This window comes from Flavobacterium ajazii (genome assembly GCF_010614725.1).
GTDB classification, from domain to species: Bacteria; Bacteroidota; Bacteroidia; order Flavobacteriales; family Flavobacteriaceae; genus Flavobacterium; species Flavobacterium ajazii.
Window position 1 is genome coordinate 230,686 of the sequence record NZ_JAAEHL010000009.1, and the last position, 46,091, is coordinate 276,776.

At 34.8% G+C, this 46,091-nt stretch carries 41 protein-coding genes and 1 other RNA gene (1 of these 42 running past the window's edge); 22 read left to right on the forward strand and 20 right to left on the reverse strand.

Annotation, left to right across the window (positions count from 1 at the left end):
* From GWR14_RS17085 to GWR14_RS17155, 15 genes are all read left to right on the forward strand, one after another.
* On the forward strand, positions 1 to 272 hold the 3' portion of the coding sequence (locus GWR14_RS17085) for an RNA polymerase sigma factor (RefSeq protein WP_163410288.1). Its footprint begins 250 nt before the window's first position; 272 of the gene's 522 nt are visible here — the last part of the coding sequence; its start codon lies off the left edge, out of view; the stop codon is at positions 270 to 272.
* A 46-nt stretch (positions 273 to 318) separates the two neighbouring features.
* On the forward strand, positions 319 to 528 hold the full coding sequence (locus tag GWR14_RS17090; RefSeq protein WP_163410289.1) for a hypothetical protein: 210 nt from the start codon (positions 319 to 321) through the stop codon (positions 526 to 528).
* A gap of 11 nt (positions 529 to 539) precedes the next feature.
* On the forward strand, positions 540 to 1,382 hold the full coding sequence (locus GWR14_RS17095; protein WP_163410290.1) for a FecR family protein: 843 nt from the start codon (positions 540 to 542) through the stop codon (positions 1,380 to 1,382).
* 98 nt (positions 1,383 to 1,480) lie between these two features.
* Complete coding sequence (locus GWR14_RS17100) at positions 1,481 to 4,099, forward strand: TonB-dependent receptor (RefSeq protein ID WP_163410291.1); 2,619 nt, start codon at positions 1,481 to 1,483, stop codon at positions 4,097 to 4,099.
* Positions 4,100 to 4,103: 4 nt separating this feature from the next.
* Positions 4,104 to 4,943 (forward strand): DUF4249 domain-containing protein, encoded by an 840-nt coding sequence (locus GWR14_RS17105; RefSeq protein ID WP_163410292.1) that lies wholly within the window; start codon positions 4,104 to 4,106, stop codon positions 4,941 to 4,943.
* Between the two features lie 288 nt (positions 4,944 to 5,231).
* The gene (locus GWR14_RS17110; RefSeq protein WP_163410293.1) at positions 5,232 to 5,729 is read left to right on the forward strand and encodes a DNA-deoxyinosine glycosylase; all 498 of its coding nucleotides are present in this window, start codon (positions 5,232 to 5,234) and stop codon (positions 5,727 to 5,729) included.
* 548 nt (positions 5,730 to 6,277) lie between these two features.
* Positions 6,278 to 6,880: an SET domain-containing protein gene (locus tag GWR14_RS17115; RefSeq protein WP_163410294.1), complete on the forward strand. Its 603-nt coding sequence runs from the start codon at positions 6,278 to 6,280 to the stop codon at positions 6,878 to 6,880.
* A gap of 105 nt (positions 6,881 to 6,985) precedes the next feature.
* Positions 6,986 to 7,858, forward strand: a complete 873-nt coding sequence (locus GWR14_RS17120; protein ID WP_163410295.1) for a helix-turn-helix domain-containing protein — start codon at positions 6,986 to 6,988, stop codon at positions 7,856 to 7,858.
* Positions 7,859 to 7,934: 76 nt separating this feature from the next.
* Complete coding sequence (locus GWR14_RS17125; RefSeq protein ID WP_163410296.1) at positions 7,935 to 8,348, forward strand: OsmC family protein; 414 nt, start codon at positions 7,935 to 7,937, stop codon at positions 8,346 to 8,348.
* Between the two features lie 32 nt (positions 8,349 to 8,380).
* On the forward strand, positions 8,381 to 9,430 hold the full coding sequence (locus tag GWR14_RS17130; RefSeq protein WP_187356541.1) for an alpha/beta hydrolase: 1,050 nt from the start codon (positions 8,381 to 8,383) through the stop codon (positions 9,428 to 9,430).
* Positions 9,431 to 9,740: 310 nt separating this feature from the next.
* Entirely contained in the window at positions 9,741 to 11,267 is a 1,527-nt protein-coding gene (locus tag GWR14_RS17135; protein WP_163410297.1) for a glycosyltransferase family 39 protein, read from the forward strand.
* 190 nt (positions 11,268 to 11,457) lie between these two features.
* The gene (locus GWR14_RS17140; protein ID WP_163410298.1) at positions 11,458 to 12,351 is read left to right on the forward strand and encodes a dienelactone hydrolase family protein; all 894 of its coding nucleotides are present in this window, start codon (positions 11,458 to 11,460) and stop codon (positions 12,349 to 12,351) included.
* A gap of 225 nt (positions 12,352 to 12,576) precedes the next feature.
* Entirely contained in the window at positions 12,577 to 13,305 is a 729-nt protein-coding gene (locus tag GWR14_RS17145; RefSeq protein WP_163410299.1) for an LOG family protein, read from the forward strand.
* A 262-nt stretch (positions 13,306 to 13,567) separates the two neighbouring features.
* Positions 13,568 to 16,318 carry a gluzincin family metallopeptidase gene (locus GWR14_RS17150; protein WP_163410338.1) on the forward strand — a complete coding sequence of 917 codons (2,751 nt, stop codon included), beginning with the start codon at positions 13,568 to 13,570 and terminating at the stop codon, positions 16,316 to 16,318.
* A gap of 188 nt (positions 16,319 to 16,506) precedes the next feature.
* A complete protein-coding gene (locus GWR14_RS17155; protein ID WP_163410300.1) occupies positions 16,507 to 18,918 on the forward strand; it encodes an alpha-ketoacid dehydrogenase subunit alpha/beta in 2,412 nt (803 codons plus the stop codon).
* Between the two features lie 151 nt (positions 18,919 to 19,069).
* Here GWR14_RS17155 and GWR14_RS17160 read toward each other — a convergent pair whose 3' ends face one another.
* From GWR14_RS17160 to GWR14_RS17180, 5 genes are all read right to left on the reverse strand, one after another.
* A complete protein-coding gene (locus GWR14_RS17160; protein WP_163410301.1) occupies positions 19,070 to 19,489 on the reverse strand; it encodes a hypothetical protein in 420 nt (139 codons plus the stop codon).
* A gap of 34 nt (positions 19,490 to 19,523) precedes the next feature.
* Positions 19,524 to 20,258 carry a 3-deoxy-manno-octulosonate cytidylyltransferase gene (gene kdsB, locus GWR14_RS17165; protein WP_163410302.1) on the reverse strand — a complete coding sequence of 245 codons (735 nt, stop codon included), beginning with the start codon at positions 20,256 to 20,258 and terminating at the stop codon, positions 19,524 to 19,526.
* Between the two features lie 85 nt (positions 20,259 to 20,343).
* Positions 20,344 to 20,907, reverse strand: a complete 564-nt coding sequence (locus tag GWR14_RS17170; RefSeq protein WP_163410303.1) for a helix-turn-helix domain-containing protein — start codon at positions 20,905 to 20,907, stop codon at positions 20,344 to 20,346.
* Between the two features lie 195 nt (positions 20,908 to 21,102).
* Complete coding sequence (ygiD, locus tag GWR14_RS17175; protein WP_163410304.1) at positions 21,103 to 21,933, reverse strand: 4,5-DOPA-extradiol-dioxygenase; 831 nt, start codon at positions 21,931 to 21,933, stop codon at positions 21,103 to 21,105.
* A gap of 85 nt (positions 21,934 to 22,018) precedes the next feature.
* Positions 22,019 to 23,428 carry an ATP-dependent DNA helicase gene (locus GWR14_RS17180; protein ID WP_163410305.1) on the reverse strand — a complete coding sequence of 470 codons (1,410 nt, stop codon included), beginning with the start codon at positions 23,426 to 23,428 and terminating at the stop codon, positions 22,019 to 22,021.
* A gap of 306 nt (positions 23,429 to 23,734) precedes the next feature.
* On the opposite strand from GWR14_RS17180, the gene GWR14_RS17185 reads away from it, so the two are divergent.
* Both GWR14_RS17185 and GWR14_RS17190 read left to right on the forward strand, forming a co-directional pair.
* Complete coding sequence (locus GWR14_RS17185) at positions 23,735 to 24,556, forward strand: DUF3822 family protein (protein WP_163410306.1); 822 nt, start codon at positions 23,735 to 23,737, stop codon at positions 24,554 to 24,556.
* Positions 24,553 to 25,158 (forward strand): RsmD family RNA methyltransferase, encoded by a 606-nt coding sequence (locus tag GWR14_RS17190; protein WP_163410307.1) that lies wholly within the window; start codon positions 24,553 to 24,555, stop codon positions 25,156 to 25,158. Before GWR14_RS17185 ends, GWR14_RS17190 begins: the two co-directional genes overlap by 4 nt.
* 119 nt (positions 25,159 to 25,277) lie before the next feature.
* Here the strand turns inward: GWR14_RS17190 and GWR14_RS17195 are convergent, their stop codons facing one another.
* Both GWR14_RS17195 and GWR14_RS17200 read right to left on the reverse strand, forming a co-directional pair.
* Complete coding sequence (locus GWR14_RS17195) at positions 25,278 to 25,565, reverse strand: hypothetical protein (RefSeq protein WP_163410308.1); 288 nt, start codon at positions 25,563 to 25,565, stop codon at positions 25,278 to 25,280.
* A 464-nt stretch (positions 25,566 to 26,029) separates the two neighbouring features.
* Complete coding sequence (locus GWR14_RS17200) at positions 26,030 to 26,578, reverse strand: hypothetical protein (RefSeq protein ID WP_163410309.1); 549 nt, start codon at positions 26,576 to 26,578, stop codon at positions 26,030 to 26,032.
* Positions 26,579 to 26,784: 206 nt separating this feature from the next.
* On the opposite strand from GWR14_RS17200, the gene GWR14_RS17205 reads away from it, so the two are divergent.
* Positions 26,785 to 26,979: a hypothetical protein gene (locus GWR14_RS17205; protein ID WP_163410310.1), complete on the forward strand. Its 195-nt coding sequence runs from the start codon at positions 26,785 to 26,787 to the stop codon at positions 26,977 to 26,979.
* 106 nt (positions 26,980 to 27,085) lie between these two features.
* On the opposite strand, the gene GWR14_RS17210 is transcribed toward GWR14_RS17205, so the two are convergent.
* Both GWR14_RS17210 and rnpB read right to left on the reverse strand, forming a co-directional pair.
* The gene (locus GWR14_RS17210; RefSeq protein ID WP_163410311.1) at positions 27,086 to 28,336 is read right to left on the reverse strand and encodes a cation:dicarboxylate symporter family transporter; all 1,251 of its coding nucleotides are present in this window, start codon (positions 28,334 to 28,336) and stop codon (positions 27,086 to 27,088) included.
* 33 nt (positions 28,337 to 28,369) lie between these two features.
* Positions 28,370 to 28,691: RNase P RNA component class A (gene rnpB, locus GWR14_RS17215), an RNA gene on the reverse strand.
* Positions 28,692 to 28,815: 124 nt separating this feature from the next.
* Between rnpB and GWR14_RS17220 the strand changes: the two genes are divergently transcribed.
* On the forward strand, positions 28,816 to 29,109 hold the full coding sequence (locus GWR14_RS17220) for an SH3 domain-containing protein (RefSeq protein ID WP_163410312.1): 294 nt from the start codon (positions 28,816 to 28,818) through the stop codon (positions 29,107 to 29,109).
* Positions 29,110 to 29,344: 235 nt separating this feature from the next.
* Here the strand turns inward: GWR14_RS17220 and GWR14_RS17225 are convergent, their stop codons facing one another.
* The 5 genes from GWR14_RS17225 to GWR14_RS17245 form a co-directional block, all read right to left on the reverse strand.
* Positions 29,345 to 29,638, reverse strand: a complete 294-nt coding sequence (locus GWR14_RS17225) for a type II toxin-antitoxin system RelE/ParE family toxin (RefSeq protein ID WP_163410313.1) — start codon at positions 29,636 to 29,638, stop codon at positions 29,345 to 29,347.
* Positions 29,639 to 29,878 (reverse strand): type II toxin-antitoxin system ParD family antitoxin, encoded by a 240-nt coding sequence (locus GWR14_RS17230; protein ID WP_163410314.1) that lies wholly within the window; start codon positions 29,876 to 29,878, stop codon positions 29,639 to 29,641.
* A gap of 126 nt (positions 29,879 to 30,004) precedes the next feature.
* Positions 30,005 to 30,454: a nuclear transport factor 2 family protein gene (locus GWR14_RS17235; protein WP_163410315.1), complete on the reverse strand. Its 450-nt coding sequence runs from the start codon at positions 30,452 to 30,454 to the stop codon at positions 30,005 to 30,007.
* Positions 30,455 to 30,464: 10 nt separating this feature from the next.
* On the reverse strand, positions 30,465 to 30,947 hold the full coding sequence (locus GWR14_RS17240) for a hypothetical protein (protein ID WP_163410316.1): 483 nt from the start codon (positions 30,945 to 30,947) through the stop codon (positions 30,465 to 30,467).
* Between the two features lie 42 nt (positions 30,948 to 30,989).
* A complete protein-coding gene (locus tag GWR14_RS17245; RefSeq protein ID WP_163410317.1) occupies positions 30,990 to 31,784 on the reverse strand; it encodes a peptidase in 795 nt (264 codons plus the stop codon).
* Positions 31,785 to 31,966: 182 nt separating this feature from the next.
* On the opposite strand from GWR14_RS17245, the gene dnaX reads away from it, so the two are divergent.
* Positions 31,967 to 33,052, forward strand: coding sequence for a DNA polymerase III subunit gamma/tau (gene dnaX, locus GWR14_RS17250; protein WP_163410318.1), 1,086 nt, complete (start codon positions 31,967 to 31,969; stop codon positions 33,050 to 33,052).
* Between the two features lie 281 nt (positions 33,053 to 33,333).
* Positions 33,334 to 33,750 (forward strand): DNA polymerase III subunit gamma/tau, encoded by a 417-nt coding sequence (locus GWR14_RS17255; RefSeq protein WP_163410319.1) that lies wholly within the window; start codon positions 33,334 to 33,336, stop codon positions 33,748 to 33,750.
* Positions 33,751 to 33,838: 88 nt separating this feature from the next.
* Here GWR14_RS17255 and GWR14_RS17260 read toward each other — a convergent pair whose 3' ends face one another.
* From GWR14_RS17260 to GWR14_RS17285, 6 genes are read right to left on the reverse strand one after another with little or no spacing between them, the layout of a single operon-like run.
* On the reverse strand, positions 33,839 to 34,417 hold the full coding sequence (locus GWR14_RS17260) for an NAD(P)H-dependent oxidoreductase (protein WP_163410320.1): 579 nt from the start codon (positions 34,415 to 34,417) through the stop codon (positions 33,839 to 33,841).
* A 36-nt stretch (positions 34,418 to 34,453) separates the two neighbouring features.
* Positions 34,454 to 35,035, reverse strand: coding sequence for a Crp/Fnr family transcriptional regulator (locus tag GWR14_RS17265; protein ID WP_163410321.1), 582 nt, complete (start codon positions 35,033 to 35,035; stop codon positions 34,454 to 34,456).
* A gap of 11 nt (positions 35,036 to 35,046) precedes the next feature.
* Entirely contained in the window at positions 35,047 to 35,628 is a 582-nt protein-coding gene (locus GWR14_RS17270) for a TMEM175 family protein (RefSeq protein WP_163410322.1), read from the reverse strand.
* Between the two features lie 14 nt (positions 35,629 to 35,642).
* On the reverse strand, positions 35,643 to 36,533 hold the full coding sequence (locus GWR14_RS17275; protein WP_163410323.1) for a Ppx/GppA phosphatase family protein: 891 nt from the start codon (positions 36,531 to 36,533) through the stop codon (positions 35,643 to 35,645).
* 40 nt (positions 36,534 to 36,573) lie between these two features.
* On the reverse strand, positions 36,574 to 38,652 hold the full coding sequence (gene ppk1 / locus GWR14_RS17280) for a polyphosphate kinase 1 (RefSeq protein ID WP_163410324.1): 2,079 nt from the start codon (positions 38,650 to 38,652) through the stop codon (positions 36,574 to 36,576).
* 5 nt (positions 38,653 to 38,657) lie between these two features.
* Positions 38,658 to 39,143: a SixA phosphatase family protein gene (locus GWR14_RS17285; protein ID WP_163410325.1), complete on the reverse strand. Its 486-nt coding sequence runs from the start codon at positions 39,141 to 39,143 to the stop codon at positions 38,658 to 38,660.
* Positions 39,144 to 39,724: 581 nt separating this feature from the next.
* On the opposite strand from GWR14_RS17285, the gene GWR14_RS17290 reads away from it, so the two are divergent.
* On the forward strand, positions 39,725 to 46,091 hold a 6,367-nt coding region (locus tag GWR14_RS17290), incomplete at its 3' end, for an Ig-like domain-containing protein (protein ID WP_163410326.1).

Below are 46,091 nucleotides of genomic sequence, written 5' to 3' on the forward strand. Positions count from 1 at the left end.
ACAGAGAAAACAAAATAATTCAGCTTGATCCTGCACAGGTAAGCATTCCTGAAGAACCAGCCGATTCAGGTTTATTTGAAGAAAGACAGGAAAAATTACAAAACTTCATCAGCCAGCTTCCGGAACAGCAGCAAAAAATATTTACTTTACACAAACTGGAAAACCTTAGCTATAAGGAGATTGCAGAAATTACAGATCTTTCTGAAAAGACTATTGCCAATCATATTTATCTCGCCAGTAAATTTATTCGAAAAAAAATCGAAAACCATTAGGAACTTTTCGGTTCTCGTTTGTTATACTTAAAAACGAGAACAAAAAATGCATATTGAAGCGTATAAAACGAATGTCAGAACAAAGAAAGACGCCAGCCTTCTGGTAGCTCTTTTACAATTCATCATTTCTGATTGTATTATAAATTTTGATTTCAAAAAACGGGAAAGAATTCTCAGAATTGAAACCAACAGAGATATTCAGGAAATGGTTTATGGTGTTTTTACGAAACAAGGATTTTATTGTAAAAAACTTTAACCCTGAAAACCATGGATAAAGAAAAACTAAACAACGAATTTGAAAAATTATGGAATGAAACTCCTCTTTCGCATTCAGACAGCAAAAAGGAAGCTTCGTGGGAGCAATTTCATTCTAAAACTTTTGCTGCCGAAAAAAAGAAATTCAAACCCTGGCGTTATTATGCCGCAGCATCTGTTTTGCTTTTTGTGCTGATTGGAACCGGAATTTACTTCAAAGTTCAATCTGATAGTGAGAATGCAGTTCTTGCTGAAAATGTAATTGAAAACACAAGCTCAACAATAAAGTATGTCGTTTTACCAGACAGTTCAAAAGTAGAATTGAGTCCGAATTCTAAAATTATTTACGGGCAAAATTTTGCTTTAAACAGAAAAATTAAAATGAATGGTGAAGCTTATTTTAAGGTTAAAAAAGACAAACAGCATCCCTTTCAGGTTTTCTGCGATGAAACTACTACTACTGTTTTAGGAACTTCTTTTACCGTAAAAGAATTTCAAAACGAAGAAGTAACAGTTGAACTTTACGAAGGAAGCGTTCAGATGAATATAAAAGGCCAGGATCAAAAATGGATACTCAAACCGGGTGACAAATTCACGTACGTAAACCAGTCTGCTTCAGTAACTGAATTTAGCCGTTTTGTAGATTTTGATAATGAAAAACTTTCTACTGTCAGTCAGTATATCGAAGACAATTATGGTTACAAAGTGATTCTTCCAAAAGAGAACCTCAACCAGAAAATTACCATCAGAATTAATAAAAAAGAAAATTTAAAAACAATTTTACAATTAATATCAGAAATGTATAACCTAAACTTTGAACTAAATGAAGATTTAAAACAGATTACTTTTCAATAGAAAAGAAAAAAGGATGCAAGCCGCGAAACTACACATCCTCCTTATAGTCAGAATAACACGAGGTTATTCCAATTAATAAATCAAAAATACAAAATTTCATGAAGCATATAATTTCAGCATGCTTTTTTTTACTCAGTTGGTGTATGTCTGCCCAAAACGTTACCGTAACTGTAGATCAAAATGTAACCTTAAAAGAATTCTTCAAACAGATTGAAAACCAATCTGATTTTAAATTTGCCTTTACAGATCAAATCGATACCAATAAAAAGTATTTCACAAAGAAAACTACTTACAAACAGATTGAAATCGAGAAACTTATCTCTGAATTAAACAAAAATACTGCTGTACAATTTTCAATCGTAGGTCTTAATATTTTTGTGAAACAGAAATCCCAATCTGTAAAAACGACTAAAAAAAAAAGTAAGCTAACCGGACAGGTTTTTGATGATACCAAACAATCCGTTATTGGTGCCAATGTTTATATTCAGGAACTGGAGGTTGGTACCGTAACGGATTCAAACGGAAAATTTAGTCTTGAAATTCCAAACGGAAGTTATACGGTTTCCATTAGTTATATTGGTTTAAAAAATAAGGAGAAACAAATTACAGTTTCTGACGATGTTACGATCACTTTTAATATGGAATCTGACAGCCAGCAATTAGGAGAAGTAATTGTAACCACCAACAAAGCTGCAGATATTAAAACGCCTCAAATGAGTGTTAATAAACTGTCTATGCAGGATGTTAAGAAGATTCCGGCTGCAATGGGAGAGCCGGATCCCTTAAAATCACTATTGACATTGCCTGGTGTTACCAATGCAGGCGAAGCTTCGTCTGGCTTTAATGTCCGCGGAGGCGCAGCAGATCAGAACCTTATTTTACTGGATGGCGCCCCGATTTTTGGAGATTCGCATATGTTTGGTTTTTTCTCTGTTTTTAATGCAGACATGATGAGTGGTTTAGAATTATATAAAGGAGGTATTCCTTCTAAGTTTGGAGGAAGAGTTTCTTCTGTCCTTGATGTAAACCAACAAACAGGAGATCTTGAGAATTATAAGGTAAACGGAGGAATAGGCGTAATCTCAAGTCGTCTTTTGGTGCAGGGACCTATAAAAAAAGGTAAAGGTTCCTTTATAATAGGCGGACGTACTTCTTATGCAAACTTATTTTTAAAATTAGGTGATGTTAATGCCGGCATTGGTTTTTATGATCTAAACGCTAAATTGAATTATCGTCTTGATGCTAACAACACGGTTAGTTTTTCAGGTTATTTTGGACATGATGGTATCCGTTTCAATGATCTGGTAGATATCAAATTTGGAAATACTATGGGAATTTTTAACTGGAAGCATAAATTCTCAGATGAATTAAATAACAACTTATCCGTTTTCTACAGTGATTATAAATTTAACCTGAACCTGAATTTTCAGAAATTCAAATGGAAAAACACTGTTCAAACGTATGGTTTAAAATACAATTGGAATCAGTCCGTTACTCAAAATTTTAAACTAAATTATGGACTTGAGGGGACTTATTATAATTTTAATCCCGGAACAGTTCAGCCCACCAGCTCAGATTCACAATATAATTACCAACAATTGGATAAAAAATATTCTTTAGAATCTGCTGCTTACCTAGACTTTGAACATCAGATTACTGAGAAATTGAATCTCCGATACGGACTTCGTTACAGTTTATTCTATCGTTTAGGAAGCGAGGAAATCAGTACTTATGAAGATGGCCAAGCAGTAGTATACAATCCAAAATACAATATTTATCAGGAAGGTACTCCAACAGGAACCATATCTTATAAAAGCGGTGAAATCATAAGTAAATTTGACAATTTTGAGCCTCGCGCAGCTTTATCATACGCTTTTAGCGAAGATGCATCTGTAAAAGCAAGTTATAACAGAATGGCGCAATACATTCATATGTTATCCAACACGCAATCGCCTTTGCCTATGAATCTCTGGACACCAAGTGGTCCTTTTATGAAACCGCAACTACTGGATCAATATGCAATAGGATATTTTCAAAATATAAAAGATCGTGATTATTCTTTTGAAGGAGAATTGTTTTATAAAAAAATTCAAAACCGTATTGACTATGTAGAAGGCGCCAATTTACTGGCAAACAACAACATAGAACAGGTAATCCTGAGTGGTAAAGCCAGATCGTATGGTATGGAATTATTGTTTAGAAAAAACACTGGTCGATTCAATGGCTGGGTTTCTTATACTTTGTCCAGAGCAGAGCAAAAAACTCCGGGAAGAACTCCTGAAGAACCAGGAATTGCCAACGGTAACTGGTATTTGTCAGGATATGACAAATTACATAGCTTAAGCGCAGTGGCTACTTATGAACGAAGCGCAAAGTGGTCTTATAATGCTAATTTCTCTCTGCAATCGGGACAGCCTGTTACCTATGCTAATGGATATTATGATTTTGGCGGATTAAACGTACCTAATTTTTCATTACGAAACGGAAACCGGCTTCCTCTTTACCACCACTTGGATTTAGCCGCTACTTACACCCCTAAACCAGATAAAAAGAAAGGGTGGCAAAGCTACTGGGTATTTAGCATTTACAATATCTACAACAGAAAAAATGCTGCTTCGATAACATTTGCAACAAATGAGGATACAGGACAAAATGAAACCAAAAAATTATCCATTTACGGATTAGTTCCAGGGGTTTCTTATAACTTTAAATTTTAACAATATGAATAAAACGGCAAAAAATAATTTTAAAAATAAAGTACTAATTTTATGTAGTCTTCTTTTTATTTTATTGTTATCCTCTTGTGAAGAGGTGGTAAATCTTGATCTTGAAACTGGCGAAGCTAAAATAGTAATTGATGCTGAAATCCTTTGGAATAAAGATACAGACGGAAAGGTCCAAACTATAAAAATAAGCAAAATGGCTCCTTATTATAGTACCAGCACACCAAAAGTTTCGGGAGCGCAGGTACGTGTTGAAAACAGTGAAGGTGTAACTTTTACTTTTACAGAAACAGAACCGGGCATTTATGTTTGTAAGGATTTCGTTCCGGTACTAAATATGGATTACACCCTTTTTGTTGAGGTTGAGGGAAAAAGTTTTACAGCCGTAGAAAAAATGATTTCTGTAACACCAATTAAGAGAATAGAACAAGAATACAGACCTGACATATCAGGGCCGGATTTATTGGTGCTCTCCATCTTTTATGATGATCCTGCTGATCAGCAAAATTTTTATCTGTCTTATTTTACAACCGATTTTTTGAAAATTCCTTATACTTTAATGTCTAATGATGATTTGTACAACGGAAACGAAGTAAAAGACGAATTTTCAGATACAGATTTAAAACCGGGAAAAACAGTTCAAATTGTACATCGTGGTATTTCAAAAAATTTTCATGATTATATGAATTTAATTTTTGAAGCATCAAGTGCAAATCCCTTTGGTACAACACCAGGCAATATTAGAGGAAATATTATCAACACTGGAGATACAAAAGATTTTGCGTTAGGATATTTCAGGCTTTGTGAAGCTAATACTGTTACGTATGTTATGAAATAATTTTTTGAAAGAAATTTATTTATATTTTTTAGAAAAGCTTTGGAGTAATCTGAAGCTTTTTTCGTACCTTTAAGTCAGTTTTAAACTATACTAAAAACGATAATCTATAATAAGGTAAATTCAATTTCACTGAACTGTTTTTGGAAAAAACATTGAATCTTATCTTATGCCCTGATTATCGTTTTTTTATGCACCAAAACATCCCGTTTACCATTTTTTATCTTTTTAAGCATCTGTACTTTCTACCGATACTTTATATTATCTTGCTGTTTATTACTTATTTTAATTATGCATAAGAAAGCCTTAGACCCGTTGGTAGACAAGTCAACTAAAATATTAATTTTAGGAACTATGCCCGGGGATCAGTCAATAGCCCATCAGCAATATTATGCAAATAAGGGCAATCGCTTCTGGAAAATTATATTTACCATTTTTGAAGAAGATTTCAGCGACTCTTATGAGAATCGAAAAGCACTTTTAAAAAAACACAGAATTGGATTATGGCACGTACTGGCTTCCTGTGTAAGAGATGGAAGTAGTGACTCTAAAATTAAAAACGAAGAAGCAAACAATTTTGCAAACTTCCATAGTCAATTTCCGGACATCAAACATATTTTTTTCGAAAGTAAAGCTGCAGCACTATTCTATCAAAAACATCTTGATCATCAAAGTGGTATTTCCTATCAAATATTACCATCAACAAGTGGGTTGAATGCCGGAACATCACTCAGCCAAAAAATTGAAATGTGGAAAGTTTTAGCAGAAACAGCACAAACCTTAATTTAAATCCCTGAATAAATTACTAAAAACCTCAGTTCGATTAATACAGCACAGAACTTGTTTACGAATAAATTATACCATTTAATGTTCCTGCAAGGTCTTTTTTGAGACCTTGTAGGTATTTTATCATCAGTATGCATACCTACAAGGTTGAAAAAACCTTGCAGGATATCTAATAAATAACAAATTATTGAATAATCGAACTCGGGTTAAAATAACAATTTGTACTTTTAATTTTCTCCAATTGACTATACGAAAATACCCGGTACTTAACAGACCTGAAAACAATCTAACATAATCATTTATAAACAGATATTCAGCTAAAAGGTTGTAAATTTGTATATGAATTTATTCGGCATTTTACAGAACAGAATATTCTTCAGACATATCATCTTATTCATAATGAGGATTCTTTGAAAAAAAAATACAAAGACAAGAATTTTGCCGGTCGTGACTATTGCGAAAAAATGGATATCAAACTTGTTTTTAATAAACGGAATCATCTTTTTCCCGCAACGGTCTTCAAAAGTGTGAATGCTTAAAATTAGTGTGACATGATACATCCTGATACAGAAATCCGTTTTATAAGTAATGAAAAAGGATATGGTATTGTAGCAACAAAACTTATTCCGAGAGGTACTATTACCTGGGTTCAGGACGATCTGGACCAAATATTTACCCCAACACAGGCTGCAAATGTGAATCCTTACATAAAAAAATACCTGGACACCTACTCTTTTGTAAACAAAAATGGAGAAATGGTATTGTGCTGGGATAACGCAAAATTTGTAAACCATAGCTTCAACCCCAGCTGTTTTAGTACTCCGTATGATTTTGAAATCGCTATCAGGGATATTCTGCCGGGAGAAGAACTTACAGATGATTATGGTTATCTGAATGTCGAAAAACCTTTTCCTGCCATTGATGAAGGTACTGCCAGAAAAGCTGTTTATCCGGATGATATTTTAACTTTTCACAAAGAATGGGATGCTTTGATCAAAGAAAATGCTCCAAAAGTCTTAGAAACAGAACAGCCTTTACTACAACTTATTCCTGAAAAAGTCTGGAACGATTTTGTAAATGGTATCCATAATCCTAATCAGATGAGATCAATACTGGAGTGTCATTACCATCATGGCATTCAGGTAAAAAAATGATAAAAATTTACAAACATCCCGAGCATAATTTCTACATTAAACAGATTCTAAAGTCTAAACATTACATTTTGAAAATGATTACATTTAAGCTCTAAATCATTTGTAATGAAAAACCACAATCTTTTCGAATCCAATTATAAAAAACTGGGATTTTTAACAATAAATCAGGAAACTGTAGAAGAAATCAATGGTGATTATTACAAGCCATACATCAAAGTAATTTATTTACCTGAAAATTATTCGGTTACCATTGATTTTAAACATTACCAAACTACCATCCCTTCCCTGTTTTTCATCAATAGCAATCAATACCTGCAAATTGAAACAAAAGGGGAAAAAGAAGGCTACTTCATGTATTATAACCGTGATTTTTATTGTGTACAGATTCATGATGCGGAAGTTGCCTGCGATGGGTTACTTTTTAATAATATTTTTGAAATGCCGATGACCATTCTTCCGGAGAAAGAGATTTCATTTATTTGCGCCATTTATCAGCAAATTCAGGGAGAATTTGAAACACCAGATTCTTCGCAGGAAGAAATGATCAGAACTTATCTGAAACAGCTGATTATAAAAGCTACCCGAATCTGGAAAATTCAACAGTTGGGTGTTTTAAACGAAGAACCATCAAAAGAAATGGATTTTTTCAGGGACTTTAGCCGACTGGTCGAAATTCATTTCAGAACCAAACACACCGTTGCCGATTATGCGGATATTCTGGGGGTAGCGCCAAAAACACTTTCAAATAAATTCAATCGTTTAGAACTTTCCCAGCCTAATGATATTATTAAAGACCGAATTATTCTGGAAGCTAAAAGACTTTTAGGCTATTCGAATTTAAGTGTAAAAGAAATTGCTTATCAACTTGGCTACGAAGATCCGGCCTATTTTAACCGTCTTTTCACCAATAAAGTTGGCGACACTCCGTCTAATTTCAAGAAAAAATACCTTCAAGGGAAAAATGTACAATTGGAATAGACTTTTGTCTATTTTTACAGCCTTATCACCACCATATCTTTGTCCTGTCAAATTATAAATGATAAAACATAAAGATATGAAACGTAAAGCTCAGGCCGTTTGGAACGGTGACATCAAAACAGGAAACGGAACTCTAACTACAGACAGTACCGTATTAAACAAAACTCAATATTCTTTCAACAGCCGTTTTGCTGACGGTGTCGGAACCAATCCTGAAGAATTACTGGCAGCTGCACACGCCGGCTGTTATACCATGAAATTAAGTTTAGACTTAACTACCGCAGGATTTACACCTGAAGAGTTGACTACACAATCTACAATTACTTTAGACAACGGAAAAATTACACAATCACTTTTAGTTTTAAATGCCAAAGTTCCTGGAATCTCGGAAGAAGCATTTTTAAAAATTGCCAAAGGTGCCGAAGAAACTTGTCCGGTGAGTCAGGCATTTTCTTTCGAAATCATATTACAAACAAACCTTATCAATTAATTATCAGAAAATTACATTAAAAATATAACATCATGAAAACAATAAAATCAATTCAAAGAAGTATATTTATAGTTACATTATTAACTCTAAATACAGTAATTATGGCACAGGAAAGACCTTATAAAGGACAAAATGATCCCGAAATATTTACAGAAGTCCGCAGTTTTTTAAACGCATTAAATTCCGGTGACGGAAAACCTCTGGAACAGTTACCTGTTGCTGACGCAAGAAATGTTTTAGTCGGTGCGCAAAAATCGGTAGAAGTTGATTATTCAGGTATTGAAGAATCTGAGAAAGTAATTTCACAAAACGGGTTAAAAGTAAAAATTCATATTACAAAGCCTAAAGGAGCCAAAGAAAATGCTCCCGTTTTTATCTTCATTCACGGCGGAGGCTGGGTTTTGGGAGATTACCCAACTCACAGAAGATTAGTGAGAGATTTGGTTGTCGAAAGCGGCGCTGTTGCAGTTTTTCCTGACTACACACCTTCTCCTGAAGCTAAATATCCCGTAGCAATCAATGAGATTTATGCAGCAACACAATGGGTATCCGAAAACGGAAAAGAAATTGGTGTAAACGGTAAAAACCTGGCTGTTGTTGGAAACAGTGTGGGCGGTAATATGACTGCCGCTATTACTCTGATGGCAAAAGATAAAAAAGGTCCACACATTAAACTACAAGTTCTTTTATGGCCGGTAACCGATGCTAATTTTGAAACAGAATCGTATAATTTATATGCTAATGGACGTTTCCTTACTAAAAATATGATGAAATGGTTTTGGGATAATTACCTTCCTGATACTTCAAAAAGAAACGAAAAATATGCTTCTCCATTACAGGCAAGTTTAGCAGAACTTAAAGACCTTCCCCCTGCATTGGTTCAGACTGCCGAAAATGATGTTCTGAGAGATGAAGGCGAAGCTTACGCAAGAAAACTAAACGAAGCAGGAGTTCCTGTAACCTTAACAAGATACAATGGACTGATTCATGATTACGGACTTTTAAATCCGATTGCAAATGTTCCCGCAATCCAAATTGCTGTTCAGCAGGCTGCTGTAGTTATCAAATCAACATTGAAATAAGCTTCCTAATCAATTGGATAAAATTAAAAATAAGTGTCAGGCTGAGCGGAGTCGAAGCCCTTTCGATTTCCTAAGCCTTCGACTCCGCTCAGGATGACAGCAATTTCTTAAATTGTAAATAACATTTTTTACTTATAATTTTACATTAATATAAAATCTTATCAAACAGGTCAAAAAACAAGGCTTCGGAGAAATCTGGAGCTTTTTGTTTTAGAGTCAAATTCAAAATGTCCTGGATTGAAATAAATCCTATCTTAGCTAGAGAAATACAGTTTGATCCAAAAAAAGCAAACCTGAAACCAAAAGCTTCATGAACAAAAAAACACTCATCTTAACTGCATTCATCCTTTTAAAGTTTATTCTGCAATATATATTACTTAGCCCAGAATATGATTTGCAGCGTGATGAATACCTGCATCTTGATCAGGCACATCATTTGGCATGGGGTTATCTATCGGTTCCGCCTCTAACCTCCTGGGTTTCTTATCTTATTTTTTTACTTGGTAATTCTGTTTTTTGGGTTAAATTTTTCCCTGCCCTATTTGGTGCTTTGAATTTGTTAATTGTCTGGAAAACCATTGAGCTTCTCAAAGGAAATTTATATGCTTTAGTTTTAGGTGCAACTTGCATTGTGTTTTCATCATTGCTGCGAATTAATATGCTGTATCAGCCCAATTCGTTTGATGTTTTAAGCTGGACTGCTTTTTATTTTGCCGTTATTCAGTATGTCAAAACAAAAAATACCAAATGGCTTTACATTAGTGCCATTATATTTGCTTTTGGATTTTTAAACAAATACAACATTGTTTTTCTGCTCATTGGTCTGCTGCCTGCTATTTTATTATCGGGCGAAAGAAAAATACTGGCTCAAAAGAATCTCTATTTTGCCCTGATGTTGGGAGTAATATTGATTTTACCTAATTTGCTATGGCAGTACAAAAACAATTTTCCGATTGTGCATCATATGAAAGAACTGGCCGAAACACAACTGGTTAATGTTGACCGAATTGAATTCTTAAAAGAGCAGTTATTGTTTTTCATCGGTTCTTTTCTGGTAATCCTTTCGTCTTTATATGCTTTATTATGTTATAAACCATTTTCGAAATATAAATTCTTTTTCAGTTCGATAATTTTTACGCTCATCGTTTTTATTTATTTCAAAGCCAAAGCCTATTATGCGATTGGTTTATATCCAATTTATATTGCTTTTGGGTCCGTTTTTCTGGCAGAATTGCTAAAGACAGGCTGGAAAAAGTATTTACAACCGGTTTTTATTTTAATTCCGTTATTGTTTTTTATCCCGATGTACAACTTAGCATTTCCAAATAAAAGTCCGGAATACATTGTGCAGCATCCCGAAAAGTATAAAAAGTTGGGAATGCTGCGTTGGGAAGACGGAAAAGATCATGCTCTGCCACAGGATTTCGCCGATATGCTGGGATGGAAAGAATTAACCCGAAAAACAGATTCGGTTTATGCTTTGTTTCCTAAATCAGAAAACACACTTGTACTTTGTGACAATTACGGACAGGCAGGAGCCATAAATTATTACACTAAAAAAGGAATCAAAGCCGTTTCTTTTAATGCTGATTACGTTAATTGGTTCAATTTGAATGTGTATTACAAAAACCTCATCAGGATTAAAGAATTTGAAGAAAACAGCACTGAATTTACAGAAACAAGTCCATTTTTTCAGTCAGGTTTAATAGCAGGTGAAATAACAAATAAATATGCCCGGGAATACAAAACCACCATTTTTGTTTTTAAAAATGCTAAAATCAATATCAACAAAAGACTGGAACAGGAAATTAATGAAGAAAAAAAATATACCGAATAAATTAATAATCAATGTCATCCTGAACAGAGTCAAAAGCTTTTGAGTACTAATGGCTTCAACTAAGTTTAATTCCGGGCAAAGCCAAATAGACTCAGTATGATACATATTTTAATTTCACGCAACAGATTCTTAAATCTATATTTTTTACTTTTATGCTAATTTCTAATTTACCTTCAAAAAACTAACCGCTATGCAAAAATTAACCAAAGAAGATATTTCCCAAGAGGTATTCGATTTATACGACGACTATGCTCACAACAAAATTGAGCGAAGACAGTTTATCGAAAAATTATCACTTTTTGCTGTCGGAACCCTTACTCTTCCGTCGCTTTTAAGTTTTATGATGCCTAATTATGCAGATACTATTTTAATTCCTCCAACTGATCCAAGATTAAAAACACAATACATCAACTATGATTCTCCAAAAGGCGGAGGCAGTATCAAAGGGCAATTATCCCAGCCTGCTGAAACCAAAAAAAAATTACCAGGAATCATTGTCGTACATGAAAACCGCGGATTAAATCCTTATATCGAAGATGTAGGAAGAAGAGCCGCCATGGAAGGTTTTATTACACTGGCACCTGATGCCTTGTCACCATTGGGCGGTTATCCCGGAAATGATGATACCGGTCGTGAACTTCAAAAAAAGCGAACCCGTGAAGAAATGCTGGAAGATTTTATTGCAGCCTATGAATACCTGAAATCACATAAAGACTGCAACGGTCATGTAGGTGTTGTCGGATTTTGTTTTGGCGGATGGATTTCGAATATGATGGCTGTAAAGATTTCTTCTTTATCAGCTGCCGTTCCGTATTATGGCGGACAGCCCACAAAAGAAGAAGCCGAAAAAATAAAGACTCCGCTCCTTTTACACTATGCGGGTCTGGATACCCGTGTGAACGAAGGCTGGCCTGCTTTTGAAGAAATACTTAATAAAAATAAAGTAGAAAACACCGCTTATTTTTATCAGGGGGTCAACCACGGTTTTCACAACAATACAACACCCAGATACGATGAAACAGCCGCCACTTTATCATGGAAAAGAACTATTGATTTTTTCAAGGAGAAACTGGTGAAGAAATAAAACGAAACCATAAATTTATTTTTGATAAACCAATAGAAATAAAACAGTTAAAAGAAATAGTTATTTTTTTGAGGGAATAAACATTCCATTTTTATAACATTTTTCAAAAAAAGAGTTAATTTAGTACAACAGCTTTGCCAGTTTTTAATACACGGCAAAGCTGTTGTTTTCTAATATAAATTCTAAAAAGTTTTTCAGTAAAATAATAAATTAATAATACACAAAATGAGATTAGAAGATTTTGATAATGATGAGGATAAAGTAATTCAGGATAGTTTCAAACAAAAAACATGGAATGAAATCAGGACCAATGACAGTTGGGCAATTTTTAAAATCATGTCCGAATTTGTAAACGGATACGAAAGCATGGGACGTATTGGACCATGTGTATCTATTTTTGGATCGGCAAGGACAAAACCGGAAGACAAATATTACCAACTGGCAGAAAAAATTGCCTTCAAAATCAGTAAAGCCGGTTATGGCGTAATTACAGGCGGTGGCCCGGGAATTATGGAAGCCGGAAACAAAGGTGCGCACTCCGGTGGAGGGATTTCTGTTGGTTTAAATATCGAACTGCCTTTTGAACAGCATTTCAACCCGTATATTGATCATGATAAAAACCTGAATTTCGATTACTTTTTTGTCCGAAAAGTAATGTTTGTAAAATATTCTCAGGGTTTCGTTGTAATGCCGGGAGGATTTGGGACATTAGACGAAATGTTTGAAGCAATTACCCTGATTCAGACAAAAAAGATTGGAAAGTTTCCAATTATTTTAGTTGGTGTTGAGTTTTGGTCCGGATTAATTGATTGGGTAAAAACGGTTCTGGTAGAAAAAATGCATACCGTGAGTCCTGAAGATTTAAACTTATTTAAAATTGTAGATAGTGAAGATGAAGTAGTTGACGAACTGAATAAATTCTATAAGAAATACGATTTAAGTCCGAACTTTTAATAGATGTAAGTTCTGACTTTTCTATTAAATGTTTAAATAATCTTATCTGGTGTAATTTTCATAACTTATGTAAAAAATGAGAGCTGTTTTTTTAAACAGCTTTTTTTATACTATTTTTACAATAAAACCGATATAGTACTATGCCGATAACTTAAGTTATATCCTAAATTTAAAGCCATCATTGAAATCATTATTTAAAATTATCCTTTTCATTTTCGTTTTGATGTTTTCATTAAAACCGTATGCGCAACATCAGTCAAAGATGGAGGTGGCAGTGAATCTTGAACTCAAAACACTGCATGTAAAACAGGATATTAGTTATTACAATACTTCAAACGACTCTTTGGATTCTATTGTTTTAAACGACTGGAACAATGCTTTCTCTGATAAAAACACTCCTCTCGCACTTCGGTTTTCAGATGAATTTTACAAAGGTTTTCACTTAGCCAAACCCGAAGAACGCGGAAATACAACAGTACTTGAACTGACAGATGCTCAATTTATGGCTTTGGAATGGCAAAGAACCATCGAAAATCCTGATTTTATTGTAATTAAGCTTAAAAACAAATTGCCTCCCAACAGCAAAATTGATTTACATCTTACTTATATTTCTAAAATTCCAAGCGATAAATTTACGCATTACGGTTATACCCAAAATGGCGGAATGAACCTAAGAAACTGGTTTATGAGCCCTGCGCGTTATGAAAATCATAGCTTTATAAAATATCATAATCTCAACCTCGATGACATCGCAAATGCTGTAACTGATTATGAATTAGAAATTAAAGTTCCGAATCTGTATACCATTACCACAGATTTGGATTCTGTTTCAAAAGACACTTCTTCACAAACATTCAGCACCTATCTTTTTTCAGGGAACAACAGAACCGATTTTAATTTATTTATCGAAAAACAAAATACTTTCAATAGTTACAACAACGGTACACTTGAAGTTCTTTCGAATTTAAAAAACAAAAGACTGGACGAAATAGAAAAAGCAATAATTATCAACAGGGTAATCTCTTTTGCTAATGATTTTATTGGAAAATATCCACATAAAAAAATTACCGTTTCCCAGGCAGATTACGACCGAAATCCTTTTTACGGACTCAATCAGCTGCCTTCGTTTATAAGTCCGTTTTCGGATGAATTCATGTTTGAAATTACTTTCTTAAAAACCTATTTAAACAACTATCTCCAGTACAGTCTTCGTCTGGATCCGCGAAAAGACAACTGGATTTATGACGGAATCCAGATTTATACGATGATTAAATTCATGGAAGAAAATCACATTGATCAAAAGATGCTGGGCAGGCTTTCTGAAATGAAACTCTTTAAAAGTTATAACATTACCAATCTGACATTTAATGAGCAATACAGCTATTACTACATGCTGATGGCCCGAAAAAATCTGGATCAGCCGTTGGGAGATCCAAAAAATGCGCTTATTAAATTCAATGAACAGATTGCGAGTAAATATCGTGCGGGTTTAAGCCTGAGTTATCTCGACAATTATTTAAATCACAATATCGTGCCCGAAAGTGTTCAGGAATTTTACATCCTAAACAAAACGCAGCAGGCAAACCGATATGATTTTCAAAATATACTAACCCAAAAAAGTCCAAAAAAAATCGGCTGGTTTTTTGAAACCATCATTAGTTCTCGTGAGATTATCGATTATAAATTTGATGATGTTTCCAGAACCAAAGACAGTATACGCTTTTCGATAAAAAACAAAACAGACATTTTTGTTCCGATTCCCGTTTATGGACTTAAAAAGAACAATATTGTTTTTAAACAATGGATTGAGCCTAAAAGCAATGATTCTGTATATGTTTTCGAAAGAAAAAATGCTGATAAAATTGTTTTGAATTACGATAATGAAGTTCCCGAATACAATCAGCGTAACAACTGGAAATCATTAAAAAGCCTGGTAATTACAAATCGTCCGATTAAATTTAATTTTGCCAAAGACTTAGAAGATCCTTACTACAATCAAATATTGTATGTGCCAACACTGGCTTACAATTATTATGATGGTATTGCACCAGGTATCCGTTTTCATAACAAAACCATTTTAGACAAGCCGTTTACGTTTGATATCAACCCTTCTTATTCTATTAAGGCCGGAACCTTTTCCAGTTCATCCGCTTTTTCGTTAAATCATTATTATCGTGACAGTAAACTTTATAATGTAAGGTATTCTATAAGTCAGAATTATTTCCATTATGCACCCGATGCAACCTATTTCAGATTGAACCCAATGGTTCAGTTTCGAATTCGGGAAGAAGATTTCAGGGATAACCGAAAACAATTTATTATCGCTCGTCAGATAATTGTAAATCGTGAAGCGAGTGCGTACATAACCGACAATTCCAGTCCAAACTACTCTGTTTTTAATCTTCGCTACCTAAATACTAAAACCGAATTGATTAATCATTTTAGTTTTATGACCGATGTACAATTTTCAGGAGATTTCGGAAAACTGGCAGGAGAAATTGAATACAGAAGACTTTTTGAAAACAACCGCAAATTAAATGTGAGATTGTTTGCCGGAGCTTTTTTATACAATAGAACAAATTCAGATTATTTCAGTTTTGGTTTGGACCGTCCTACTGACTATTTATTTGATTACAATTTTTACGGAAGATCAGAAAGTACCGGATTTTTCAGTCAGCAGTATGTCATGGCAGAAGGAGGCTTTAAATCTATGATCGAACCACGATATGCCAATCAGTGGATGACCACTTTAAACACAAGTTATTCGATATGGAACTGGATTGAAGCGTACGGCGATCTTGGTTTTACAAAAAACAAGCAGCAAAGTGAACACTTTGTTTATGACAGTGGTATCAGGCTGAATCTTGTACAGGACTATTTTGAACTTTATCTCCCTGTTTATTCCAACAATGGGTGGGAAATTACACAACCAAAATATAACGAAAAAATTAGATTTGTTATCACATTGTCTCCCAAAACATTAGTCAATCTTTTTACCCGAAAATGGTTTTAATTATTCATTTTTTAAACAAAAACATGAATTATTACCATATTAATATCATTTTCAATGAAAATTACTCAAAAAAAATACGTAGTTTTTTGAATTTAGCTACAAATAATTAAATTATATTTATTTTAATGAATTATGATTATTGGTAGATTTTGAGTAATTTCGCAACCTAAACATGACCCTTCCAGATTATGATTACAGAAAAAAGCAATACTACATTAACCTTCGAGGATTTTAAAATTGAAGTATTAAATGACTATAAAGTTGCGGTTACCAGTCGGGAATGCAGTCTGTTAGGCCGCAAAGAAGTATTGACAGGAAAAGCCAAATTTGGAATATTTGGTGACGGAAAAGAAGTACCACAGCTTGCCATGGCGAAAGCTTTCAAAAACGGTGATTTCCGTTCGGGATACTACCGTGATCAGACTTTTATGATGGCTATTGGCGAATTTACCCCTAAACAATTTTTCGCAGGATTATACGGCCATACCGATCTGGACTTTGACCCAATGTCTGCCGGAAGACAAATGGGCGGACACTTCGTAACGCACAGTTTAAACGAAGACGGTTCCTGGAAAGACCTTACTAAACAAAAAAATTCAAGCGCAGATATATCTCCTACAGCCGCACAAATGCCAAGATTATTGGGATTGGCACAGGCTTCAAAAATTTACCGAAATGTTGACGGGATAGAGATCAAAGATAAATTTTCTGTAAACGGTGACGAAGTTGCCTGGGGAACTATCGGAAATGCAAGTACTTCTGAAGGTTTGTTTTTTGAAACCATAAATGCTGCAGGAGTCCTGCAGGTTCCAATGGTAATGAGTGTTTGGGATGACGAGTACGGAATTTCAGTACACGCAAAACATCAAACTACAAAAGAAAACATCTCTGAAATCTTAAAAGGTTACCAACGCGATGAGGATTCAGAAGGATATGAAATTTTCAGGGTTAAAGGCTGGGATTATGCCGAACTGGTTTCTACTTACGAAAGAGCCGGTGCTATTGCACGCGAACAGCATATTCCGGTTTTAATTCACGTAAACGAACTGACACAGCCTCAGGGGCATTCAACCTCAGGATCACATGAGCGCTATAAAAGCAGTGAAAGACTGACCTGGGAGAAAAATTACGATTGTATCCGTCAGATGCGTTTATGGATGATTGCCATTAATATCACCTCTCCTGAAGAACTGGACGAAATTGACGCCCAATTGAAAAAAGAAGTTCTGGAAGCTAAAAAAGAAGCCTGGAACCTCTTCATCACCCCAATTATTGAAGATCAAAAAAATCTTTTGGCTTTATTGGAGCAAATTGCAGAAGCAAGCATCAACCATAAAGACAGAATCAGAAAATATATCTCAGAATTAAGCGCTATAAAATCTCCTCTAAAAAAGGAAATACTGGTTTATGCCCGAAAAATTTTGCGTTTTATTGAAGTTCCGAACAGTAAGTTGTTATTATCGGAATGGATTAGAAATTACATCGGAATTACACAGGAAAAATTTAGCAGCAATCAGTATTCTGAATCAGCCCAAAATGTTTTGTCTGTTGAAAAGATACTTCCTGAATACGCAGAAAATGCCAAACCTGATCTGGATGGAAGAATGATTCTTCGTGATAATTTTGATGCTTTATTCAGCAAATATCCTGAAGCATTGATTTTTGGTGAAGATGTTGGAAACATTGGTGACGTAAATCAAGGATTAGAAGGCATGCAGGAAAAATACGGTGAACTGCGTGTTGCCGATTCCGGTATTCGTGAAGCTACGATTATTGGTCAGGGAATTGGTATGGCTTTGAGAGGTTTACGCCCGATTGCCGAGATTCAGTATTTAGACTATTTATTGTACGCCATTCAGATCATGAGTGATGACTTGGCTACATTACAATACAGAACCGTTGGAAAACAAAAAGCTCCATTAATCATCAGAACCCGTGGACATCGTCTGGAAGGCATTTGGCACTCAGGTTCTCCAATGGGAATGATTATAAACGCTATTCGTGGTATTCACGTTTTGGTTCCGAGAGATATGACTCAGGCAGCAGGATTTTACAACACCCTTTTAGAGTGTGACGAACCGGCTTTGGTAATCGAATGTTTAAATGGTTATCGTTTAAAAGAAAAAACACCTTTAAACTTTGGTGAATTCAAAACCCCAATTGGAGTTGTAGAAACCTTAAAAGAAGGTGCTGATATTACTTTAGTTTCTTACGGATCAACTCTGAGACTGGTTCAACAGGCTGCCAGCGAACTTTTAGATTTAGGAATTGACTGTGAAGTAATCGATATCCAGTCTCTACTTCCTTTTGATGTAAATAAGGATATTGTAAAAAGTATTGCCAAAACAAATCGTCTTTTAGTAATTGACGAAGATGTTCCGGGCGGAGCTTCAGCATTCATTTTACAGCAAATTCTGGAAGAACAGGATGCTTACAAATATCTTGACAGCAAACCACAGACTCTTGCCGCAAAAGCACACAGACCAGCTTACGGAACTGATGGTGATTATTTCTCGAAACCTTCTGCCGAAGATATTTTTGAGAAAGTGTATGATATGATGAATGAAGTTAATCCGGCTAAATTTCCAAGCTTGTACTAAGAATTAGAATATTTTAAATATCGAAAAAGCTCCAAATTGATTGATTTGGAGCTTTTTTTATGATAATTTGAAAATTAAATTGAGATTTTTAGAAGCTATTTCCTGCTATCCTCTTATATCTGGACTATGGCACTCGTTTTTCAAAAGAAACTTATTTTTTTAATCTAACATCTGTATAGCGAAAATCACTATCAGTCAATGAAGTTTTTTTAAGCAAATCCTTTCTCATAGCCAAAACAATATTACCAATAGCTTTTCTACCTTTATCTACGTCTGGTGTTTTACCATCTTGATCAATAATTAATTGAACTAATTCATTTATAGCAATAACAACTTCATCTGAAGAATATATCCAAGATTTATATTGTTCATCAAAAAATTTCAATTTTGTTTCAGAATTTGCCGTTTCACCTACAAATCCTTTTAATAGAATCAACAAATTAGAATATTTTTCTTCTCTAAATTTAATTATGGCTTCCTCTTTTTTCGATTTAGAAGTAAAGTAAAATGTAATATAACCTCCAAATACAGCAGATAAAAAGGGTATTATTATTGAAATTGCTATTGCCATTTTATCAATTTAATAAATTAGTAAAATTAGTGTTTTACTTAGAAGCCAAAACCTCCCTAGCCTTCTCCAAATCCTCAGCCGTATCAATACCAATTCCAACATGGTTGGTTTCGACCATCTTAATTTTTTTACCGAATTCCAAATAACGTAATTGTTCCAGTTTTTCAGAAGCTTCCAGGGATTTCATTGGCAAACTGTAAAAGTCTAACAACGCCTGTTTTCTAAAAGCATAAATTCCGATATGTTGAAAATAGCGCACACCGGCATCTTTTTCTCTCGGATACGGAATTACAGAACGCGAAAAATACAAGGCAAACTGCGACTGGTCTACTACTACTTTCACATTATTCGGGTTGTTGATTTCGTCTTCATTTGTGATTTCACGCATTAACGAAGCCAGATCAATCTTTTTTTCTTCATCATTTTTAAAAACAGACAAAACCTGTTCTAAAGGTCCAGCTTCTGTAAAAGGCTCATCTCCCTGAACGTTTACCACGATATCAACGTCAAGATTCGCAACAGCTTCTGCAATTCGGTCACTTCCAGATTCATGCTCTTTGATGCTCATAATGGCTTTTCCTCCATTCGAAACAATTTCATCAAAAATCAAATCAGAATCGGTTACAACAAATACATCATCAAACAATTTTGTGGCAACAGAAGCTTCATACGTTCTTAAAATTACCGTTTTACCTCCCAGGTCCTGCATCAGTTTTGCAGGGAAACGTGTTGATGCATATCGTGCCGGAATTACAGCTATTATTTTCATTTTTTAATTATTTAATCTTGAAACAAATGTAAGTATTCAAAACTTAGATAAAAAACATAATCAGAAAGGCTTATTATGCTTTGAACTATTTTACCAATTTTATTACGTTTGGATACAGGCTTTCGGTCTTTCCCTGGCTCATTTTAACTGCAAATAATACAGGTAAAACTACATTTAAGACATAAAGTGCAATAAAAGCATAGAAGAAGATTTCATATGGACCATAATGCAAAATTTTGCATAAAGCAAAAGCAGTTATCGAAATAAAAGCAAAAACCGTCCAGATTATTTGAAAATTCAGGAGACTTGCGCCAGTTTCTTTTAGTCCAATGATTTTATCTTTTTTGGTAATCCATAGAATTAAAGGCAGAAGAATATTTCCCAACGGAATAACCAAAAATGCGATTACTGAAAGATGAAAAATGACCAGATAACTTTTATCAGGCTGTTTTCCGTAATCTAAAATATCTTCAGCATTTAAATCCAGAACCTCACAAATCAGGTTCAGCGTTTTTCCACGTGGTTCACTTTCGTTGTTTTCAATTCGCTGAATGGTTCTTAAATTTACTTTTGAAGATTCTGCCAGCTCTTCCTGAGACAAGCCTTTTTTCTTTCTTACTTCTCTAATTTTTTCTCCGATTTCGTTCATAATTAATTTTGATTTATTATTTCGGCAAAACTACTTATGAAGCTTTCCATTTGATAACGGTTTATTTGCGACATTTTTACGACATTCTTGTCAATGTATTGATTTTATTCAGGTTTCCGTTTCTTCTTTTGAATATCTTTATCTAATTTATACTACAGAGATTCGCAAAGATTTCATGAAGATTCACAAAATTTATTACATGATTTTTACTGAAGTCATACTCAGTGAACCGGCCAATAACTTATCATTGAATAAATCCAATTCATCCGTTTTATCTTTTAAGCCTAACGTATAAAGCAACGGAAGATAATGTTCCGGAGTTGGAACTGCTAACTGAATCGCCTGATTCATTTTTTCGAAATCAATTAAAGGCTGAAAATTTCCGTCCAGCAGATAATTATTCACCGTTTCACGCGCTTCAATTGCCCAGTCGTAACCGTAATTATCTTTATCAAAATTTCTGAAATCAACCAATCGCAAGTTGTGAACAATATTTCCGCTTCCTATAATTAAAACACCTTTGTAACGAAGTGCTTGTAGTTTCTTTGCCAGTTCAAAATGATACTGACCCGATTTGGTATAATCTATGCTCAGCTGAATTACCGGAACATCAGCATTTGGATATAAATGTTTAATGACACTCCACGCACCGTGATCTAACCCCCAATGCTCGTCTAAATCAACCAAAACCGGATCCAATATTCTTTGAGTTTCCAAAGCCAGTTCAGGACTTCCTTTTGCGGGATACTGCACATCAAAAAGCGCCTGTGGAAAACCTCCAAAATCATGAATTGTTCTTGGCATCTGCATCGAAGTTACTTTTGTACCTTTTGTAAACCAGTGCGCCGAAATACATAAAATAGCATTCGGCTGTGGCAAAGTTTTGGCCAGATTTCGAAAACCGGTTACAAACTGATTTTCTTCAATGGCATTCATTGGGCTGCCGTGTCCTAAAAACAGAACAGGCATTTTATCGGTATTCGAAAACGTAGATGAAATCGAATGCAAGTCGTTTAGTGTTGCCATGTGTAAAATTATTAAACACAAATTTTACTAATTTTCACAAATTATCTTGCGAAATCTATTTGTGCTAATCGTATAATTAGTGTTTTTATTCTTCAAAACTCTCATCTTTAAACCCTATCAAATATAACTTATTTTTAGCACGTGTCATAGCCGTATAAAGCCATCTGATGTAGTCACGGTCTATTCCGTTTGGCAAATACGGCTGTTCAATAAAAACGGTATTCCACTGTCCTCCCTGCGATTTATGACACGTTATCGCATAAGAGAATTTAACCTGCAAACCATTGAAATATTCGTTCTCTTTAACCTTTTGAAACCTTTTGTATTTGGTCGGCTCGTCTTCATAGTCTTTCATTACTTCTTCATACAAACGATTCGATTCTTCATAGGTTAAAGAAGGAGATTCACTTTTAATAGTATCCAAAATCAAAACCGTTTCAAAAGGCTTTTGATTCGGATAATCCACCATTCTAATTTTGACTTTTGCAAAAGTAAAACCGTATAATTCTTTTATTCCAAAAAGTTCCAGAACCTCAATAATATCACCATTAGCTATAAATCCGGCTTCATCGGTTTCTTTGAGCCAGAAATAATTATTCTTTACCACCATCAAAAAATCTCCGACAGAAAGTTCGCTTTCCTTAAACAATATTCTTGTTCTAATCTGCTCATTGTATTGATTGGCACGTTTATTAGAACGGACAATAAAAGCAGTATCTTCAATACTCCAATTACTGTAAGCTGTATTTATAGCATCCTGAATATCGTAACCATCAGTCAAACGAACTATATCTTTAAATTTTTTTACATTAAATCTAAATTCGGTTATAAAAGATTCTTTTAACAGCTCACGCAATTCAGTAGCATTAAACAAAATCCCTGAACTTTCTTCCTGACGCATTACCTCATCCAGTTCGATATGCTCAATTTCTTTATCATAATGAACTCCCAAAGTCTGAATATCAAGCGCCGGGCTAATATCTAAATTTACCGGTGGCAGCTGAGCTGTATCTCCCAAAAGAATCATTTTGCAGTTGGTTCCCGAATACACATAATTAATCAAATCATCCAGAAGAGAACCGCTATCCAGCGTACTGTCTGAAATCATCGAAGCCTCATCAACTATAAAAATGGTGTTTTTATGTTTATTGACCTGTTTGGTAAAAGCTACTCCTCCGCCCGATGACTTCTTTGGAAAATATATTTTTTTATGAATTGTAAATGCTGGGGTATTCGAATAATTGGCAATTACTTTTGCAGCACGACCCGTTGGCGCCAGCAAAACATACTTTTTATTGATATCCCCAAGATTATTTACAATGGTCGAAATCACAGTTGTTTTACCCGTTCCTGCGTATCCTTTCAGAACAAAAATCGTATCGTTTTGAGGTTCGGTTAAAAAAATGGCAATTTTCTGAAAAAAAATATCTTGTTTGTAGGTTGGTGCAAAGGGAAATCGTTTTTGCAGAACGCCATAAAATAATGCTGAATTCATAGGGTAAAATTGAGGAGCAAAGTTCGGTTTTTTAAATGGCAATTTCAATATCAATGGCAATTTCAAAAATCAATTTCAATCTCAATAGTAATTCAATTCAAAACATTTAAAAACATTTATTTGATTGACATTATACATTCAATTGATTTAGAATGTGTTTTGGTCATTGATAGTATTGTTTGGGAATTGTTTTCTCATTGTTATTGAATTTTGAAATTGATATTGTTATTTATTTTATTTGTAAGTTTGTGTTCGAATTAAATTCTTTCTTGACACTACAACGGGTAATGAATTGTAAATCAAATTATGGCATTGCAAAACACTAATATCACATCCAAAAACTATAAAAAACTTTCTATTCAGGTTTCGCTGACCGGATTTTCTTTTTGTTGTTTCGATACCCTCAATAATACTATTACTTCATTTAAAGAAGTCGTTTTTGATACTTCAAAAAAAACAATTAAAGTAGAAGAAGCTTACGGAGAAGCTTTTAAAAAACATCCGGAACTTAAAGATACTTATGACGAAATTATGGTTATTCATAATAACAATCTTTCGACTTTTGTTCCTTCTGCTCTTTTTGATGAGGATTACCTTGGAAGCTATTTGCAATATAATACAAAAGTTTTTCAAACCGATTTTTTTACCTACGACAAAATTTCAAATTACGAAATGAATGCTGTTTATATTCCGTATATAAATATCAATAATTTCCTGATTGACAACGTTGGATCTTTTGATTACAAACATGTGAACAGTATTTTGGTTGAAAAAATTCTTGAGGCTTCAAAAAATAATGACGCTAAAAAAATGATCGTCAATTTTAACCCTGTCCATTTTGAACTTATTGTTGTTCAAAACCAAAAACTTTTATTATTCAATTCGTTTGAATATCAGACACCCGAAGAATTTATTTACTATTTGCTTTTTACTGCTGAACAGCTGAGTTTAAACCCGGAGATTTTTCCACTTGAATTATTAGGCACAATCAGTAAAAATGATCCCTATTATGCCATCGCATACAAATACATCCGTAATGTATCCTTTGTGGATATAAACACTTTACAGCAAAAAAACAGCTTCCCGGCTGCAGAAAATCAAAAACATTACATCTTATTTCAATCATGAGAATCATTTCTGGAAAATACAAAGGGCGACGCATTTTTCCGCCCAAAAACCTTCCTGTAAGACCTACGACTGACATGAGTAAAGAAGCATTATTTAATGTCCTGAACAATCATTTTAATTTTGACGGTTTAAAGGTTTTAGATTTGTTTTCGGGAACAGGAAATATCAGTTACGAATTTGCTTCACGCGGAAGTGCACCCATTACATCTGTTGATGGTGATTTTGGATGCGTAAAATTCATTAAACAGGTTTCTGCAGAATACGATTTTGATATTGCAGCGACCAAAAGTGATGTCTATAAATTTCTGGAAAACTGCAAAACTTCTTACGATATTGTTTTTGCCGACCCACCTTACGGATTAGATCAGGCGGCTTTTGAAAAAATTGTTCTGACTGTTTTCGAAAAGGAATTACTCTCTGAAGACGGGATGATGATTATTGAGCACTCTAAGTATACCAAAATGGATCATCTGAGCAATTTTTCATTCCAGAAAAGTTATGGAGGATCTTATTTTAGTTTCTTCGAATTAAACTCAACCGACGAAGATGAAGAACTTCCCGGAGATACAACTATAAAAGTTACTGAAGAAGACGAAGGGTAGTTTCTTTTTTTGAATCATAAAAAATTCCCTTGAGATTTAAATTTCAAGGGAATTTTTTGTTTTTATTAACTGTATTTATAAAACTTATTCAAATCAATATTGATATATAAAAACATCCTCTATTTAAGTCTTTTTACTCCAAAATAATACTTAAATTCCATTCCATAAACTCCAATATTACCAGTTGCTTCTGTACCTGGATTTAATTTATCAAAAGGTTCAGAAACCATAATCGAATTATAACATACATTTATTGCCATAGAATTTGAATACCATGTATCAAAATTAATAACAATTCCTAAACCTAATCCTATATTATGCCTCCAAACTGACATACTTCTTTCTGTTATGGGCGAACCTATTGTATTATCCCCTTTGGTTTCAGTAACATCAATTAACGAAATCATGTACTTAGGAAGTATTTGATAATAAACACAAGAAGATGATATTTCAACAATTGCCTAAAAGTATTTTAGGACAAAAACCAAAATTTACAGTTGAAAAAGTCTTGTCAGAAGAAGTTGTAAGACTTCCTGAATCAATCTTATTTTTAAACTTTCCAAACATATAATTAACTTCTATTTCCGGCGATAAAAAACTAACTGCTTTTTTATATTCCAATCCTGCAGAAAGACTAAGAGCCGGTGATGATTGTAAATCTTTTTCAAACGAATACAAATGTACAAAGCCTCAAATACCGACAAAAGGACGTAATTCCTGTGCATTACTATTCCATATTGTAATTGTATTGAAAAGAAAAAAAGCAATCTTTCTTAAGCTGTTATATATTTCCTTTTTCATAAATGCTCATTATGTAATTTAAAATAGAAAAACCTTGACAAATCAAGGTTTCCCATTATTTTTTTCGAATTTATTTCCCAATAACCCAACCTAAAGTAAAGTTGACAGGAAGTTCAAATTTTGTTTCGATTTTACTAAAATTTACACCCGGACCAATATTAAATTCCAAATTAAACCTTCCTTTATAAGTACGCTGCAATCCCCAAAGCACTGCTACTGTAGATGAGGGAACAAACGTAAAATACTCCGTATCACCTGAAAGAGGTTTGAAGTAATAAGAAGCATTTAATGCTAAATAATTCCCGGAATTACGTTCAGTTCTTTTGCCTTTATTTGATCTTTTTTGCAAATTATAATAATGACGAAACTGCTCTGTAATTACAGGAACTATATAAACACTTGATTTGTCATAAAAGTCACTATGGCTATATCCTAAACTGAAACTTGCTTCAGAATATAACGTGTTTTTTTTCGAGAAACCGTGCTCATAAATAAAACCCGGAAACAAAACATTTATTTTAAATTGATTTTTCACTACAGAAACCGGAGCTTCATCCTGCGCCTGAATGGCATTTGTTAAAAAAATAGAAAACAATACAAATAAGTAAGTTTTTTTCATTTTTTGGTTTTTAAATTGGTTGCGCAAAAGTAGTATTTAAATAGTATGAAGCCTTAAAAAACAATATTATTTTCTTATATTTTGGTTTTACTAAAAATACATAAGTCCTTTTTTTCTGTAAATAATATAATCTTTCAAAATAATTATGTAAGATATTTTTGAAATTCTGAAGATAAATTTGTTAGAAACTTTAAATCCAAAACACCATGAACCTAAAAAGATTTTTCGGAGGATTGCTTACAATTCTCGGAATAGTAGGACTTATTTACACTGCTGTAATTTTTGCTGGTACATCCGGAGATACCCGCGATATAAAATCACTGATTATTTACGGCGTACTTGGAATAGTTTTCTTTATGTCGGGAATTAGTTTAGTACGCACAACCAAGGACGAATCCTAGTTTTTTAAATACCACGCTCTAAATACCACACAAAGTCACAAAAGCGCTTAAGCAGGAGATACAAACGTATGAAAGCTTAGCGCTTTGTGCATTTATACAAAGGATATTATTCTTCCAAAACAGGATTGAGATTAAGTTCTGTAAAATCCCTTTCCGTTTTCGAAATTACAATGGTTGCAACCGTATTTCCAATCAGGTTTGTAATAGCTCTTGCTTCACTCATAAATTTATCAACACCGAGTAAAAATGCCAGACCTTCTACCGGAATTTTATGTAAAGCTGTTAAAGTCGAAGCCAAAACAATAAATCCGCTTCCGGTTACGCCTGCCGCACCTTTTGAAGTAATCATCAGGATTCCGATAACTGTCAGGATTTCAAAAAAACTCAAATGGACATCGTATAGCTGAGCCAGAAAAATAACCGACATTGATAAGTATATAGAAGTTCCATCCAGATTAAACGAATATCCAGTCGGAATCACCAAACCTACAACCGATTTGCTGCAACCCATTCTCTCCAGCTTTACCATTATACTTGGCAAAGCAGCTTCTGATGATGAAGTTCCTAAAACCAGTAAAAGTTCTTCTTTGATATATTTTAAAACTGAAAGAATATTGATTTTATAATATTTCAGAATACTTCCTAAAATCAAAAAAACAAAAAGCGCCATAGTGAGATAAACACACAGCATCAATTTTCCCAACGGAATCAAAGTCTCCAGTCCAAACTTTCCAATCGTGTAAGCCATTCCTCCAAAAGCTCCAATTGGTGCTAGGTACATAACATACTTTAAACCAATAAAAACAACGTTTGAAAAACGCTCTAAAACCAAAATAGTCTGTTCTCTCTTTTGATAAAAATTCAGTGCAATTCCGCAGACAATCGCAGCCAGTAAAACCTGCAGCGTAAAATTAGAAAAGAAAAACTGCAGCCACGAAAAATTCTCTGCACCGCCTTTTGTATATTGACTTGCATCACCCAAAGCCAATCCTGATTTGTCAATTTTTCCGGGCTGAAAAAAATACGCCACTCCAACTCCTATTGCCAGAGCCACTGTCGAAACCACTTCAAAATAAGCCAAAGCCTTCACACCTATCCGGCCAACTTTCTTAAGATTCCCCATTCCGGAGATTCCTAAAACAATTGTCAAAAATATAATTGGACCAATAAAAAGTTTAATGATATCAACAAATGTCTCACCTACAATTTTCATTTTCACGCCATTTTCAGGTGAAAAATGTCCAAGCAGAATACCCGCAATTATCGCAATTAAAACCCAAAAAGTAAGATTGGTAATTATGGCCTGAAAGGTGCTTTTTTGAGTTTCCGAAACCGGTTTTTGAGGTGATATATTCATGAATATAAGGTTAGAAGAGTTTCACAAATATATAAAAAATGCAGACCTGTAAGCCGGATTCTGTTCTTGCTATTACTAACAATACCTTATCATTTATCTAGATTCAGAATTACTCCTGAACTCAAGCTACCTACCCTTCAACAACGGACGAGAAGCCCTTAAATGCTGATATACTTGGTATTTCACCGCATAGAGTTTACCTGGTTTCACTACAGCATTACCTGTACATACTTTCTGTTGCACTTGTCCTTGCGCCATTTCTAACGCCGACGGGTGTTACCCGCTATGCTACTCTGTGGTGTCCGGACTTTCCTCCCTCCCGATGAATCGGGACGACGATAAGGCGGTCTGCGGTGCAAAAGTAACACTTTATCATCGAAGAAGCCAAAATTTAAAATTCCGATTTTAACTAAGTTTCATAACTTTTTAATTTTAAAATAGTTACCTTTAAAAATCTATAAATATCAAATACAGTTATTATGAAAAGAATGTATCATTACGCAACTGTTTCAAAGGCTTTAGATCAATTGCATGAAAAAGGGTTTACGTGCGATTTCAATCGAAATGCAGACGTGATTAAAAAAAATCCTGAGAAATTTGAAATTGTACATGTGTATCGATACGAGGGGGAATCAGACCCGGGCGATGAGGCAGTTGTATACGGAATCAAATCTACAACAGGTAAAAAAGGGGTCTATGTAGCAGGTTTCTCTGCCCATTCAGATCAGGAAACCGCTAAATTTTTATTTGATTTAAGCATTAGGGGAAGATAATTTTCAGGAGCCGGGAACCTGCTGTCCACTATATCTTTTGCGGCGAACCCCGCCACAAAAGGATGTCGTTTCCATCAGGGCTAGAGTCTAAGGTTTCAAAAGAAAATTATGCATTTCAAAATCAAAAAAACAACAAACATTTTTTATAATCTATGTCATTTCTTTAATCGTTATCAAATAAATTTCCTTTAAAGAAATGACATAAAATACTAATCTTTTTAACGATTAAAATGATTTAAAGTTTACTTTTCAAATCCATTCTTCCGTGCAGGATTCTTATTATTTCGATTTCACCATCTGAAATCATCTGATAAAAAAGAATATGTTCATTAGATTTATAACCTAATAAGTTAGTCGCTACAATATCATATTTCTTACCTAAATCTGGATTATCTGCAATTTCCTGACAAGAATCCAAAAGTAAAAAATAGTATTTCTCAGCTTGTTTTTCTGACCATTCTTCGTAAGTATAATTCCAAATATCGGTTAAATCTTCGACAGCTTTATTAGTCAAATAATATTTAGCCATTTATTTTTTTGCCTTTAAACTTTCAAGATGTTTTTGGGGATCAAAGTTTTCAGCACGACCACTATCGATACCTTCTTTAACTGCTTTTTTTAAGATAAGCAATCTATTTTCTTCTTCTTCTAAAAGGCGCAATCCCGCTCTGACAACTTCACTTGCATTTTTAAACCTTCCTTCAGAAAGACTATTTTCAATGAAATTCTCAAAATGATTCCCTAATGATATTGAGGTGTTTCTTCCCATGAGTTGTTTTTTTAATACCTACAAAGTTACCTATTTTTGGTAATTTACTAAAATCTTATAAAATTAAATAGCATTAAAACTTTACAAACTTTAGGTTCCAACTAAAGTCCTTGCCATTATCTCAACTTATTCATGCTGCGAAACATCGTTGTATTGCCAAAGCACATTTATAATTTTCCATTCACCATTAATCTTTACAATGTGCATATAATCAATCCATTCATCTGCCAGTAATTTTACCGATGCCGTTTTAGCCGAAACATCTAATAATCTAACTTCTTTTCGTGGATTTTTCGGAAACTTATCTCCTTTTACATTATACGTTTCAGCAAGTATTACCATGTTCTCGGCAAAAAACTCGGAAACATAATCTTTCTTAGCTCCTTTACTTCTAAAAACCGATCTTTTAACCATTCTCGGATGCAATGCGCCTTCCATCAATTTCGGATTTGGAGTATGCTGTGCCTCGATATAAGCTAAAGCCACACGTTTTATGTCTAAGGTATCCTGGGCGGTTTGAGCCTGAATTTTAAACGAACAAAATAGAATTGTAATGAATATTAAATACTTTTTCATCTAATAGTTTTTAGAATTTATTTTTTTGTAAAATCACAATTAATTCTTCCATCTGTATTGTTGGCATTTTTACCACTGACTCTATTTTCGATTCCTCAGAAGCAATAACCAAAACTGATTCGTTATCTTCTTCGTATCCCGCTTGTACCGAAAAATAATCCGGATTTGAGATTAAAGTTTCCTTTTTCCCATCTTTAAACCAGCCATAGTTCGCTTCATAAATAATTTTATTTTCTAAAATTTGAATAGTTTCTTCTCCATATGTATTCCACAGAGAAACTCGTAGGGTATAAAATCCTATAAGAGAAAATATACCTATTGCTATGAAATAACCAAAATGTAAACCGCTGCCGCTTGTGATACTAAAAATTACTCCTAATACTGGAAAAACAAAAAAAGAAAAAGCCAATAAAAACATTACTGTTCTAACTAAAAATGGAGATTTTTTTACTTTTAAGTTTAAAATGTTATTTGTGAAATTATATTGTTGCATAAAAGTTAATTTGATTTTATCATTTTATTTAGAATAAACGAACTAGCTCCCGATTTTCCCATAACGCTGTTCTTCAGAAAAATACAAAATAATTTTCTTTCCATTTTTCTTATAAGGATAAAATAATTCGTAATAACCATTATGAGAACTATAACGTAATTCGTTACTTTCTTTTTCAAAAACATTATTTAAATAATCCCTTTCTTCTTTAGTAGTTTGATAAATATATCGCTTTTTTTGTGGGTGAATTGTATCTTTCAAACTCCCTTCATAATAATCACTAAAACCTAAATAAACCTTAGAACCTTTTACAGAATCTTTTACGATGACAGTAACATTGGGAAAATTTTTATCTGTTTTTGACAAAATATCCAAAATATCAGCAGTCTCTTTTATATAGCTCTCAGAAAAACTATAATTTACCAATTTATCGCTATTCATTTTATTTACTGCAATAATAGATTCAGCTGATTTAATCAATCGCTCTTCTTTTTTAGCGGATGTTAAATAATCCCCACCAAATAAAATTATAGCTATAAGTGGAAAAATTAAAACCAAAGTCAAAATCCTAAATTTATTTGATTTATCGTTTACAGCATCTAGATTATGCTTTTCAGCAATCCTGGTCAAATTAAACATTAAATTGACAATCAGAGACCCTGCCATCAAAGCGAGAATTCCCAAAACACTTAAATAAAAGGATTCTGTCATGTTTTCTCTAAACACTTTTAATCCAAAAACCTCAATTAGAATAAAAGTAAAAACCCAGTATACTAATAAAAGTATGGACGTAATCCCGATAATATTGCTTAATCTGACAATTTGTTTGGCATTCATTTTTTGAAGTTAATGTTAATAAAAAGACTTAGTGAATTTAGGAATAAAAATATTATTTTTTTTCAATAAACCTAATAAACAAATCTATTTCTTTCTCCAAGTCAATCACTTAAAATCTTTCAATTTTTAAATTTTTAAATCATTAAATTATACTCTATATTTGCTATCGAATAAAAAAGAGTATGGAACAATTTGTAGTATCGGCACGTAAATACCGCCCGCAGACCTTTAAGGATGTTGTGGGACAAAAAGCCATTACAAACACATTGCTAAATGCTATTGAAACCAATCACTTAGCCTCGGCTCTTTTGTTTACAGGACCGCGTGGAGTTGGAAAAACGACCTGTGCACGTATTTTGGCCCGTAAAATAAACCAGCCCGGATATGATGATCCTACTGAAGATTTTGCTTTTAACGTTTTCGAGTTAGATGCCGCTTCAAACAACTCGGTTGATGATATTCGAAGCCTGATTGATCAGGTTCGAATCCCGCCACAGACCGGACAATACAAAGTATATATCATTGACGAGGTTCATATGTTGTCTTCGGCAGCTTTTAATGCTTTTCTGAAGACATTAGAAGAACCACCAAAACACGCTATTTTTATTTTAGCAACAACAGAAAAACACAAAATCCTTCCAACGATTTTATCTCGTTGTCAGATTTTTGATTTCAAAAGAATTACGGTAAAAGACGCCAAAGAACATTTGGCTGATGTTGCCGAAAGTCAGGGAATCAGTTTTGAAGACGATGCACTGCACATTATTGCACAAAAAGCTGATGGTGCGATGCGTGATGCTTTGTCTATTTTTGACCGTGTGGTTTCTTACTGCGGAACTAATTTAACGCGTCAGGCCGTAACTGAAAACCTGAATGTTTTAGATTACGAAACCTATATTTCTATTACAGATTTACTTTTAGAGAATGAAATTCCAAAGCTTTTACTGGCTTATAACGACATACTTGCAAAAGGTTTTGACGGACATCATTTTATTGCCGGTCTGGCTTCTCATTTTAGAGATTTACTGGTAAGCAAAACGCCTTCGACTATTACTTTATTGGAAGTTGGAGAGCAGGCACAGCAAATGTACGGCGTTCAGTCACAAAAATGCTCTCAGGAATTTTTACTAAAAGGAATTGACATCGCCAACGATTGTGATTTAAAATATAAATTGAGTCAGAATCAACGACTTTTAGTTGAATTATGTCTGATGCAACTTGCCTCTATCAACTTTGATGGAGAAAAAAAAAAGCTGAGCAATTTATAATTCCGCCCGTTTACTTTAAAAACGGCGGGTATTCAATAGTTGAAGTTCCAAGTTCTAAATCTCAAATTCCAAATACTGAATCTGAAAATTCAACTACAAAATCCCAAATTCCAAACGCTGAAGAAAAAATCAATGTCAATCAAAATGACAATGACAATTCTAATATTGCTCCAATTTCTATAGCTTCCAAAGTTCAGACTCCTGAGGTTTCTGAAAAAGAAACAAGTAATACGCCTAAAGTCTCTGCTTTTTCTCTTGCCAGTATCCGCAAGAAAAAAGAATTGGAAGCTAGCAGTAAATCTTACGTAAAACCTACTTCTGTTTTTCTTACCGAAGAGTTTAACGAGACCGACATGCGTTTGCATTGGAATAAATATGCAGAACGTTTAGGTCAAAAAGGCCTTAAGATTATGGAATCAATTCTATTGATTAGTGATCCTGTTTTGAATGGCACAACAATTTCTTATGAACTTCCAAATGAAGGTTCTAAATTGGATTTTGAGGGACAAATGAATGGTTTATTAGGATATTTAAAAGGTCATTTACACAATCATGACATTACAATTGAAGTAATTGTAAACGAAGAAATTAAAACAGTAAGATCCCTTAACGATCAGGATCGATACAACCGTTTCTTAGAAATCAATCCAAATATTGAACTTCTGCGTTCCACATTTGGTTTGGAATTGAATGATTAAATTAAATTGTTGGGAAATTAAACTGGGCGAAGAGGATTTTAACTTGTAAGGGCTTCGACTCCGCTCAGCCTGACATTTATTCCCTTGATCATTTATTTTTTATTCCAAAAGCATATACTTTTTCAAGCCATTTTTTTCTTTGTTTTTCATCAGAGCCTTTTATAATTCCGATATAACTGACTTTTACAGGTTTTACACCGCAGAATTCTAAAGTAGATTTCTTTAACTGATTTACACTCGGCCTTCCAAAAAACAACCTGTAAAACCATCCGGGCTGATCTAAAGTTGTAATGATATGTGCTGTTTTTCCTTTTAAAAGTTTATCCCACCAAACTGAATTTTCGCGATATTGAAACGTCTTTCCCGGCAAAAATAAACGATCGATAAAACCTTTTGTAATTGCAGGAAGCCCTCCCCACCAAACGGGATGTACCCAAACCAGATGGTCTGCCCTTTTTATTTTATCCCAGGATTCCAGTAAATCCGGTTCTAATTCTATTCGTTTTTGGTAACCAAACGCCAGATTTGGATTGAAATTTAAAGATGCGATTGTAATCATCTCGACAGTTGCTCCTGAAGCAAGCGCTCCTTTTTGATATTCATTGGCAATGGCAAAATTAAAGCTGTCCGGATTTGGATGTCCATTTATAATCAGTATTTTTTTCATATTGGTCTTTTTGTCAAAAATACTATTTGGACTCGCTTATTTTACCAGACAAATGTCCTGAAAAACAGCTTTCCTAATCCGGCTTAAATGTCTTGGTGTGATTCCTAAATAAGAAGCTAAATACTGAAGCGGAATCAATTGCAGGTATTTTTGATGATTCTGATACAGTTCTTCGTAACGTTGGGTCGCAGATAATTTCTGAAACGAAACCATTCTTTTCTGCAGGTTTACAAACTCTAATTCAGTCAGTTTCCTTCCTGTTTCCTGCCAGTTAAATCCGGATTGATAAAGTCTTTCGAAAGCTTTACGGTCAAGGACTTGTAATTCGGTATCGGCCAAAGCCTGAATACTTTCTTCTGCTGTATCTTCTGTTATAAAACTGGCAAACGATGCCATGAATTCATTTTCAAAAGCAAAACAGTTCGTAATTTCGTCTCCTTTATGATTAACAAAAAAAGAACGCAGAATTCCTTTTTCAATAAAAACAATTTCGTTGCAAACCTGATTTTCTTTCAGTAAAAATTCGCCTTTTTTAAGTGTTCGAAATGTTATCAAATCGTCTAAAAGCATTAATTCTTCTGAAGAAAAATCCTGAATCGACTGAAAAACAGCTTTCATTTAAACTTCTGTTAATTTTTAGGAGCAAAAACCTTTTCAATTCTCTTATCCGGAATCAGCCATAACATTGCTACAATGAAATAAGCTGCACCGGAAATCCATTCGCTGTAAAATGAAGCTATAATTCCGATGATATATAAAACTACAGACGCTTTTCCTTTAGCATCTTTTTTTAAAGCTTTTCGCAACACAGAATCTTCGCCTTCACTGCACATTATTACATATTGTAAAATGAAGTACGAAATCGCCGAAAGCAATAAAACAATACCATAAAATGCCATAGAAGCTTTTCCAAAATTACTTTCTCCCATCCAGCCTGTTGAAACCGGAATTAAAGAAAGCCAAAAAAGCAAATGCAGATTACTCCAAAGTACCTTTCCGTTTACTTTAGACAAACCATGAAGCAGATAATGATGGTTGTTCCAGTAAATTCCAACATAAATAAAACTCAGAATATAGCTTAAAAACTTAGGAATAAGCGGTTTTAAATCTGCAAATTCATGTCCGTGAGGCACTTTAATTTCCAGTACCATAATAGTGATAATAATTGCTAAAACGCCATCACTGAAAGCTTCAAGTCTAGTTTTGTTCATCTATTAAATTCTAATTAAATTTTACCGTAATACATTGCTTTTACGATTCCGTCAGAAAGTCCTATTTTCGGCACATAAATCTGTCGGGCACCGCTCCATTTCATTGCGTTCAGGTAAATACGTGTTGCGTGTATAATTACGTCGGCACGGTCAGAGTTCAAACCTAATTCGGTAATTCTTTGCTCGTATGTAAGGGAGTTTAAAAAAGCATATTGCGAATTGACGTAAATGTACGAAAGCGGTTTTTCCTGCTGTTTTCCGGACATTTTAAATAATTTATTGATGTTTCCTCCCGAACCAATAAGTGTTACCTCTTCGTAATCTTTGGTATTGACTTTGATCCATTTTTCAATTTCATCCCAAACCACATCATGCACCATATTGTTCAGTAAACGAACCGTACCCGCTTTGAAAGATCTTGAATTCACCATTTTTCCGTTAGAAAATAAGGTAAATTCGGTGCTACCACCCCCGACGTCTACAAAAAGATACGTAAGATCAGTTTTAAGCAAATGATGTAAATCTGTCGAAGCAATAATGGCTGCTTCTTTTTTTCCATCAATAATTTCAATTTTGATGTCGGCTTTTTTCTTGATTAGCTCTACAACTTCCTTTGCATTGTATGCCTCACGCATTGCCGAAGTTGCAAAAGCCTTATATTTTTCTACTTTATGTACTTTCATTAAAAGATTGAATGCTTTCATGGCATCAACCATTCTGTCCGTGTTTTCTTCTGAAATCTCACCAACTGTAAAAGCGTCCTGCCCCAGACGAATTGGAACACGGACAAGTGAACTTTTATTAAACTGCGGTTCTTTACCCTCTTGTTCTACAACATTCGATATCAGCAGCCTCATGGCATTCGAACCGATATCTATTGCTGCATATTTTTTTATTTTAATCATGCTCACTTTATGATTTGAAATTTAAAATTTATGTAATTAATTAGTCTGTTTTCTGAACAATTTCTTCAGCTATTTCTATTTTATTCTGGTAGTATTTATAGGTTTCAAATTGTGCCCTGAAAGGTGCATGATGATTTCGCGGTTTATATTTATTGTCTAATTTATAAGAATGATACCTCACTTTTACATTCCCTTTCCAGGCAATATTAAAATTATCTATTAGCTCCTTTTTTATGGCATGATCGTAAATCGGACAAGTCACTTCCACCCTTCCGTCAAGGTTTCTGGTCATAAAATCGGCAGAAGAAATATATACTTCTGTCAGACCGGCATTTCCAAAAATATAAACTCTTGAATGTTCCAGATAATTATCAACGATACTGATTGCCTCAATATTTTCGCTCATGCCCGGAATTCCCGGAATCAATGAACAGATACCTCTTACCTGAAGCTGAATTTTCACTCCTGCATTGCTGGCTTCATATAACTTATCGATCATTTTAAAATCTGACAAGCTGTTCATTTTTAATTTTATATGTGTTTTTCTACCGGCAAGCGCATGTAAAATTTCACGATCAATTAATTTGATAAATTTGGTTCTTGTATAATGCGGAGATACAATTAAATGTTTGTAACGATGTACTCTGTAATTAATATCAAAGAATTCGAAAATTTTGGAAACATCTTTTAAAATTCCCTGATGACAGGTCAAAAGTGTTACATCTGTATAAATTTTTGCTGTTGATTCGTTAAAATTTCCGGTAGAAATGAATCCGTAACGACGAGTTTTACCTTCTTCAGCTCTTTCAATCACACATATTTTACTATGAACTTTCAAACCTTTAATTCCAAAAATAAGTTCGATTCCTTCTGTCTGCATTTGTTCTGCATAGGAAATATTCGAAGCTTCATCAAAACGAGCCTGAAGTTCAATCTGAACCACTACTCTTTTACCGTTTTTGGCGGCATTAATAAGCGAACTGATAATCTGCGAATTCTTTGCCAGACGATATAACGTAATTTTGATACTGGTAACTTTCGGATCTAAGGCAGCTTCACGTAAAAACTTTGTCAGATAGGAGAAAGACTGATATGGCGCATGTACCAGATAATCTTTTTTATTGATTTTTTCTAAAATACTTCCGTCTAAACTCAAGCCCAAAACCGGCAAAGGTTCATTTGGTTTATACAATAAATCGTAACGTCCTAAATTTGGAAAACTCATATAATCACGGCGGTTGTGGTATCTTCCGCCCGGAATTATACTGTCTGTTTCTTCAATTTTCATTTTTTCCAAAAAGAACTGTAAGGTATCTTCTTCAATCAAATTATCATAAATAAAACGAACAGGTTCTCCAATACGGCGTTCTTTTACAGAAGATGCGATTTTTTCGAGCATACTTTTACTCAAATCGCTGTCAATATCTAATTGAGCATCACGTGTAATTTTGATCATGTGTGCCGAAACACTTTTAAAATCAAATATATTGAAGATGTTTTTTAGTTTTAAACGAATAACATCATCAATTAAGATTACATATTGTTTATCGTCTTCTGAAGGAAGAACAACAAACCTGTTGATATTTTTAGGGATTTCAATTAAAGCATACCGAACTTCATCATTTGCTAATTCTAACCGAACCGCCAAATAGCCTAAAGTATCTTTAAGAACCGGAAAAACTGCCAGATCATTCAGAATGATGGTTACCAGTTCGGGACTCAGCTTTTGCATATAAAAGTCCTTTAAGAAACATTCCTGCTTTGGAGTAATTTGGGTTTCGTTTATAATAAAAATATTTTCAGCTTCAAGTTCAGCTTCAATATTACCGAGAATACGTAAACTTTCAGACTGCTGCTGAATCACGATTTCTGTAATATCTTTAATTAACTGATGTGCGGACATACCGCCTAAATATTTTTCGGCCGAAATACCCGAAAGGCTCAATCGCCGGATTGCAGCATATCGAACTCTGAAAAACTCATCTAAGTTGTTTGAAAAAATTCCGACAAAACGCAGTCTGTCTAAAAGCGGAACCGTATTATCACCGGCTTCCTGAAGTACTCTCGCATTAAACGCTAACCAGCTTTTTTCTCTGTCGATATATTTCTGTTCGTGCACGTTATTTATTTTAAATCTTTGGGGAATATTGTTTTATGGGTTTTGCCTTTATCTATCGTATCCCAGCTTTCTGAATCAAATTGCAGTGATACAAAACCGGAAGTTGGAACATTATCAATAAAAACATCCCCAAATTTATTAACAAAATTTGTAATAGCCTCGTTATGTCCGAAAAGAATAACGCTTTCTAAACTATTATCACATGATTTAATAACTTTTTCAAGATGTCTTTCATCGAATGTGTAAAGCTCATCTTTGAATAAAATACTTTCTAATGGATACGATAAATTCTGTGCAAAAATAATAGCTGTTTCAGTTGCCCTTGCGGCAGTACTGCTCCAGATTGTATAGGTTTTAGGGAGAAATTTTGAAATCGCTCCTGAAACATTATGAGCATCTAAAATCCCTCTTTTCATCAAAGGTCTGTCAAAATCCTTTAATGGGGCTTCCCAACTTGATTTTGCATGTCGTATTAAAATTAAATTTTTCATAGAAAGATATTTTTAAATGATAAATACCAACAGAAGTACAATCCTAATTTACAAAAGAAATTTCAATAGACTATTGTTTTTTTATTCTGTTAACATTTTTACTAAATTCTTAACAGTAATGAAAGAATTAAACTAAAAATAAATTTAGGAAAAAGTGCTTTTCATCTGTCAAAATTATCACTTCATCGATATTATTTAGCGGCATAATAAAAATATACAACTAACTGATTTATAGTAACTTATAATTATTTTTAAAATTTAAAAAATAGTTCAAAAGTCTACAAAATGCACTTTTAGACTTGTTATAATTCTATTAAAAAAATCATTTTGAGAGAATTATTTAACAAAAAAAACGCATTTAAACGATTTTTCAGGTTAGTTACAGATAAAAAAAACATAATTAAATCAATCTATATAATTTTGATTCATAGATTTTCTGTTAAAAATTTGAAATAATCGCAATACTACATTATTCCAAATCGCTAGATCTAAAATGTCTTTTAACTGAATAACCCCAAAAATTCATTTTAAGACAAGAAGTCCAAAAACATTTTAATCCTAACTTAATAAAATTAGAGATTATGGAAATCATTACTTATTTTTTTAAAAATATTAATATTAAAGGCGTTTTGACAGCGTTGCTTTTTTTAATATTTATTACAAATGGCTATTCTCAAAATACATTTGATGGAGATTATTGCCCGGGTCCGAGTACAGTTGGTGATGAATATGCAACTGGCACTGTTTATAGCAAAGTATTATTAGCTAGTCCTTCTTCAACGTGTCAAATTGGAACGATTCACGCTAAAGTTGACACTCAAAATCAAGTATTGAGATTAGGTATGGACATTGGTAATGGTGGTTCAGCACTTTTTAGGTTGTACTTAGACACCAATAATGACCCTTTAACCGGATTAACATCAGACTCATTTGGAGGTACCATTAGTGTAGCTGGTGCTGAATATATCTTAGAGATTAATTCTAACGGAAATGGTTTTACTTTATATACAGGAAATGGAAATGTTAAAACTCAAACTAACGTTATCCCTCCAGGTCTTGCTGCGCAGTCTGGTAACGCAAATTGTAATTCCGGTGCTACCTTTTTAGAGTTTAATATTCCTTTTGGAAGTTTGGGAATTAATATTTGTGATCCAAATAACCCTGGTATAATCAATGTTACAAAATTAGCATCGGTTAGCGGTAATTCTCCTAATTCAAGTCCGTGTATTAATACCCCGCTTACTTTTGGAATTCCTCTAAAAGGAACTGTTGGACCAAGCACGACTATTTGTTCAGGGGCTAGCAGCGCCTTAACAATAACCGGTCTCACTGCTAATTCTACTGTAATTAAGTGGCAATCATCTGTTGCTCCATTTTCTGCTTGGGTAGATATCCCTAATACTGCAGGTTTAACAGCATATAATACAGGTAATTTAACAGAAACCACATTATTCAGAGCAATATTTTCTAATTCAGGTTTATGCTCTGGAAATGCTATTGCTACAAGTGAAGCAACCGTAACGGTTAATGTTCCTGTTGGTTGTTCCATTACTGGTACTTCTGGTCCTGTATGTTTATCTTCTTCTAATATTTATACGGCTCCGGCAAATATGACTACTTATGCGTGGTCTTTGCCTTCAGGAACTGCAAATGGTGCTACAATCACATCTGCTTCTAATGCACAAAGCGTAACTGTTTTAGCTGGCTCTACTTGTAATACAACGTTTAAATTATTATTAACGACTACTTTAAATGGATGCAGTTCTACTTGTGAAAAAATAGTTACTGTTAACGATACAACGGCACCAATCTGGACAACGACTGCAAATGCTTTGAATGTGACTTTACAATGTAGTGACCTTTCCGGTTTGGCAACTGCTCAGGCAGCAGCACCAATTGCTACCGATAACTGTGGTGGAACTGTAACCTATACCAAAACAAGTGGAAGCTTTGTTGCAGGTTCTTGTGTAAACTCCGGAACTTATACTAACACCTGGGTAGCTAAAGATGTTTGTTTGAATACTTCAACTACTTTCACTCAGGTTATTACCATTCAGGATACAACCGTACCAATGTGGACAACTGCTGCAGCTTCTCTAAATGTGACTTTGCAGTGTAGTGACCTTTCCGGTTTGGCAACAGCTCAGGCAGCAGCACCAATAGCTACCGATAATTGCGGAGGAACTGTAACCTATACCAAAACAAGCGGAAGCTTTACAGCAGGCTCTTGTATCAACTCCGGAACTTATACTAATACATGGGTTGCCAAAGATGTTTGCAACAACTCATCAACTACTTTCACTCAGGTTATTACAATTCAGGACACTACTGCGCCAATATGGACAACTGCTGCAGCTTCTTTAGATGTAACTTTACAGTGTAGCGATCTTTCAGGTTTGGCAACTGCTCAGGCAGCAGCGCCAATCGCTACCGATAATTGTGGAGGAACTGTAACCTATACCAAAACAAGCGGAAGCTTTACAGCAGGCTCTTGTGTAAACTCCGGAACTTACACTAATACATGGGTGGCTAAAGATGTTTGCAACAACTCATCAACTACTTTCACTCAGATAATTACAATTCAGGATACTACTGCGCCAATGTGGACAACTGCTGCAGCTTCTTTAGATGTAACTTTGCAGTGTAGCGACCTTTCAGGTTTGGCAACGGCTCAGGCAGCAGCGCCAATCGCTACCGATAATTGTGGTGGAACTGTGACTTATACCAAAACAAGCGGAAGCTTTACAGCTGGTTCTTGTATCAACTCCGGAACTTACACTAACACCTGGGTTGCCAAAGATGTTTGCAACAACTCATCAACTACTTTCACTCAGGTAATTACCATTCAGGATACAACCGCGCCAATGTGGACAACTGCGGCAGCTTCTCTAAATGTGACTTTACAGTGTAGCGATCTTTCCGGCTTGGCAACTGCTCAGGCAGCAGCACCAATCGCTACCGATAACTGTGGAGGAACTGTAACTTATACCAAAACAAGCGGAAGCTTTACAGCAGGCTCTTGTATCAACTCCGGAACTTATACTAATACATGGGTTGCCAAAGATGTTTGCAACAACTCATCAACTACTTTCACTCAGGTTATTACAATTCAGGATACAACCGCACCAATGTGGACAACTGCTGCAGCTTCTTTAGATGTAACTTTGCAGTGTAGCGACCTTTCAGGTTTGGCAACGGCTCAGGCAGCAGCACCAATAGCTACCGATAATTGCGGAGGAACTGTAACCTATACCAAAACAAGCGGAAGCTTTACAGCAGGCTCTTGTATCAACTCCGGAACTTATACTAATACATGGGTTGCCAAAGATGTTTGCAACAACTCATCAACTACTTTCACTCAGGTTATTACAATTCAGGATACAACCGCACCAATGTGGACAACTGCTGCAGCTTCTTTAGATGTGACTTTACAGTGTAGTGATCTTTCAGGCTTAGCAACGGCTCAGGCAGCAGCACCAATAGCTACCGATAATTGCGGAGGAACTGTAACCTATACCAAAACAAGCGGAAGCTTTACAGCAGGCTCTTGTATCAACTCCGGAACTTATACTAATACATGGGTTGCCAAAGATGTTTGCAACAACTCATCAACTACTTTCACTCAGGTTATTACAATTCAGGACACTACTGCGCCAATATGGACAACTGCTGCAGCTTCTTTAGATGTAACTTTACAGTGTAGCGATCTTTCAGGTTTGGCAACTGCTCAGGCAGCAGCGCCAATCGCTACCGATAATTGTGGAGGAACTGTAAACTATACCAAAACAAGCGGAAGCTTTACAGCTGGTTCTTGTATCAACTCCGGAATTTACACTAATACATGGGTAGCTAAAGATGTTTGTAACAACTCATCAACTACTTTCACACAGACTATCACTATTCAGGATACAACCGCTCCAACATGGACAACTGCTGCAGCTTCTTTAGATGTCACTTTGCAGTGTAGTGACCTTTCCGGCTTGGCAACGGCTCAGGCAGCAGCGCCAGTCGCTACCGATAATTGTGGTGGAACTGTGACTTATACCAAAACAAGCGGAAGCTTCGTAGCTGGTTCTTGTATCAACTCCGGAACTTACACTAATACATGGGTAGCTAAAGATGTTTGTAATAATTCATCAACTACTTTCACTCAGGTAATTACCATTCAGGATACAACCGCGCCAATGTGGACAACTGCGGCAGCTTATTTAGATGTGACTTTGCAGTGTAACGATCTTTCTGGTTTGGCAACTGCTCAGGCAGCAGCACCAGTCGCTACCGATAACTGTGGTGGAACTGTAACCTATACCAAAACAAGCGGAAGCTTTGTTGCAGGTTCTTGTATCAACTCCGGAACTTACACTAACACCTGGGTAGCTAAAGATGTTTGCAACAACTCATCAACTACTTTCACTCAGGTTATTACAATTCAGGATACAACCGCACCAATGTGGACAACTGCTGCAGCTTCTTTAGATGTGACTTTGCAGTGTAGTGATCTTTCAGGTTTGGCAACTGCTCAGGCAGCTGCGCCAATCGCTACCGATAACTGTGGTGGAACTGTAACCTATACCAAAACAAGTGGAAGCTTTGTTGCGGGTTCTTGTGTAAACTCCGGAACTTATACTAATACATGGGTTGCAAAAGATGTTTGTCTAAATACCTCAACAACATTTACTCAAACCATCACTATTCAGGATACTACTGCGCCAATGTGGACAACTGTAACAAATTCTTTGAATGTTACCCTTCAATGTAGTGATACTGAAGGTTTGATTAATGCTCAGGCTATGGCTCCAATCGCTACTGATAACTGTGATGGAACAGTAACTTACACCAAAACAAGTGGAACATTACAAAGAGGAAGCTGTGGAAGTACAGGAACATATACAAATACATGGGAAGCTAAGGATGTTTGCCAAAATACTTCAACTGTTTTCACACAGGTAATCACCATTGAAGATAATGCGGCACCAACATGGATCACACAGCCAGGTACTCTAAATGTTACTTTACAATGCAGCGACACAGGAGGATTACAAGCTGCTCAAAACCAGGCACCAACTGCAACTGCAAATTGTACAATTGTTACTTATACTAAAACCAGTGGTGATTTTACTGCCTCTCAGGGCTGTGCCAATGCAGGAACTTATACTAATAGCTGGATTGCAAAAGATGATTGCGGAAATGTTACGGATAGTTTTATACAAGTAATTACTATCGAAGACACCACGGCACCAACATGGGCTACTGAAATGAATTCTTTAAACATGACTTTACAATGCAGCGACACAGCTGGTTTGACTCTAGCTCAGGCTTTATTCCCAACAGCTTCTGACTTATGTGATACCGATGTTTCAAACATTGTAAAAGTAAGCGGACAGTTTATGGCTTCTGAAGGTTGTGGAAACTCAGGAACTTACACCAACACATGGACTGTAAAAGACGACTGTGGTAATACTTCTGATACTTTCACGCAAGTAATCACTATCGAAGATACTACAGCGCCTACATGGGCTACTGAAATGAATTCTTTAAACATGACTTTACAATGCAGCGACACAGCAGGATTAGCTTTAGCTCAGGCTTTATTCCCAACAGCTTCTGACTTATGTGATACCGATGTTTCAAACATTGTAAAAGTAAGCGGACAGTTTATGGCTTCTGAAGGTTGTGGAAACTCAGGAACTTACACCAACACATGGACTGTAAAAGACGACTGTGGTAATACTTCTGATACTTTCACGCAAGTGATAACAATCGAAGATACCACTGCACCAACTTGGGCTACTGAAATGAATTCTTTAAACATGACTTTACAATGCAGCGACACAGCAGGATTAGCTTTAGCTCAAGCTTTATTTCCAACAGCATCTGACTTATGTGATACTGATGTTTCAAACATTGTAAAAGCAAGTGGTCTGTTTATGGCTTCTGAAGGTTGTGGAAACTCAGGAACTTATACCAATACCTGGACTGTTAAAGACGATTGTGGCAATACTTCTGATACTTTCACGCAAGTGATAACAATCGAAGATACCACTGCACCAACTTGGGCTACTGAAATGAGTTCTTTGAATGTAACTCTACAATGCAGTGATCTTTCAGGATTAGAAAACGCTCAGACAATGTTCCCTGTGGCTTCAGATCTTTGTGATACTGATGTTTCTAATATCGTAAAAGTAAGTGGTCAGTTTATGGCTTCTGAAGGTTGTGGAAACTCCGGAACTTATACCAATACATGGACAATAAAAGACGATTGTGGAAATACTTCTGATACTTTCACTCAAATAATTACTATCGAAGACACCACCGCTCCTACATGGGCAACTGAAATGAGTTCTTTGAATGTAACTCTACAATGCAGTGATCTTTCAGGTTTGGAAAATGCTCAGGCAATGTTCCCAACAGCTTCTGACTTATGTGATACTGATGTTTCTAATATCGTAAAAGTAAGCGGTCAGTTTATGGCTTCTGAAGGTTGTGGAAATTCCGGAACTTACACCAACACCTGGACTGTAAAAGACGACTGTGAAAATACTTCTGATACTTTCACGCAAGTAATTACTATCGAAGACACCACTGCTCCTACATGGGCAACTGAAATGGGTTCTTTGAATGTAACGCTACAATGCAGCGATCTTTCAGGATTAGAAAACGCTCAGGCAATGTTCCCAACAGCATCTGACTTATGTGATACAAATGTTTCAAACATTGTAAAAGTAAGTGGACAGTTTATGGCTTCTGAAGGTTGTGGAAATGCAGGAACTTACACCAACACCTGGACTGTAAAAGACGACTGTGGAAATACTTCTGATATTTTCACGCAAGTGATTACTATTGAAGATACTATAGCGCCTACATGGGCTAGTGAAATGGGTTCTTTGAACATGACTTTACAATGCAGCGACACAGCAGGATTAGCCTTAGCTCAGGCTTTATTCCCTA

Excerpts from the sequence above, each read along its gene's own strand:
- GWR14_RS17090 (WP_163410289.1), top strand. The coding sequence starts at position 319 with ATGCATATTGAAGCGTATAAAACGAATGTCAGAACAAAGAAAGACGCC.
- GWR14_RS17095 (WP_163410290.1), top strand. The coding sequence starts at position 540 with ATGGATAAAGAAAAACTAAACAACGAATTTGAAAAATTATGGAATGAA.
- GWR14_RS17100 (WP_163410291.1), top strand. The coding sequence starts at position 1,481 with ATGAAGCATATAATTTCAGCATGCTTTTTTTTACTCAGTTGGTGTATG.
- GWR14_RS17105 (WP_163410292.1), top strand. The coding sequence starts at position 4,104 with ATGAATAAAACGGCAAAAAATAATTTTAAAAATAAAGTACTAATTTTA.
- GWR14_RS17110 (WP_163410293.1), top strand. The coding sequence starts at position 5,232 with ATGCATAAGAAAGCCTTAGACCCGTTGGTAGACAAGTCAACTAAAATA.
- GWR14_RS17115 (WP_163410294.1), top strand. The coding sequence starts at position 6,278 with ATGATACATCCTGATACAGAAATCCGTTTTATAAGTAATGAAAAAGGA.
- GWR14_RS17120 (WP_163410295.1), top strand. The coding sequence starts at position 6,986 with ATGAAAAACCACAATCTTTTCGAATCCAATTATAAAAAACTGGGATTT.
- GWR14_RS17125 (WP_163410296.1), top strand. The coding sequence starts at position 7,935 with ATGAAACGTAAAGCTCAGGCCGTTTGGAACGGTGACATCAAAACAGGA.
- GWR14_RS17130 (WP_187356541.1), top strand. The coding sequence starts at position 8,381 with ATGAAAACAATAAAATCAATTCAAAGAAGTATATTTATAGTTACATTA.
- GWR14_RS17135 (WP_163410297.1), top strand. The coding sequence starts at position 9,741 with ATGAACAAAAAAACACTCATCTTAACTGCATTCATCCTTTTAAAGTTT.
- GWR14_RS17140 (WP_163410298.1), top strand. The coding sequence starts at position 11,458 with ATGCAAAAATTAACCAAAGAAGATATTTCCCAAGAGGTATTCGATTTA.
- GWR14_RS17145 (WP_163410299.1), top strand. The coding sequence starts at position 12,577 with ATGAGATTAGAAGATTTTGATAATGATGAGGATAAAGTAATTCAGGAT.
- GWR14_RS17150 (WP_163410338.1), top strand. The coding sequence starts at position 13,568 with ATGGAGGTGGCAGTGAATCTTGAACTCAAAACACTGCATGTAAAACAG.
- GWR14_RS17155 (WP_163410300.1), top strand. The coding sequence starts at position 16,507 with ATGATTACAGAAAAAAGCAATACTACATTAACCTTCGAGGATTTTAAA.
- GWR14_RS17160 (WP_163410301.1), bottom strand. The coding sequence starts at position 19,489 with ATGGCAATAGCAATTTCAATAATAATACCCTTTTTATCTGCTGTATTT.
- kdsB (WP_163410302.1), bottom strand. The coding sequence starts at position 20,258 with ATGAAAATAATAGCTGTAATTCCGGCACGATATGCATCAACACGTTTC.
- GWR14_RS17170 (WP_163410303.1), bottom strand. The coding sequence starts at position 20,907 with ATGAACGAAATCGGAGAAAAAATTAGAGAAGTAAGAAAGAAAAAAGGC.
- ygiD (WP_163410304.1), bottom strand. The coding sequence starts at position 21,933 with ATGGCAACACTAAACGACTTGCATTCGATTTCATCTACGTTTTCGAAT.
- GWR14_RS17180 (WP_163410305.1), bottom strand. The coding sequence starts at position 23,428 with ATGAATTCAGCATTATTTTATGGCGTTCTGCAAAAACGATTTCCCTTT.
- GWR14_RS17185 (WP_163410306.1), top strand. The coding sequence starts at position 23,735 with ATGGCATTGCAAAACACTAATATCACATCCAAAAACTATAAAAAACTT.
- GWR14_RS17190 (WP_163410307.1), top strand. The coding sequence starts at position 24,553 with ATGAGAATCATTTCTGGAAAATACAAAGGGCGACGCATTTTTCCGCCC.
- GWR14_RS17195 (WP_163410308.1), bottom strand. The coding sequence starts at position 25,565 with ATGATTTCGTTAATTGATGTTACTGAAACCAAAGGGGATAATACAATA.
- GWR14_RS17200 (WP_163410309.1), bottom strand. The coding sequence starts at position 26,578 with ATGAAAAAAACTTACTTATTTGTATTGTTTTCTATTTTTTTAACAAAT.
- GWR14_RS17205 (WP_163410310.1), top strand. The coding sequence starts at position 26,785 with ATGAACCTAAAAAGATTTTTCGGAGGATTGCTTACAATTCTCGGAATA.
- GWR14_RS17210 (WP_163410311.1), bottom strand. The coding sequence starts at position 28,336 with ATGAATATATCACCTCAAAAACCGGTTTCGGAAACTCAAAAAAGCACC.
- GWR14_RS17220 (WP_163410312.1), top strand. The coding sequence starts at position 28,816 with ATGAAAAGAATGTATCATTACGCAACTGTTTCAAAGGCTTTAGATCAA.
- GWR14_RS17225 (WP_163410313.1), bottom strand. The coding sequence starts at position 29,638 with ATGGCTAAATATTATTTGACTAATAAAGCTGTCGAAGATTTAACCGAT.
- GWR14_RS17230 (WP_163410314.1), bottom strand. The coding sequence starts at position 29,878 with ATGGGAAGAAACACCTCAATATCATTAGGGAATCATTTTGAGAATTTC.
- GWR14_RS17235 (WP_163410315.1), bottom strand. The coding sequence starts at position 30,454 with ATGAAAAAGTATTTAATATTCATTACAATTCTATTTTGTTCGTTTAAA.
- GWR14_RS17240 (WP_163410316.1), bottom strand. The coding sequence starts at position 30,947 with ATGCAACAATATAATTTCACAAATAACATTTTAAACTTAAAAGTAAAA.
- GWR14_RS17245 (WP_163410317.1), bottom strand. The coding sequence starts at position 31,784 with ATGAATGCCAAACAAATTGTCAGATTAAGCAATATTATCGGGATTACG.
- dnaX (WP_163410318.1), top strand. The coding sequence starts at position 31,967 with ATGGAACAATTTGTAGTATCGGCACGTAAATACCGCCCGCAGACCTTT.
- GWR14_RS17260 (WP_163410320.1), bottom strand. The coding sequence starts at position 34,417 with ATGAAAAAAATACTGATTATAAATGGACATCCAAATCCGGACAGCTTT.
- GWR14_RS17265 (WP_163410321.1), bottom strand. The coding sequence starts at position 35,035 with ATGAAAGCTGTTTTTCAGTCGATTCAGGATTTTTCTTCAGAAGAATTA.
- GWR14_RS17270 (WP_163410322.1), bottom strand. The coding sequence starts at position 35,628 with ATGAACAAAACTAGACTTGAAGCTTTCAGTGATGGCGTTTTAGCAATT.
- GWR14_RS17275 (WP_163410323.1), bottom strand. The coding sequence starts at position 36,533 with ATGATTAAAATAAAAAAATATGCAGCAATAGATATCGGTTCGAATGCC.
- GWR14_RS17285 (WP_163410325.1), bottom strand. The coding sequence starts at position 39,143 with ATGAAAAATTTAATTTTAATACGACATGCAAAATCAAGTTGGGAAGCC.